The 54,878-nt window shown below is 72.3% G+C and carries 59 protein-coding genes (1 of these 59 running past the window's edge); 19 read left to right on the forward strand and 40 right to left on the reverse strand.

Translation table 11 applies throughout. The features are described 5' to 3' along the window. The 8 genes from ADK52_RS22850 to ADK52_RS22880 all read right to left on the reverse strand — a co-directional run. Positions 1-773: DUF3492 domain-containing protein (locus ADK52_RS22850; RefSeq protein WP_159046013.1), on the reverse strand; the 773-nt coding region annotated here is incomplete at its 3' end. Between the two features lie 189 nt (positions 774-962). Then, positions 963-2,621 carry a dipeptide ABC transporter ATP-binding protein gene (locus ADK52_RS22855; RefSeq protein WP_078988534.1) on the reverse strand — a complete coding sequence of 553 codons (1,659 nt, stop codon included), beginning with the start codon at positions 2,619-2,621 and terminating at the stop codon, positions 963-965. After that, a complete protein-coding gene (locus tag ADK52_RS22860) occupies positions 2,618-3,610 on the reverse strand; it encodes an ABC transporter permease (protein ID WP_053691714.1) in 993 nt (330 codons plus the stop codon). Before ADK52_RS22860 ends, ADK52_RS22855 begins: the two co-directional genes overlap by 4 nt. After that, positions 3,607-4,593: an ABC transporter permease gene (locus ADK52_RS22865; RefSeq protein ID WP_199828538.1), complete on the reverse strand. Its 987-nt coding sequence runs from the start codon at positions 4,591-4,593 to the stop codon at positions 3,607-3,609. Before ADK52_RS22865 ends, ADK52_RS22860 begins: the two co-directional genes overlap by 4 nt. Continuing rightward, positions 4,590-6,332 (reverse strand): ABC transporter substrate-binding protein, encoded by a 1,743-nt coding sequence (locus ADK52_RS22870; RefSeq protein WP_078988535.1) that lies wholly within the window; start codon positions 6,330-6,332, stop codon positions 4,590-4,592. The genes ADK52_RS22865 and ADK52_RS22870 overlap by 4 nt, the downstream gene beginning before the upstream one ends. A 219-nt stretch (positions 6,333-6,551) precedes the next feature. Continuing rightward, positions 6,552-6,647, reverse strand: a complete 96-nt coding sequence (locus ADK52_RS44840) for an Ms4533A family Cys-rich leader peptide (RefSeq protein ID WP_311318607.1) — start codon at positions 6,645-6,647, stop codon at positions 6,552-6,554. Positions 6,648-6,717: 70 nt separating this feature from the next. Next, the gene (locus ADK52_RS22875; RefSeq protein ID WP_053691716.1) at positions 6,718-8,226 is read right to left on the reverse strand and encodes a DUF3152 domain-containing protein; all 1,509 of its coding nucleotides are present in this window, start codon (positions 8,224-8,226) and stop codon (positions 6,718-6,720) included. Between the two features lie 5 nt (positions 8,227-8,231). Continuing rightward, positions 8,232-9,266, reverse strand: a complete 1,035-nt coding sequence (locus ADK52_RS22880; RefSeq protein ID WP_053691717.1) for an alpha/beta fold hydrolase — start codon at positions 9,264-9,266, stop codon at positions 8,232-8,234. A gap of 162 nt (positions 9,267-9,428) precedes the next feature. Between ADK52_RS22880 and ADK52_RS22885 the strand changes: the two genes are divergently transcribed. From ADK52_RS22885 to ADK52_RS22900, 4 genes are all read left to right on the forward strand, one after another. Continuing rightward, on the forward strand, positions 9,429-9,644 hold the full coding sequence (locus tag ADK52_RS22885; RefSeq protein WP_030153470.1) for a hypothetical protein: 216 nt from the start codon (positions 9,429-9,431) through the stop codon (positions 9,642-9,644). 126 nt (positions 9,645-9,770) lie between these two features. After that, positions 9,771-10,427 (forward strand): TetR/AcrR family transcriptional regulator, encoded by a 657-nt coding sequence (locus ADK52_RS22890; RefSeq protein ID WP_030153469.1) that lies wholly within the window; start codon positions 9,771-9,773, stop codon positions 10,425-10,427. A gap of 194 nt (positions 10,428-10,621) precedes the next feature. Further along, positions 10,622-10,849, forward strand: a complete 228-nt coding sequence (locus ADK52_RS22895) for a DUF3107 domain-containing protein (protein WP_030153467.1) — start codon at positions 10,622-10,624, stop codon at positions 10,847-10,849. A 132-nt stretch (positions 10,850-10,981) separates the two neighbouring features. Then, on the forward strand, positions 10,982-11,284 hold the full coding sequence (locus ADK52_RS22900; RefSeq protein ID WP_398904880.1) for a hypothetical protein: 303 nt from the start codon (positions 10,982-10,984) through the stop codon (positions 11,282-11,284). 124 nt (positions 11,285-11,408) lie between these two features. Here the strand turns inward: ADK52_RS22900 and ADK52_RS22905 are convergent, their stop codons facing one another. After that, on the reverse strand, positions 11,409-12,167 hold the full coding sequence (locus tag ADK52_RS22905) for a ferritin-like fold-containing protein (RefSeq protein ID WP_053691718.1): 759 nt from the start codon (positions 12,165-12,167) through the stop codon (positions 11,409-11,411). Between the two features lie 305 nt (positions 12,168-12,472). Between ADK52_RS22905 and ADK52_RS22910 the strand changes: the two genes are divergently transcribed. The 3 genes from ADK52_RS22910 (at position 12,473) to ADK52_RS43075 (ending at position 15,965) form a co-directional block, all read left to right on the forward strand. Next, a complete protein-coding gene (locus tag ADK52_RS22910) occupies positions 12,473-14,740 on the forward strand; it encodes a DEAD/DEAH box helicase (RefSeq protein ID WP_324615939.1) in 2,268 nt (755 codons plus the stop codon). Positions 14,741-14,858: 118 nt separating this feature from the next. Then, entirely contained in the window at positions 14,859-15,716 is an 858-nt protein-coding gene (locus ADK52_RS22915; protein ID WP_053691720.1) for an alpha/beta fold hydrolase, read from the forward strand. Between the two features lie 96 nt (positions 15,717-15,812). Beyond that, positions 15,813-15,965 carry a hypothetical protein gene (locus tag ADK52_RS43075; protein ID WP_166663124.1) on the forward strand — a complete coding sequence of 51 codons (153 nt, stop codon included), beginning with the start codon at positions 15,813-15,815 and terminating at the stop codon, positions 15,963-15,965. Between the two features lie 90 nt (positions 15,966-16,055). On the opposite strand, the gene ADK52_RS22920 is transcribed toward ADK52_RS43075, so the two are convergent. The 4 genes from ADK52_RS22920 to ADK52_RS22935 all read right to left on the reverse strand — a co-directional run bounded on the left by ADK52_RS22920 (position 16,056) and on the right by ADK52_RS22935 (position 19,029). Continuing rightward, positions 16,056-16,661 carry a MarC family protein gene (locus ADK52_RS22920; RefSeq protein WP_053691721.1) on the reverse strand — a complete coding sequence of 202 codons (606 nt, stop codon included), beginning with the start codon at positions 16,659-16,661 and terminating at the stop codon, positions 16,056-16,058. Positions 16,662-16,742: 81 nt separating this feature from the next. After that, the gene (locus ADK52_RS22925) at positions 16,743-17,609 is read right to left on the reverse strand and encodes a PHP domain-containing protein (RefSeq protein WP_053691722.1); all 867 of its coding nucleotides are present in this window, start codon (positions 17,607-17,609) and stop codon (positions 16,743-16,745) included. Between the two features lie 118 nt (positions 17,610-17,727). Then, a complete protein-coding gene (locus tag ADK52_RS22930; RefSeq protein WP_053691723.1) occupies positions 17,728-18,369 on the reverse strand; it encodes a DUF6758 family protein in 642 nt (213 codons plus the stop codon). A 75-nt stretch (positions 18,370-18,444) separates the two neighbouring features. After that, a complete protein-coding gene (locus ADK52_RS22935; RefSeq protein WP_053691724.1) occupies positions 18,445-19,029 on the reverse strand; it encodes a suppressor of fused domain protein in 585 nt (194 codons plus the stop codon). A gap of 399 nt (positions 19,030-19,428) precedes the next feature. On the opposite strand from ADK52_RS22935, the gene ADK52_RS22940 reads away from it, so the two are divergent. Further along, positions 19,429-20,544, forward strand: a complete 1,116-nt coding sequence (locus ADK52_RS22940; RefSeq protein ID WP_053691725.1) for a magnesium and cobalt transport protein CorA — start codon at positions 19,429-19,431, stop codon at positions 20,542-20,544. A gap of 52 nt (positions 20,545-20,596) precedes the next feature. Continuing rightward, on the forward strand, positions 20,597-21,109 hold the full coding sequence (locus tag ADK52_RS22945; RefSeq protein WP_053691726.1) for a hypothetical protein: 513 nt from the start codon (positions 20,597-20,599) through the stop codon (positions 21,107-21,109). Between the two features lie 42 nt (positions 21,110-21,151). Here ADK52_RS22945 and ADK52_RS22950 read toward each other — a convergent pair whose 3' ends face one another. Beyond that, a complete protein-coding gene (locus ADK52_RS22950; RefSeq protein WP_234344175.1) occupies positions 21,152-21,949 on the reverse strand; it encodes a hypothetical protein in 798 nt (265 codons plus the stop codon). A 181-nt stretch (positions 21,950-22,130) separates the two neighbouring features. Here ADK52_RS22950 and ADK52_RS22955 point away from each other — a divergent pair, with 181 nt between their 5' ends. From ADK52_RS22955 to ADK52_RS22965, 3 genes are all read left to right on the forward strand, one after another. Beyond that, complete coding sequence (locus ADK52_RS22955; RefSeq protein ID WP_053691727.1) at positions 22,131-23,402, forward strand: magnesium transporter MgtE N-terminal domain-containing protein; 1,272 nt, start codon at positions 22,131-22,133, stop codon at positions 23,400-23,402. Between the two features lie 133 nt (positions 23,403-23,535). Next, a complete protein-coding gene (locus ADK52_RS22960) occupies positions 23,536-24,087 on the forward strand; it encodes a DUF1003 domain-containing protein (RefSeq protein WP_053691770.1) in 552 nt (183 codons plus the stop codon). An 87-nt stretch (positions 24,088-24,174) separates the two neighbouring features. Continuing rightward, positions 24,175-25,290, forward strand: a complete 1,116-nt coding sequence (locus ADK52_RS22965; RefSeq protein WP_053691771.1) for an Mrp/NBP35 family ATP-binding protein — start codon at positions 24,175-24,177, stop codon at positions 25,288-25,290. A gap of 52 nt (positions 25,291-25,342) precedes the next feature. Here the strand turns inward: ADK52_RS22965 and ADK52_RS22970 are convergent, their stop codons facing one another. The 5 genes from ADK52_RS22970 to sigE all read right to left on the reverse strand — a co-directional run bounded on the left by ADK52_RS22970 (position 25,343) and on the right by sigE (position 29,644). Then, positions 25,343-26,116 carry a hypothetical protein gene (locus tag ADK52_RS22970; RefSeq protein ID WP_053691728.1) on the reverse strand — a complete coding sequence of 258 codons (774 nt, stop codon included), beginning with the start codon at positions 26,114-26,116 and terminating at the stop codon, positions 25,343-25,345. A 151-nt stretch (positions 26,117-26,267) separates the two neighbouring features. Beyond that, complete coding sequence (locus ADK52_RS22975; protein WP_053691729.1) at positions 26,268-26,714, reverse strand: sec-independent translocase; 447 nt, start codon at positions 26,712-26,714, stop codon at positions 26,268-26,270. Positions 26,715-26,820: 106 nt separating this feature from the next. After that, on the reverse strand, positions 26,821-28,116 hold the full coding sequence (locus ADK52_RS22980; RefSeq protein WP_053691730.1) for a S1C family serine protease: 1,296 nt from the start codon (positions 28,114-28,116) through the stop codon (positions 26,821-26,823). 128 nt (positions 28,117-28,244) lie between these two features. Next, entirely contained in the window at positions 28,245-28,868 is a 624-nt protein-coding gene (locus ADK52_RS22985; protein WP_053691731.1) for a zf-HC2 domain-containing protein, read from the reverse strand. Further along, a complete protein-coding gene (gene sigE, locus ADK52_RS22990) occupies positions 28,865-29,644 on the reverse strand; it encodes an RNA polymerase sigma factor SigE (protein ID WP_078621824.1) in 780 nt (259 codons plus the stop codon). Before sigE ends, ADK52_RS22985 begins: the two co-directional genes overlap by 4 nt. Positions 29,645-29,860: 216 nt before the next feature. Here sigE and ADK52_RS22995 point away from each other — a divergent pair, with 216 nt between their 5' ends. Further along, complete coding sequence (locus ADK52_RS22995; RefSeq protein ID WP_030153432.1) at positions 29,861-30,523, forward strand: O-methyltransferase; 663 nt, start codon at positions 29,861-29,863, stop codon at positions 30,521-30,523. 173 nt (positions 30,524-30,696) lie between these two features. Here ADK52_RS22995 and ADK52_RS40425 read toward each other — a convergent pair whose 3' ends face one another. Beyond that, positions 30,697-30,864: a DUF3117 domain-containing protein gene (locus tag ADK52_RS40425; protein WP_003966491.1), complete on the reverse strand. Its 168-nt coding sequence runs from the start codon at positions 30,862-30,864 to the stop codon at positions 30,697-30,699. A gap of 333 nt (positions 30,865-31,197) precedes the next feature. On the opposite strand from ADK52_RS40425, the gene ADK52_RS23000 reads away from it, so the two are divergent. Next, the gene (locus ADK52_RS23000) at positions 31,198-32,001 is read left to right on the forward strand and encodes an enoyl-CoA hydratase/isomerase family protein (protein WP_053691732.1); all 804 of its coding nucleotides are present in this window, start codon (positions 31,198-31,200) and stop codon (positions 31,999-32,001) included. 60 nt (positions 32,002-32,061) lie between these two features. Here ADK52_RS23000 and ADK52_RS23005 read toward each other — a convergent pair whose 3' ends face one another. Together ADK52_RS23005 and ADK52_RS23010 are read right to left on the reverse strand one after the other, a co-directional pair. Next, a complete protein-coding gene (locus ADK52_RS23005) occupies positions 32,062-32,637 on the reverse strand; it encodes a DNA-3-methyladenine glycosylase I (protein ID WP_053691733.1) in 576 nt (191 codons plus the stop codon). Beyond that, the gene (locus ADK52_RS23010; RefSeq protein WP_053691734.1) at positions 32,634-32,999 is read right to left on the reverse strand and encodes a DivIVA domain-containing protein; all 366 of its coding nucleotides are present in this window, start codon (positions 32,997-32,999) and stop codon (positions 32,634-32,636) included. Before ADK52_RS23010 ends, ADK52_RS23005 begins: the two co-directional genes overlap by 4 nt. Before the next feature lie 82 nt (positions 33,000-33,081). Between ADK52_RS23010 and folP the strand changes: the two genes are divergently transcribed. Next, a complete protein-coding gene (folP, locus tag ADK52_RS23015; protein WP_053691735.1) occupies positions 33,082-33,942 on the forward strand; it encodes a dihydropteroate synthase in 861 nt (286 codons plus the stop codon). A gap of 20 nt (positions 33,943-33,962) precedes the next feature. On the opposite strand, the gene ADK52_RS23020 is transcribed toward folP, so the two are convergent. After that, positions 33,963-34,730: a TIGR00730 family Rossman fold protein gene (locus ADK52_RS23020; RefSeq protein ID WP_053691736.1), complete on the reverse strand. Its 768-nt coding sequence runs from the start codon at positions 34,728-34,730 to the stop codon at positions 33,963-33,965. 64 nt (positions 34,731-34,794) lie between these two features. Beyond that, positions 34,795-35,874, reverse strand: a complete 1,080-nt coding sequence (gene dapE / locus ADK52_RS23025; protein WP_053691737.1) for a succinyl-diaminopimelate desuccinylase — start codon at positions 35,872-35,874, stop codon at positions 34,795-34,797. A gap of 86 nt (positions 35,875-35,960) precedes the next feature. Here dapE and ADK52_RS23030 point away from each other — a divergent pair, with 86 nt between their 5' ends. Continuing rightward, positions 35,961-36,926, forward strand: coding sequence for a hypothetical protein (locus ADK52_RS23030; protein WP_078988536.1), 966 nt, complete (start codon positions 35,961-35,963; stop codon positions 36,924-36,926). A gap of 237 nt (positions 36,927-37,163) precedes the next feature. Beyond that, on the forward strand, positions 37,164-37,631 hold the full coding sequence (locus ADK52_RS23035) for a hypothetical protein (RefSeq protein WP_053691739.1): 468 nt from the start codon (positions 37,164-37,166) through the stop codon (positions 37,629-37,631). Positions 37,632-37,720: 89 nt separating this feature from the next. Here the strand turns inward: ADK52_RS23035 and dapC are convergent, their stop codons facing one another. Both dapC and fdxA read right to left on the reverse strand, forming a co-directional pair. After that, entirely contained in the window at positions 37,721-38,815 is a 1,095-nt protein-coding gene (gene dapC, locus ADK52_RS23040; RefSeq protein WP_053691740.1) for a succinyldiaminopimelate transaminase, read from the reverse strand. A 118-nt stretch (positions 38,816-38,933) separates the two neighbouring features. Beyond that, positions 38,934-39,263 carry a ferredoxin gene (fdxA, locus tag ADK52_RS23045; protein WP_030868357.1) on the reverse strand — a complete coding sequence of 110 codons (330 nt, stop codon included), beginning with the start codon at positions 39,261-39,263 and terminating at the stop codon, positions 38,934-38,936. 117 nt (positions 39,264-39,380) lie between these two features. On the opposite strand from fdxA, the gene ADK52_RS23050 reads away from it, so the two are divergent. Together ADK52_RS23050 and ADK52_RS23055 are read left to right on the forward strand one after the other, a co-directional pair. Then, on the forward strand, positions 39,381-40,382 hold the full coding sequence (locus ADK52_RS23050) for a GNAT family N-acetyltransferase (protein WP_053691741.1): 1,002 nt from the start codon (positions 39,381-39,383) through the stop codon (positions 40,380-40,382). Beyond that, positions 40,379-41,170, forward strand: coding sequence for a transglutaminase-like domain-containing protein (locus ADK52_RS23055; protein WP_053691742.1), 792 nt, complete (start codon positions 40,379-40,381; stop codon positions 41,168-41,170). Before ADK52_RS23050 ends, ADK52_RS23055 begins: the two co-directional genes overlap by 4 nt. Before the next feature lie 50 nt (positions 41,171-41,220). On the opposite strand, the gene ADK52_RS23060 is transcribed toward ADK52_RS23055, so the two are convergent. From ADK52_RS23060 to ADK52_RS23125, 14 genes are all read right to left on the reverse strand, one after another. After that, complete coding sequence (locus tag ADK52_RS23060) at positions 41,221-41,838, reverse strand: response regulator transcription factor (RefSeq protein ID WP_053691743.1); 618 nt, start codon at positions 41,836-41,838, stop codon at positions 41,221-41,223. Continuing rightward, positions 41,835-43,001 carry a sensor histidine kinase gene (locus tag ADK52_RS23065; protein ID WP_078988537.1) on the reverse strand — a complete coding sequence of 389 codons (1,167 nt, stop codon included), beginning with the start codon at positions 42,999-43,001 and terminating at the stop codon, positions 41,835-41,837. The genes ADK52_RS23060 and ADK52_RS23065 overlap by 4 nt, the downstream gene beginning before the upstream one ends. A gap of 62 nt (positions 43,002-43,063) precedes the next feature. Then, positions 43,064-43,819: an ABC transporter permease gene (locus ADK52_RS23070; protein WP_053691744.1), complete on the reverse strand. Its 756-nt coding sequence runs from the start codon at positions 43,817-43,819 to the stop codon at positions 43,064-43,066. Then, positions 43,819-44,775, reverse strand: coding sequence for an ABC transporter ATP-binding protein (locus ADK52_RS23075; protein ID WP_053691745.1), 957 nt, complete (start codon positions 44,773-44,775; stop codon positions 43,819-43,821). Before ADK52_RS23075 ends, ADK52_RS23070 begins: the two co-directional genes overlap by 1 nt. Before the next feature lie 219 nt (positions 44,776-44,994). Then, positions 44,995-46,995, reverse strand: coding sequence for a peptidoglycan binding domain-containing protein (locus tag ADK52_RS23080; RefSeq protein WP_053691746.1), 2,001 nt, complete (start codon positions 46,993-46,995; stop codon positions 44,995-44,997). Positions 46,996-47,200: 205 nt separating this feature from the next. Next, entirely contained in the window at positions 47,201-47,584 is a 384-nt protein-coding gene (locus tag ADK52_RS23085) for a DUF6113 family protein (RefSeq protein ID WP_053691747.1), read from the reverse strand. Next, on the reverse strand, positions 47,581-48,507 hold the full coding sequence (mshB, locus tag ADK52_RS23090) for an N-acetyl-1-D-myo-inositol-2-amino-2-deoxy-alpha-D-glucopyranoside deacetylase (RefSeq protein WP_053691748.1): 927 nt from the start codon (positions 48,505-48,507) through the stop codon (positions 47,581-47,583). Before mshB ends, ADK52_RS23085 begins: the two co-directional genes overlap by 4 nt. Positions 48,508-48,539: 32 nt before the next feature. Further along, entirely contained in the window at positions 48,540-48,734 is a 195-nt protein-coding gene (locus ADK52_RS23095) for a hypothetical protein (RefSeq protein WP_030153401.1), read from the reverse strand. A 311-nt stretch (positions 48,735-49,045) separates the two neighbouring features. Next, entirely contained in the window at positions 49,046-50,077 is a 1,032-nt protein-coding gene (locus tag ADK52_RS23100; protein ID WP_053691749.1) for an ABC transporter ATP-binding protein, read from the reverse strand. Further along, the gene (locus tag ADK52_RS23105; RefSeq protein ID WP_053691750.1) at positions 50,070-51,044 is read right to left on the reverse strand and encodes an ABC transporter ATP-binding protein; all 975 of its coding nucleotides are present in this window, start codon (positions 51,042-51,044) and stop codon (positions 50,070-50,072) included. Before ADK52_RS23105 ends, ADK52_RS23100 begins: the two co-directional genes overlap by 8 nt. A gap of 12 nt (positions 51,045-51,056) precedes the next feature. Beyond that, a complete protein-coding gene (locus ADK52_RS23110) occupies positions 51,057-52,058 on the reverse strand; it encodes an ABC transporter permease (protein ID WP_053691751.1) in 1,002 nt (333 codons plus the stop codon). Next, entirely contained in the window at positions 52,051-52,974 is a 924-nt protein-coding gene (locus ADK52_RS23115) for an ABC transporter permease (RefSeq protein ID WP_053691752.1), read from the reverse strand. The genes ADK52_RS23110 and ADK52_RS23115 overlap by 8 nt, the downstream gene beginning before the upstream one ends. A 30-nt stretch (positions 52,975-53,004) precedes the next feature. Next, positions 53,005-54,633, reverse strand: coding sequence for a peptide ABC transporter substrate-binding protein (locus tag ADK52_RS23120; protein WP_053691753.1), 1,629 nt, complete (start codon positions 54,631-54,633; stop codon positions 53,005-53,007). 107 nt (positions 54,634-54,740) lie between these two features. Further along, positions 54,741-54,878, reverse strand: the 3' portion of a protein-coding gene (locus tag ADK52_RS23125) for a hypothetical protein (protein WP_159046011.1). Its footprint extends 78 nt past the window's final position; only the last 138 of its 216 coding nucleotides appear in the window; the start codon falls outside the window, past its right edge; the stop codon is at positions 54,741-54,743.

The raw sequence follows: 54,878 nt of genomic DNA on the forward strand, positions 1-54,878 counted from the left end.
GGGGGGGGCGGGGGCGCGTCCCCCCCCCCCCCCCGCCCCCCGGCCCCCCCGCCCCCCCCGCGCCCCCCGGTCCCGCCGCTCCCACCGGGAGCCGACGGGTCCACCGCGTGTTCCAGGTAGTGGGCCCGGAGCTGGACGCCGTACTCCGTGACCAGCAGCGGAACCCCGAAGAAGCGTTTGGCCAGCAGGCCGGGGAGCGCGGCGATCCCGCCCGCCGCCGCGTGGCAGACGTCGACCTCGCGCAGGTCCTCGTACCAGTCGAGGGACAACGGGCGCAGCAGGCGCTCCAGTTCGTCGACGAAGTCCAGCAGGTCGGCGACCTGGGCACGCTGTACGGAGCGGCGCGCGCCGGGGGCGCGGCAGCCGGACTCCACCGCCCGCACCGCGGTCTCGGAGCGCAGGGCCGCGTACAGTCCGCCCTGTTCGCGGGCGAGTTCGGCCAGCCCGTACAGCCCGGCCGCGAAGGCCTCGGGATCCGGCTCGCCCGCGCAGATCCCGCGGACCAGCTCCTTGAAGCTGTCGGCGAAGCGCCGACGCTCACGCCGGGAGTAGGTGCGCCCGTCGTCCGCCGGGGCCCAGAGCGGGGCGGTCCAGACGCGGGTGACGTGCTCGGGCAGGACGACCCGGCCGCGCTCCTCCTGCTCGGCGCTGCGGCTCAGTGCGTAGAGCTCGAACTCGTGCTGCGGCAGCCCGCGGACCAGCCGGTCGCACCACAGCCGTGCCTCTCCCGTCGCATACGGATAACCACCTTCCGTGAGCAGTCCGATCCGCACGAGTGGCACCCCCGATCTCCCGTTCAGGCGGTCGCCGTGGTCCGGTGACCCGCCGCGGGAAACTCAAGCGGATATGCCGATGACGCGACGGACGGTTGTCCGTCGCGCCACCGGAAGGGGTGAAGAGTCGTAACTTTCGCCCACGGCCAGCGTTCGAGCGCGCTAGAAAGGGCCTGCGGCCCTCGTACCTCAGGCGCCTCCCGCTCCTCCTGCTCCCCCTGCTCCTCCTGTGCCTCCCGCGCCTCCCAGGACGGGCACGGCGGCCGCCAAGGCCGGTACGGCCGCCAGCAGTTGCCGTGTGTACGCGTGCCGGGGGCGGTCGTACACCTCGTCCACCGGGCCCTCCTCGACGACCAGGCCGCCCCGCATCACGGCGATCCGGTCGCTGACCTGCCGGACCACGGCGAGGTCGTGCGCGATGAAGACCAGCGCGATCCCGAGCTCCCGCTGGAGCTCGGCCAGCAGGGCCGTGACCTGTGCCTGCGTGGTCACGTCGAGCGCGGAGACGGGCTCGTCGCAGACGATCAGCCGCGGCCGGGGCGCCAGGGCCCGCGCGATGCCGACCCGCTGGCGCTGGCCGCCGCTGAACTCGTGCGGGTAGCGGTCGCGGTGCCCGGCCTCCAGCCCGACGCGGACCAGGAGTTCCCCGACCCGGGCCCGGACCGCGGCCTCGTCGCGCTCCCCCGCCGCGCGCAGCGGGTCGGCGATGGACTCGCCGACGGTGCGGCGCGGGTTGAGGGAGGACGCCGGGTCCTGGAACACCATCTGGACTCCGGGGACCACGCCCGCGGTCGTCCGGCCGTCGTGGCGGACCTGCCCGGAGCCGGGCTCCAGCAGGCCGACGAGCATCCGTCCGAGGGTGCTCTTGCCGCTGCCGCTCTCCCCTACGATGCCCAGCGTCTCCCCCGCCCGTACGGAGAGCGAGACCCCGCCGACGGCGGCGACGCGCCGCTTGCCCCGCCCGAACTCCCTCCGCAGCGCGACGGCTTCGACGACGGGCACGCCGGCTTCGGCGCCGGCTGCCGGGCCGGCCGGCCGCGGCTCCCGCGGACCGTCCAGCCTCGGTACGGCTGCCAGCAGGTCCTTCGTGTACGGGTGGGCCGGCGCGGTCAGGACCCGCCCCACCGGGCCGCGTTCCACGGCGGCGCCGTCCCGCATGACCAGCAGTTCGTCCACGCTCTGCGCCGCGACGCCGACGTCGTGCGTGACCAGCACCAGCCCGAGGCCGCGCTCCTCGCGCAGTCCGTGCAGCAGCTCCAGGATCTGGGCCTGCACGGTGACGTCGAGCGCCGTGGTCGGCTCGTCGGCGATCAGCAGCCGCGGCTCGCAGGCCAGCGCCATGGCGATCAGCGCCCGCTGCCGCATGCCGCCGCTGAACTCGTGCGGGCGTGCCCGCGCGCGGCGCACCGCGTCGGGTATGCCCACCCGGTCCAGCACCTCGACCGCCCGCGCCCGCGCGGCGCGTCGCGAGACGTCCGCGTGGATCCGGTACACCTCGGCGATCTGGTCGCCGACGGCGTAGTACGGGTCCAGGGAGCTGAGCGGGTCCTGGAAGACCATGGCGGCGGTGCCGCCGCGCAGCGCGCGCAGTTCCGCCGGCGAGGCCGCGGCGACGTCCGTACCGCCGACCCGGACCGAGCCGCCGAGCCGGGCACCGGTCCCGCGGTGCAGTCCCAGCAGGGCCGCGGCGACGGTGGACTTGCCGCTGCCGGACTCGCCGACGATGCCCAGGGCGCCGCCCGCCTCCAGCGTGAAGGAGACCCCGTCGACGGCGCGTACGTACTGCGCGGGTCCGTCGACGGGGAAGTCGACCGCGAGGGCGGAGACCTCCACCAGCAACCCGCTCATGTCAGCGCCACCCTTCGGTCCGCGAGTGCGTACAGCAGGTCGGCCACGGCGCCCGCGACGACCACGGCCGCACCGATGGCCAGGACGACGCCGACCACCACCGGCAGGTCCACGACCCGCACCCCGTCGATCAGCGTCTTGCCGAGCCCCGGGATCCCGAACAGCGACTCGGTGAGCACGGCGCCGCCGATCATCGTGCCGAAGTCCACGGCGCTGAGCGCGATCACCGGGGCCACCGCTCCGCGCACCGCGTGCCGGGTGACGATGGCCCGCTCCCCCACGCCGTAGGCGCGGAAGGTGCGGATGTGGTCCTCGGCGAGCGTCTCCAGGGTGGCGCTGCGGGTGAGCCGGGCGTACTTGGCGCTCTCGAAGACGCCGAGCGTGATCCAGGGCAGCAGCATGTTCCAGGCCCACTGCTCGGGGTCCTCGCCCAGGGGCACGTACGTCGGGAACGGCAGCCACTGCAGGTACGCGCAGACCGCCATGAGCAGCAGCAGTCCGAGGATGAACACGGGCGTGCCGGTCCCGGCCAGGGTCAGCACGGTCAGGGCGCGTTCCGTCGGCCCCCCGCGGCGCAGCGCGGACAGCAGTCCGGTGCCGACGCCGACGACGAGCCAGATCACCAGGGCTCCGAGGGCCAGCGACAGGGTGGCCGGGAGCCGCTCCAGCAGGAGCTGGGTGACCTGCTGGTCGTTCTGGTACGAGAACCCCAGGCAGGGTGCGTCGCAGTGCAGCACCAGCCCGGCGCCGCCGGAGTAGTCCCGGCCGGTGAACAGACCCTGGAGGAAGTGCAGGTACTGCACGGCCACCGAGTCGTTCAGCCCGAGCTGTTCGCGCACCTGGGCGACCTGCGCCGGATTGCAGCGCTCGCCGCAGGCGAGCCGGGCGGGGTCGCCGGGGGCGACGTAGAAGAGGAGGTAGACGGTGACGGACAGGGCGAGCAGCACGAGGAGCGCTCCCCCGGTCCGGCTGATGACGAAGCGGGTCACGCCGCGGCCTCCTTCCGGGTGCCGATCCGCAGGCGGGAGCCTTCGCGCGGGTCGAGGGCCGTGCGGACGGCGTCGCCGAGCACGGTGAACGCGAGCACGGTGACGAAGAGCAGCCCGGCCGGGAGCAGGACGTACAGGGGGTCGGCGCGGAACCAGGTCTGGGCGCTGGACAGCATCTGTCCCCAGGAGGGGGTCGGCGGTTTCACGCCGACGCCCAGGAAGGACAGCGAGGCCTCGGCGACGATGTTGGTCGGGACCTGGATCGCCGCGTACGTGATGACGGGCGCGGCCAGGGACGGCAGCAGTTCACGGCGCGCGATGCGCAGGGTGCCGTTGCCGGACAGCCGGGCGGCGGCGACGAAGTCCAGCTCGCGCAGGGCCAGGGTCTGGGCCCGGACCATCCGGGCGGTCGAGCCCCAGCCCAGCAGGCCGATGACCAGGATCAGCAGCAGCGGGCGCGGGAAGTCGGCGGGGACGACGGCGGTGAGCGCGATGGCGAACACCAGCGCAGGCAGGGCGATCATCACGTCGGTGAGCCGGCCGACGAAGTGGGCGGTGAAGCGGTTGCCGAGGGCGGCGGCCAGTCCGGCGGCGACCCCGACGAGGATCTGCACGGAAGTGGCCCCGAGCGCGACGAGCAGGGAGATCCGCGCCCCGTACAGCAGGCGGACGAACAGGTCGCGGCCGGTGCCGGGTTCGACGCCGAGCCAGTGGTCGGCGGAGATCCCGCCGAGGGGGCCGAGCGGGACGCCGCCGCGCGCCGAGTCCACGAGCCCGTCGTGGTAGGCGTTCGGGTCCTGGCCGGTGACCCGGGCGAGCAGGGGCGCCGCGAGGGCGAGGAGGACGAGGAGCGCCAGGACCGCGGCGGCCGTGGCGGCCGAGGGCCGCCTGCGCAGCCGCCGCCAGACCTGGCGCGCGGCGCCCGCGCCCGGGGCGAGGGCCCCGGGCGCGGGCGCCGCCGGCTGCCGGAGGATCGCGGTCACTTGACGGAGACCTGCGAGATGTCGAGGACGCCGGTCCAGTCGCTGATCACGACGTTCTTGACGTCCTTGCCGACGAGCCGCTTGTAGACCGGGTGGAAGAGCGGCACGTCGAGGGCCTGCTCACCGATCTTCTTGTCGAGTGCGCCCCAGCGCTTGCCCGCCTCGGCGAGGTCCGTCAGCTTGGCTATCTCGTCGATCTCGGCGTTGACGGCCGGGTCGTTCAGCTGTGCGTGGTTGTAGTTGGTGCCGTTGGCGACGATCTGCCGGCCGTCGAAGATCGGCGCGAGGAAGGGGCCGCCGGAGGGCCAGTCGGCTCCCCAGCGGGAGAGGAAGAAGCCGGGGGTGTTCTTGGCGTCCCAGCGCTTCTCGTTGAACGCGTTGTTCTCCAGGCCCTCCAGCTTGACGGTGATCCCGGCGGCGGCGAGCGCCTGCTGGACGGCGGTCGCGACCTCGGGGCTGGTCTGCCGGTTCTGCGCGGTGGAGTGGGTGAGGGTGATGCTCAGCCCGTCCGGGAAGCCGGCCTCCTTCAGCAGCTCCTTGGCCTTGGCCGGGTCGCCCGCCTTGCCCGCCGGGAAGTGGTCGTACGGGGTGTGGCCGAAGGCCTTCTGCTCGGGCAGGAAGGTGGTGGCCGGCTCGGCGAGCGCGGAGCCGCCCGCCGCGTTGATCACGCTGGTGCGGTTGATCGCGTACGAGATGGCCTGGCGGACCTTCGGGTTGTCGAAGGGGGCCACCTTCGGGTTGAAGGCGAGGTAGTTGGTGTAGCCGAAGTGGCCGGTGCCGACGCGCGCGGCCAGCTCGCTCTTGTCGCCGGCGCCGCCGATCTGGGCGAGCTCCGCGGGTCCCAGGTTGGTGTCGGTGGTGATGGCGGCCGCGTCGGCGCCCGAACTGGTGGAGAGCCGCTGGTTGATGACCGCCGCGTCGAGACCGGAGCGGACGTCTATGCGGTCCGGGTAGGCCTTGCGCTCCTCGTCGGTCTTCGGGTCCCAGTTCGCGTTGCGCTCCAGGGTGAGGTGCTCGCCGTCGTTCTCGTTCTTGACGACCTTGTACGGGCCGGAGGAGACGGGGTGCTCCTCGTACTTCACCCCGGTGTCCTTGGCCTTGGGGACGGGCGCGAACTGCGTCTGCGTGGCCACGAAGGGGAACTCGCCCTCGGGCTTGCGCAGTTTGAAGGTGATCGTCTTCGCGTCGGGCACGAGGATCGAGTCGAGGCCCTTGCCGCCGTCCTTGTACGGGCCCTCGTAGCTCTCGCCGCCGACGAGCCAGTCCCGCAGGTACGGGGCTCCGCCCGACAGCTCGGCGGCGAAGGACCGCTCGATGCCGTACTTGATGTCGGCGGTGGTGATCGGGGTGCCGTCCTCGTACGTCAGCCCGTCCTTGAGCGTGTACGTCCACTCGGTGGCGTCGGCGTTGGGCCTGCCGGTGTCGGTGGCCAGGTCGGGCACGACCTTGGTGCCGGCGGCGCCGTCCTCGCGGTTGCGGGTGGTGAGCGTACGGAAGACCAGCGAGGGGATGTTGCCGCCGCCGGAGGTGTAGAGGCGGGCCGGGTCGAAGTCGTTCTGCGGCTCGGAGTTGAGGACGGACAGGGTGCCGCCCTTCTGCGGGGCGCCGCCCGCGGCGCCGGACGTGCCGGAGGACTGGTCCGCGGCGTCCTTGGGACCGCACGCCGCGGCGCCTCCGGCCAGGACGAGGCTGACGGCGACGGCGGCCATGCGGCGCGATGTCTGGGACTGACGGGGCATGGGAAAAGGGACCTCTCGGCGTGGTGTGCCCGGCTTCGGGCACCGAACGGAATGACGGAGAAGGCCACGCGAGGGACAGCGGTCAGCAGTCGGGAACCGGCAGCACGCCTGTGCGGCTGCATGCCGGTGGAACGAGGAAGCCGCGCCCGCGGGCATGGAGATACCCGGGCGCGGCGAGGGAAGCGGAAAGGCGGAAGTCGCGGCGCGATCGGGTGGGCGTCAGCGACAGAGGATGTCGGCCACGCTGTGCGCGGTCACACCAAGCAGCGCCAGCTCAATGGCGGCGCTCGCGGCGGTGGTGTGGCGGTGCGACATGCGGAGAACAATTACCGACCATCGGACACGTTGTCAACGCGAAATCCCGCCGTTCACCCCCCGTTGTCCGTCAACTCCCGGGGAACACCCAGGGGTTTGGCTTGCACTGGATCCCGCCGATGTCGAGGGACTTCGTCTGCTGCTGCATGATCGGCGCGAGCGCGCCCGGGGTCTGGCAGTTCACGTGCCCGTGGCCGAGCCGGTGGCCGACCTCGTGGTTGATGAGCATCTGCCGGTACGCGAACATCTGGTCCGCGCCGTACGTCGTGGAGCCCTGCGCCCAGCGGAACGCGTTGATCATGACCCGGTCCGTGGAGGCGGAGTCGCAGCTGACGTTGTCGACGGTGGTGTCCAGATCGGACTTCGCGCACCACACGCCGGTGGTGCCGGGGCTGGCCAGCGTGATGACGAAGTCGGCCTCGCCGCCCGGGACCCGCTCGAAGGTCTTCGTGCCGCCGTGGCCCCAGCTGCGGTCGTCGTTGAGGGTGCGGTGGACGGCCTCGGCGAACAGCTGCGCGTCCAGGCCGAGCCCCTGCTCGACGTCGACCCGGTAGCGGATCTTCTTGCCCTTGCCGGGCGCCGGCGCCACCCCGGGGACGGTGTCGAAGGTGCCCGGTCCCTTCAGCTTCTCGTCGATGGGGAACTGCTGGGCCATCTTCTGCTCGTACGACAGCTCCACCGCGGGCGCAGCCGGGGCGGCGGACGCCGCCGGGGTCGCCCGGCCGTCGGAGCGGGAGGCGGCGGACTTGCCGGAGTCGGCGCGCTTCTGGGTGTCGCCCGCGGAGCTCGCGGTGGGCGAGGAGCCGCTGTCGCCGTCGGTGGCCATCTGCATGGCGACGACGACGGCGAGAGCGGTGGTGACGGCCGCCACGGCCACCCCGGTGTACGTACGGGCCTTCCGCCCGCGCCCGGAGGCGGGCGGCTCCTCGGCGGGAGCGGCGGGAGCGGTCGGCTCGGCAGGCGCGAGCGGTTCGGCGGGATTGGCGGGAGCGGCCGGGGCCGGGGCGGCCATCGGCGCACGCGGCCCGGGCACCAGGCGCTGCGGGCCGGTGGAGGTCGAGGGGTCGGCCGCGGGCTGCGGGAGGGTCACCTGCGGGAAACCGACCGCGGGGGTGCCGTAGGCCGGGGTGTCGGTGTCCAGAACGGCGGCGGCCGGCGCGTTGTACGCGGACTGGCGTGCCCGCGGTACGCCGCGCCAGTCCCCGTACACCGCGTCGGACCGCTCGCCCCAGGCGCCGCCGGGCTCGCGCTGCTCGGGGTGGCCGCCGCGCGGCTCCTCGTACGCGGGGTACCCGCCGGAGGGCCACTGCTCTTCGTACGGCCGGTGCCCGTCGTCGTGGGCGCGCTGCTCCCCGTACGGTCGGCGGCGCTCCTCGAAGACGGACGGCTCCGCGTACGGGGCCTGCTCCTCGTACGGCGGGTGCTGCTCGTACGGAAGGTGCTCCTCGTACGGCGGGAGCTGCTCGTGAGGGCGGCGCTCCTCGTACGGGAACGCCGCCGCGGGCTCCGCACCCGCCAGCGGCTCCGGGCGGACAGGGGCGGGGGCCGGAGCGGGCCCCTTGCGACTATGTCGTCCCACGGTCCTCAGCCTCTGCCGTCTTCGGTGTCTCGGATGTCCGGCGTGTCGTGCATGTCCTGCGTATCGCGCGTATCGCGCGTGTCCGGGTCGGTGTCGCGCAGCAGTTCGCGGAAGGCCTGCGCCACCACCCCGGGGTACTCCATCATCGCCACGTGCCCGGCCTCGGGCAGGGTCAGCAGCCGCGAACCCCGGAAGGCCGCCGCGGCCTTCTGCGCCATACGGTACGAGACCAGTTGGTCCCGGCCGCCGTAGACCAGCAGGGTCGGGGCGAGCACCCGCTGCGCCTGGCGCCACAGTCCGTGCTGGCCACCGAGGGTGTACGCGTCGACGATGCCACGCGAGGAGCGGGTCATCGCGTCCCAGAAGTACGGGAGGGCCATCCGCCGCTCCATCTCCGCGACGGCGTGCGCGAAGCCCTCCTGTGTCACCCGTGAGGGGTCCCCGTAACAGAGGGCCGTCACCCCGCGGGTGCGTTCCTCGGCGCTCAGCCCGCGGGTGAGCCGGCCGAACAGCGAGGCCATCCCGGGTACGGCGAGCAGGGCGGTCGGGACGGCCGACTTCTGCACGCGCAGCTCGGGCAGCGCCGGCGAGACCAGCGTGAGCGTGCGCACCAGGTCGGGGCGGACGGCCGCGACGCGGGTGGAGACGGCGCCGCCGAGGGAGTTGCCGAAGAGGTGGACGGGGCCGCGCCCGGCGGCGTCGAGGTGCCGGATGACCGCGCGGGCCAGCGCCGTGACCGAGTAGTCCCGGTCGGCGGGCGGCGGGGACCAGCCGAAGCCGGGCAGGTCGAGGGCCTCGCCGTCGACGCTGTCCTCCAGCTGTGCCATGAGGTCCGTCCAGTTCGTCGACGAACCGCCGAGTCCGTGCACGAACAGCGCGGGCGGCAGCCCCGTGCGCAGCGGGGGCCGGGACCGGACGGCGAGCTCCAGTCCGGGCAGCACCGCGGTGCGCAACCGCTCCCCCTCGGCGACGTGGACGGCTCCCACCTGGGGGGACGCTTCGGATGCGGATCGCACACCCGGCGGCTCGGTCGAAGACATGCGGCCAATGTTACGAGACGATCACGTCCGGACTCTTGTGTTCGGCATCACAGATGCTTGGGGATCCGCGTAGCGGGGTATCCGCGATCCTCCTACGCTCATAGATGAGGCAGGCCACCGACGAGGCCCGCCCACGAGGGGCGAGGGAAGAAGGGGAGCCACATGACCGTCGACCCCGCAGAGCCGGAAACCTTCCAGGAGCGTTTCCCGGAGACCCTCGACGCCGAGGCGCCCGAGGCCGATGCGGCGGAACAGCTGGCCGAGTTGCAGCCGGACGACGACGACCGGGTCACCGGGGTGGACCGCGACGAGGCCGCGGACGGGGATGCCGCCGAGCAGGCGCGGGTGGTGACCCTGGACGAGGACGACTACCGCTGACCAGCATCTCCGGGCGGTCCGTCAAGCGAGAAAACTCGGCTTGGACCCTACAGATTCGGTTACCGAAAAGTACGATGGCCGCGCGGCGCATGGCGCACTGTGTTCTGAGAGAAAGTGGGAGGCGGCGTGACAGCCATCGAGCAGACGGAGGCAGCGCGTCCCCGGGGCACGCGACTGCCGCGCCGAGCCCGACGCAATCAGCTCCTGGGCGCGGCCCAGGAAGTCTTCGTCGCGCAGGGTTACCACGCGGCCGCGATGGACGACATCGCGGAGCGGGCCGGCGTCAGCAAGCCCGTGCTGTACCAGCACTTCCCGGGCAAGCTGGACCTCTACCTGGCGCTACTGGACCAGCACTGCGAGGCCCTGCTGCTCGCCGTGCGCACGGCGCTCGCGTCGACGACGGACAACAAGCTGCGCGTGGCCGCGACCATGGACGCCTACTTCGCGTACGTGGAGGACGAGGGCGGCGCGTTCCGGCTGGTCTTCGAGTCCGACCTGACGAACGAGCCGGCGGTGCGCGAGCGCGTCGACCGCGTCTCGCTCCAGTGCGCCGAGGCCATCTCCGACGTCATCGCCGAGGACACCGGCCTGTCCAAGGACGAGTCGATGCTGCTGGCCGTGGGCCTCGGCGGGGTTTCGCAGGTCGTCGCCCGGTACTGGCTCTCCAGCGAGAGCCCGGTCGCCCGGGACACGGCGGTCGGCCTGCTGACCTCGCTGGCCTGGCGCGGCATCGCCGGCTTCCCGCTGCACGGCACGGAGGGCGGCCAGGCGCCGCAGGCCTGACCGGGCGGCGCGGGCCCGGCCCCCCGGTAGCCCGGGCCCGTATCCCGGCCTCTGTACGACCCGGGGGGCTCTGACCCGCTGGTGTTCGCTGCGAGCGTGTCCGGAGCGCCGCATCCGGGTCCCCTCTCCGGGCTAATGTGGTCCGGGTACGGCGCGGCTGATCGCGCACAACCGACCATCGGAGGGACAAAGCCGTGGAGGTCAAGATCGGCGTGCAGCACGCACCCCGGGAGATCGTGCTGGAGAGCGACTTGAGCGCCGAGGAGCTGGAGCGCATCGTCACCGCCGCGCTGACCGGTTCGGAGCCGCTGCTGAGCCTCACCGACAACAAGGGCCGCAAGGTCCTGGTGCCGGCGGACCGCCTGTCGTACGTCGACCTGGGCGAGCCGAGCGTGCGCAAGGTCGGTTTCGGCGCGCTCTGACGCATCGCGACCGGCATTCGGAAGAACTGGGTGGAACGGCCCGGTGGTTGATTCCACCGGGCCGTTTCCCTTTCCTCCGCTTCGGGTAGGACCGCAGTGACCCGGTTTGCCCCTGACCTGCGGGAGACCCCCATGCTGCTGTTGGAAGCGCTCGGCTCCGCCCTCCTGGGCCTCGCCCTTGCCGGAGCGGCCCTGCGAGTGCTGGCCCGGCGGCTGCCGTCCCCGCGGATGGTGCTGGTCAGCGGGGTCCTGGGCGCCCTCTTCGGGGCGTACCTGACACAGTTCGCGCTCGGTCCCGGGCACAACACGCTCTTCGCGACCCTGGTCGGCTCGGTGCTGGTGTCCGCGGTGGTGCTGTCGCTGCTGCTGCGCCCCGGCGCGGGACCCCGGCGCTCATCCCGCAGGGCTCCGTTTTCGCTCCCCTCGCAGGGCTGACCGGCCCTCCGGTCGGGACCGCGCGCCCGACTGACCCGTAATACGTCACCTCGTACGTCGGCCCCGGCGCGGGATTCCGCGCCGGGGCCGACGTACGAGCAGGTGGGGCGGGCAGGGGGAACGATCAGGCGGCGAGGCCCAGTGCGGCCATGCGCTTGGTGTGCGCCTTGGTGATCCGGGTGAACATCTCGCCGACGGCCGCCAGGTCGAAGCCGGCCGCCATCCCGTCCACGCCGCCCACCAGCATCGTGGAGAGCGCGTCGCGCTCGGCGACCACGCGCTGCGCCTGCGAGAGCGCCTCGCCCATCAGCCGGCGGGCCCACAGCGCGAGCCGGCCGCCGCAGCGCGGGTCGGCCTCGATGGCGGCGCGCACCTTCTCGACGGCGAAGCCGCCGTGGCCGGTGTCGTCGAGCACGCTCACGACGAGGGCGCGGGTGTCGCTGTCCAGGTGGGTGGCGACCTCGCGGTAGAAGTCGCTGGCGATGGAGTCGCCGACGTAGGCCTTGACCAGGCCCTCCAGCCAGTCCGAGGGCGCGGTCTGGCGGTGGAAGTCGTCGACGCCCTTGGCGAAGGGCTCCATGGCGGCGGTGGGCTCGGCGTCGATCGCCGCGAGGCGGTCGCGCAGCCGCTCGAAGTGGTGGAACTCCGCGGAAGCCATCTTCGCGAGCTCGGCCTTGTCGTCGAGGGTGGGCGCGAGCTTCGCGTCCTCCGCCAGGCGCTCGAAGGCCGCGAGCTCTCCGTACGCGAGCGCTCCCAGCAGGTCCACGACGGCTGCCCGGTACTGCGGCGAGGCGGAGGCGGTCGCCCAGTCCTGGGCAGCGATCCCGGTCGCCTCGGCGGCGGTGCTGTCGTCGGAGGGCGATGCGTTTTCAACGGTCGACATGCTCCGCACAATAGCCCGCCGGAACCCCGCTCAAGGCACCGCATCGGGTCACTACTGGTCCGCCTAAACGCGACTACCAGGTGAATTCACCCGACACACCTGCGCGATTCCGGGGTACAGTGGTAATGCGCCTGCCGGATACTCGGCGGGCCATCCGAATGAGGATGCCCGGTCGGTGGCCCGATCGGCTCCACCCGACCGCCCTCGGCGTGATGCGTACGTCCATGCGTACGACCTCTCCACGAGGGGCCCCCTCAGCGGCACAAGCGCTTGAGCGAAGGCCAGTGGTCCCGCGCAGCTTCGTAATGGCTCTCCCGATTTCTGGGAGGGCGCAGTACTGCAAGCCAGGCACGGTACGACCCCCCTCGCCGCCTCGCGCCGCGTCTCACAGAAGAGGCAGCACCCTGACTACGTTCCGAGACCTCGGGATCTTTCCCGAGACGGCCGAAGCCCTTGAGGCCGTCGGCATTGTGTCCCCCTTCCCGATCCAGGAGATGACCCTCCCTGTCGCCCTTTCCGGCACGGACGTCATCGGCCAGGCGAAGACCGGTACCGGCAAGACGCTCGGTTTCGGCCTTCCGCTGCTGGAGCGGGTCGTCGTCCCCGCGGACGTCGAGGCCGGCCGGGCAACGCCCGAGCAGCTGACCGACGCCCCGCAGGCCCTCGTCGTCGTCCCGACGCGCGAGCTGTGCACCCAGGTCACCAACGACCTGCTGACCGCGGGCAAGGTCCGCAACGTCCGCGTCCTCGCCATATACGGCGGCCGCGCGTACGAGCCGCAGGTCGAGGCGCTCAAGAAGGGCGTCGACGTGATCGTCGGCACCCCGGGCCGCCTGCTCGACCTGGCCGGCCAGCGCAAGCTCGACCTGTCGCAGGTCAAGGCGCTCGTCCTGGACGAGGCCGACGAGATGCTCGACCTGGGCTTCCTGCCCGACGTCGAGAAGATCATCAACTACCTGCCGGCCAAGCGCCAGACGATGCTGTTCTCGGCGACCATGCCGGGCGCGGTCATCGGCCTGGCCCGCCGGTACATGACGCAGCCGACGCACATCCGCGCCACCTCGCCCGAGGGCGAGGGCGTGACCGTCGCCAACATCAAGCAGCACGTCTTCCGTGCGCACAACATGGACAAGCCGGAGCTCGTCTCCCGCATCCTGCAGGCCGACGGCCGCGGGCTGGCCATGATCTTCTGCCGTACCAAGCGCACGGCGGCCGACATCGCCGAGCAGCTGGAGAAGCGCGGCTTCGCGTCCGGCGCCGTCCACGGCGACCTGGGCCAGGGCGCGCGCGAGCAGGCGCTGCGCGCGTTCCGCAACGGCAAGGTCGACGTGCTGGTGTGCACCGACGTCGCCGCGCGCGGCATCGACGTCGAGGGCGTCACCCACGTCATCAACTACCAGACGCCGGAAGACGAGAAGACCTTCCTGCACCGCGTGGGCCGCACCGGCCGCGCGGGCAACAAGGGCACCGCCGTCACGCTGGTCGACTGGGACGACATCCCGCGCTGGCAGCTGATCAACAAGGCGCTGGAGCTGGACTTCCACGACCCGGTCGAGACGTACTCCACGTCTCCGCACCTGTTCGAGGAGCTGCACATCCCGGCCGGCACCAAGGGCATCCTGCCGCGCGCCGAGCGCGTGCGGGCCGGCCTGAAGGCCGAGGAGCTCGAAGACCTGGGCGAGACCGGCGGCCGCGGTGGCCGTGGCGGTCGCGGCGACCGCGGTGACCGCGGTCCGGCCGCCGCCGCTCCGGTCGAAGAGCGTGAGGCCCGTACGCGCACCCCGCGCCAGCGCCGCCGTACGCGGGGCGGTTCCGAGCTCGGTGCCGAGGCCGCTGCCGTGACGCCGGTGGCCGAGGCCCCCGAGGCGCCGGCCGGTGACGAGGCGCGCAAGCCGCGCCGCCGCCGGACGCGTTCGGTGACCACCGCCGCAGCCGCTGCCGCGGCCGTGGCCGAGGCGGCCCCGGTCGCTCCGGTCGTCGAGGCCGCCCCCGTCGCCGCGGTCGCGGTCGCCGAGGCTCCGGCCGAGGAGGCCCCGGTCAAGGCCCGCCGTACCCGGACCCGCAAGGTCGCGGAGGCTCCGGTCTTCGCGGAGCCGGAGTTCCAGTCGGCCCCGTCGGCCGAGCCGGTCAAGGCCGAGCCCGTCAAGGCCGAGCCGGTCCGGGCCCGCCGGGTCCCGACCCAGAAGCCCGTCCTCGCCCAGGTGACCCCGATCGCCGAGGCTCCGGCCGCGGAGACCGTGGTCAAGGCCCGCCGGACCCGGACCCGGAAGGCCGTCGACGCGGCCCCGGAGCCGGACTTCCAGGTGGCCCCGCCCGTGGAGCCCCCGGTCAAGGCCCGCCGCAGCGCCCCGGCCACCCGGACCCGCAAGGTCGCGGAGGCCGCTCCGGTCGCCGAGGCCGCCGCTGTGGCCGAGGAGGCCGCGGTCAAGCCGAAGCGCACCCGGACCCGCAAGGTCGCCGCTGCCGTCGTCGAGGCTCCGGCCGCGCCGGTGGCCGAGGAGGCCCCCGCGAAGCCGAAGCGCACGCGGACCCGCAAGGCCGTCGCTCCCGTCGCGGAGACCACGGAGGCCTGATCCCCGTACCGCCGTCCGGTGGCCCGGTCCCCTTCCGAGGGGACCGGGCCACCGGCGTATCCGGCCCGTACACGCCTCCCCTACGCGCCGGTAACCTCGGGCCGGTAGCCTCTGGCCCATGAGCAAGCCGCCCCGCCTCACGCTTCCCTCCGGTGCCCGCGCGCACCTCCTGTCCACCGCCCGCGGCGATTTCGCCGTGCACGAGGCCGGCGAGCCGGTCCGCGGCACCGCCCTGCTGCTCCCCGGGTTCACGGGCAGCAAGGAGGACTTCATCGGCCTCCTGGAGCCGCTGGCCGCCGCCGGGTACCGGGTGGTCGCGGTCGACGGGCGGGGGCAGCACGAGAGCCCCGGCCCGCGCGAGGAGTCGGCGTACGCGCTGGAGGAGCTGGCGCAGGACGTACTCGCCCAGACCGCCGCCGTGGACGGGGGGCCGGTCCACCTGGTCGGCCACTCGCTGGGCGGCCTGATCGCGCGGGCCGCCGTACTGCGCGACGCGGCGCCCTTCGCCTCCCTCACGCTGATGAGCAGCGGGCCGGCCGCGATCGCCGAGGACCAGCAGGAGCGTACGAAGCTGCTGGTCGCCGCATTGGAGGCGATGCGCGAGGACATGCTGGGCGTCTGGACGGCAATGCGGTCGTTCGACCCCGAGGACGCGGTGCCCGACTCCCCCGAGCTCGCGGAGTTCCTGCGCGGGCGGTGGCTGGCCACGGTGCCCGAGCAGCTGATCGCCACGGGCCGGATCCTGGTCTCCGAGCCGGACCGGGTGGACGGGCTGAGCGCGGTGGAGCTACCGAAGCTGGTGCTGTCCGGCGAGGTCGACTACGCGTGGCCGGTCCCGCTGATGGACGAGATGACACGGCGGCTGGGTGCGGCCCGGGTGGTCGTGGCGGGTAGCGAACACTCCCCCAATGCGGAGAATCCGCAGGTCACGGCGGGTGCGCTGGCCTCGTTCTGGGACGCCCACCCGCTAGGTTAGTTAGCGAGTGAAAAAATTTCTTTAGCGTAGGGAATGTTTGCCTCTTACACTTCGTTGGAACAGTGCAAGGAGAACACTGACGAAGGGAGAAGCCCCATGCGCTTCGAGATTCTGCGCCTGGACGATGTCGACGGATCCGCCGTGGACAGCACCGTCGTGGACGCGGCCTCCGTCAACCGGATCGTGCAGCAGGCGGCCGCCGTAGGCCAGCGCATTCTGATCCGACCGGCCGAGAGTGCGTCCTCCTGACACCCTCCGCACCATCCGCACGAAGACGTCGACGCCCCCGCACCGATCCGGTGCGGGGGCGTTCGCGTGCGCGGGAGCGGGCCGCGGCGCTCAGGCCGTGTGGATGACCTGGAGCACGCCGTTGATGATCTGCTGGACGGCGATCGCGGAGAGCATCATGCCGGCGAGCCGCGTCACGAGGACGACACCACCGTCCTTGATGACCCGGATGATCACGAGCGAGTAGCGCATCGTGATCCACAGGACGACGTGCATGGCGATGATCGCGCACCAGACCGAGATCTGGCCGGTGACCCCGTCCGCCTTCTGCACGGCGAGGATGACGGACACGATCGCACCGGGACCGGCGAGCAGCGGCATGCCGAGCGGGACGAGCGCGACGTTCACGTCCTTGGTCTGCTTGGGCTCGTCGGTCTTGCCGGTGAGCAGGTCGAGCGCGATGAGCAGGAGCAGCAGACCGCCCGCGATCATCAGCGCGGGGACGGAGACGTGCAGGTAGTCCAGGATCTGCTGGCCGCAGATGCCGAAGACGGCGATGACGCCGAAGGCCACGCAGACGGCCTGCCAGGCCATGCGCCGCTGCACCTTGGCGGGTCGGCCCGAGGTCAGGGCGAGGAAGATCGGCGTGATCCCCGGGGGGTCCATAATCACAAAAAGCGTGAGAAATAGGGATCCGAAGACGGCGAAGTCAAACACAGTGATGCCTTGCAGGAGAGAGGGGTGTTTCGAAGAAAGGAAAAGGGGGCCCAGAGGCGCGCTCGCGCGCCGGGCGGCGCGTTACGCGCCGGTCGCTCCGCCGGCGCCCGGAACGGGGAAGGCTCCCGTCGCACGGCGCGTGATCTCGCCGTAGATCTCGGGGTCGGTCGTGTACTCCCCGAGGCGGCACGTCTTGCGGCTGCCGTGGTAGTCGCTGGACCCGGTCGTGAGGAGTCCGAGCTCGCCGGCCAGGGCGCGCAGCCTCCCGCGCGTGTCGGTGTCGTGGTCCATGTGGTCCACTTCGATCCCGTCCAGACCCGCGGACGCGAGCTCGGCTATCGCGGACTCGGGGACGCACGTGCCGCGCTTGACGGCGGCGGGGTGGGCGAAGACGGTCACCCCGCCGGCCGCCTTGACCAGGCGGATGGCGTCGAAGGGGTCGAGCTCGTGCTTCTCGGCGTGCGCGCGGCCGCCGTCGGCGATCCAGTCCTTCGTGAACGCGTCGGACACGGTGGGGACGACGCCGAGCTCGACGAGCGCGGTGGCGATGTGCGGGCGCCCGACGGAGCCTCGGCCGGCGATCCGGGCCACCTGCTCCCAGGTGACGTCGACGCCGAGCTCCCGGAGCTTGCCGATCATGGCGTGGGCGCGCGGGGTGCGGTCGTCGCGGACGAGCTCCCGCTCGCGGGCGAGCTCGGGCTCCTCGGGATCGAAGAGGTACGCGAGCAGGTGCATGCCGATGCCGTCGAGCCGGCAGGAGAGCTCCATGCCGGTGACGAGGGTGAGCCCGCGCGGCAGTGCGGCGAGGGCTTCGGCGTATCCCCCGACCGTGTCGTGGTCGGTCAGAGCGACCACGTCCAGCCCGGCGGCGGCCGCATTGCGGACCAGCTCTGCGGGGCTGTCGGTCCCGTCGGAGGCCGTGGAGTGGGCGTGCAGATCGATGCGCACGGCCGGTGCTCCAGGGGTCTCGCGGGTACGGGGGGACACCCCAGGATAACGCCCGGCCGCCGTCCGGGCGCCAAGCCACTCGCCGCCCGGCCCCGGAGCGGCCCCCGGGAGGCGTCCGCTACGGACCCAGGACGCGCGGGCTCAGCGCGCCGCACGGCAGGAGTTCGACCTCGGAGCCCGCGTCCCGCAGGTCCGTCAGCACCAGTTCGTCGTACATCAACAGGCCCGACTGCTCCGGCCAGACGACGGCCCACAGCCACAGCCCGCGCGCCTCGCCGGCGAACACGGCCCGGTCGTCCGGGGCTCCCTTCACGTGCCACAGCGGTGTCGGGCGGCCCGCCGCGACGACCTTGGCGTGCGGGGGCGTCGAGACGTCCATGTACGTGCCGGGGTCGGGTCCGTCGATCCCCGCGTACCGCGCGCCGAGGCCGACTCCCAACTCCTCCGCGACCAGCAGCAGCTCGCCGATCCCGCCGAGCGGTCCGGGGCCCGAGCAGGCCACCGCCGTCGCCCGGCCCCCGCTGCGGTCGTCACCGGCCGCCGCCACCCCGGTGAACAGCCACCCCACCGGAAGCGGCCACGGCATCCACACCGGCACCTTCGCCCGGTTCACCACCACGCCCAGGCCTTCGACGCTGGGTGGGATGACGGGCTGCAAGGGGTGCACCGTGCCGTGCAGCGCACACTGCCACGAATCGGAGAAGAGCCCGGGCGCCCTGACCCGGCCTCCGCACTTCGGGCAACTTGGTTCACCCCTCATAAGAAGCCACGCTCCTCCCCGCCCGGCGCCCCGTCAAGACACGATCACCCGTCCGGATGCCCCGTTCCGGATGTCTCAGTCCAGCGGCACCGCGGTACGGAGAGGATCCCGCAGATCCGTGCCGTGCGACAGCCAGCGTTCCTGGAGGGCCGCCGCGCCGTGCACCCGCTTCCAGGCGGCCTCGTTCGCCGTCATCGGCAGGAGGGGGAGGAAGTGCACCGGGTCCATGGGCTCGTCGAGTTCCAGGTCCTCGACCAGTCCGCCGGGCTCCGCGACGAGTACGGAGGTGAACGGCGCCCCGTCCCACAGCGGCTCACCCACGTCGAGCGAGGCGCCGGGGGCCACGACCAGTCCCTCCACCTGCGGAGCGGCCCCCAGTACCGCGAGCGGCCGCAGCAGCTTGTCGGTGGGCGCGAGTCCCGCCCGTACGGTCAGTACGAGCTCGGCGCGCGGCCCGCGCAGCGGGTCGGCGACCACGGCGGTCGGGTCGGTCATCGGGTGCGCGGACATGCCGAGGGTCGCGTACCGCACGAGGTCCCCCTCGGAGAAACGCAGCACTTCGATGCGGTCGGTGCCGAGGAAGGTGACGGCGGCGCGGGCGTCGGGTTCGCCGAGCGCGCTGCGCAGCCGGGCTTCGACGAGAGCCAGAATTTGTGCCATGAAGCGAGCATAGAACTCGTATGAGGCGGGTAAAGGGCGGGTCTTGACCATCCGTCGGCTGATAATGTTGACCGCTGGTCGGGGCCACACTCTTGAAGAGCTGTTTCGGGGCAGCCGACGACAGGACGTCCTCCACGGAGGACCGGCCGGAGGAGGTGGGGCTGCAATGGATCGAAGTCGATCGTGCAGTACCAACCGCTCTTCCACTTCCTGTACGGGCACCACGGGCACGTTCCCGCCCGTTTGATCATCTGATCAGTAGAAGAGCGACGGCGGAACTTTGTCCTCCCGTCCTGTTCCTTCCGTCCGCCCCGGGCCTGCCCGCCTGCCGCGGCCGCGCCATCCGGAAGGGACCTCCCACCCGTACGGTCCGCAGCCGTGCGTGCGAAGGAGCCTGCCATGTCGATGCTGCCCTACCTGCGTGCCGCCGTACGTCCGGCCCTGCGCAGGTCCACCCCGTCCCAGCCCGGCTACGACACCACCCGCGACCCGTCGGCGAGCAGCGCGGTCGTCGACTGCGCCGTGTACCGCGACGGCCGACGCGCCCTGGGATCGGCCTGTCTGACCCCGCGTGAGGCGATGGCCCGCGTCCGCGAGAGCGGCGGGTTCGCCTGGATCGGCCTGCACGAGCCGACCGAGGCCGAGTTCGCGGGGATCGCCGCCACCTTCGGCCTGCACCCGCTCGCCGTGGAGGACGCGGTGCACGCGCACCAGCGGCCGAAGCTGGAGCGCTACGACGACACGCTCTTCACCGTCTTCAAGACGATCCACTACGTGGAGCACGCCGAACTGACCGCCACCAGCGAGGTGGTGGAGACCGGCGAGGTGATGTGCTTCACCGGCCCCGACTTCGTCATCACGGTCCGGCACGGCGGCCAGGGCTCCCTGCGGTCCCTGCGCCACCGCCTCCAGGACGACCCCGAGCTGCTCGCGAAGGGCCCCTCGGCCGTCCTGCACTCCATCGCCGACCACGTCGTCGACGGGTACATCGCGGTCGCGGCGGCCGTCCAGGACGACATCGACGAGGTGGAGAGCGCGGTGTTCGCCGCGCCCGCCAAGGGCAGCGCGCGCGGCGGCGACGCGGGCCGCATCTACCAGCTCAAGCGCGAGGTGCTGGAGTTCAAGCGGGCCGTCTCCCCGCTGCTGCGGCCGATGGAGCTGCTGAGCGAGCGTCCGATGCGGCTGGTGGACCCGGACATCCAGAAGTACTTCCGCGACGTCGCCGACCACCTGGCGCGCGTGCACGAGCAGGTCATCGGCTTCGACGAGCTGCTCAACTCGATCCTCCAGGCCAACCTCGCGCAGGCGACCGTCGCGCAGAACGAGGACATGCGCAAGATCACCTCGTGGGCGGCGATCATCGCCGTGCCGACGATGATCTGCGGGGTCTACGGGATGAACTTCGCGCACATGCCCGAGCTCCAGTGGAAGTACGGCTACCCGATGGTGATGGCCACCATCGTCGGCATCTGCTTCACCATCCACCGCGCCCTGCGCCGCCACGGCTGGCTCTAGGGGGTTCCGCACGGTCGTGCCGGGCCCCGGGCCACCCCCTACTCTGTTGCGCATGACTCTCAGCGCGCTCGACCTGGCCCTCGTCGAGGAGGCCACCAAGAAGTCCGGCCTGATCTGGGTCCGCGGCTCCGGGGCCGACCGGGCCCTGTGGCACGCCTGGGTCGACGGCGCGGCCCACGTGCTGGGCGACGGGCCCGGGGAGCAGCCGTTCCCGGGGCTCGCGGACGGCGGGGCCGCCGAGGTGACCGTGCGCAGCAAGGACAAGGGCGGCCGCCTCGTCGCCTGGACGGCGGCCGTACGGGAGCTCCCGCCCCGCAGCGAGCAGTGGCAGGCAGCCGTCGCCGAGCTGAAGGGGAAGCGGCTGAACGCGCCCGACTCGGAGCAGATGACCGAGCGGTGGGCGCGCGAGTGCCGGCTGCTGCGGCTGGAGCCGGTGGCGGCGAGCACGGACCTGCCCGGCGGATCGCTGGCCGCGACCCCGCTGGGCTCGCCGGCGGTCACCCGCCGGCCCGTCCCGGCCGGGCTGCCGAAGCTGCTGCTCAAGCGGAAGAAGGCGGCCCGCTAGGGCCGGTCCCGGGACCACCGAGCCCGCCGGTCCCCCGTACCGCTACTTGGTGGGGCTGGAACCCTGTCCGGAGCCCTTGCCCGGGCTCGGTGACGGGGCGGAGCCCCCGCCCTGGTCCTTGGTCGTCGGCATCTGGGTGCCGTAGTCGACGGTCTGGTCCTGCGCGGGCGCCTCCAGCGGGAAGGTCTTGCCCCACTCCGCGAGGTCGACCTGCCCGGCCCCGCCGGCCCGCTCCAGGCGCAGCGGGTACGGGGTCCCCTCCAGGGAGACCGACAGCTTGCCGCCCTTGCCCTTGTCCGCGGTGACCAGGACCGCGCGGGTGTGCCCGACCTTGGTGTAGTCGTCCTCCTTGGCGAGCTTGCCGTCGAGTCCGAGCAGCCCGTCGAGCAGCACGTGCATGTCGGTGAACCCGCGGAACTGCTTGTACGTCGGGTCGCCCTCGGGCACCTTCACGTACTTGTCGCCGAGCTTGCCGGCCGAGTCGGACTTCCCCCAGAAGGCGGCGCTCGCCTTGAGGTAGAGCTGCTCGCCCACCCGCAGCACCTGGAAGGTGTCCTCCTGCGACTTCACCTCGCCGGAGCCGCCGTCCTTCCCCAGCCGCATGTCGAGCGCGAAGGACTTGCCGCCGCTGACGAGGGTGCCGGACAGGTGCACCGAGGCGGCGGCGCCGGCCGCGGCCTTCGCCTTGTCCTCGATCTGGTCGGCGGAGAGCTTGCCGACCCCGTTGGTGCCCTCGTCCGGGTCCGCGCCGCAGCCCGTAGCGGCGACGGCCAGGCCCGCGAACAGGACACCGACGATGGCCGCCCGGCGCAGCCGAACGGCGGGGAGGTAGGCGGTCACGGGCAGGTGCCTCTCGTCGTGCGTCTTGGAGCAGCAGGCAGCGTACCCGCCCGTAGCCGAGGCACCGGGCGGGTGGTCTGCCCTACCCACGGGCGGACCGCCCCACCAGGACGCTCTCCCTGGGCACGGGCTAGCCTGAGGGGCGGCAGGACTGAGGATCGACGCTCTAGGAGGCGCTCGCATGGCTGGTGGCGCCCCGCGGATCTTCGTCTCGCATCTGTCGGGTGTGCCCGTCTTCGACCCCAACGGCGACCAGGTCGGCCGCGTCCGCGACCTCGTCGCGATGCTGCGCGTCGGCGGGCGTCCGCCGCGGCTGCTGGGCCTGGTGGTCGAGGTGGTCAGCCGGCGCCGGATCTTCCTCCCGATGACCCGGGTGACGGGCGTGGAGTCCGGACAGGTCATCACCACCGGTGTCGTCAACATGCGGCGCTTCGAGCAGCGGCCCACCGAGCGCCTGGTCCTCGGTGAACTGCTGGACCGCCGGGTGACGCTGGGGGCCACCGGCGAGGAGGTCACCGTCCTCGACGTGGCCATCCAGCAGCTGCCGGCCCGCCGGGACTGGGAGATCGACAAGATCTTCGTACGGAAGGGCAAGAGCGGCGCGCTGCGCCGGCGCGGCGAGACCCTGACCGTGGAGTGGTCGGCGGTGACCGGCTTCTCGCTGGAGGAGGAGGGCCAGGGCGCCGAGAACCTGGTGGCCACCTTCGAGCAGATGCGCCCGGCCGACGTGGCGAACGTCCTGCACCACCTGACGCCGAAGCGCCGCGCCGAGGTGGCCAGCGCCCTCGACGACGACCGGCTCGCGGACGTCATGGAGGAGCTGCCCGAGGACGAGCAGGTGGAGATCCTCGGGAAGCTGAAGGAGGAGCGCGCCGCCGACGTCCTGGAGGCGATGGACCCGGACGACGCGGCCGACCTGCTCTCGGAGCTCCCGGAGGACGACAAGGAGCGGCTGCTGACGCTGATGCAGCCCGACGACGCGGCCGACGTGCGGCGCCTGCTGTCATACGAGGAGAACACCGCGGGCGGTCTGATGACGACGGAGCCGATCGTGCTGCGGCCCGACGCGACGGTCGCGGACGCGCTGGCCCGCGTACGGCAGGCGGACCTGTCGCCGGCGCTGGCCGCGCAGGTGTACGTGTGCCGGCCGCCGGACGAGACGCCCACGGGCAAGTACCTGGGCACGGTGCACTTCCAGCGGCTGCTGCGGGACCCCCCGTTCACGCTGGTGAGCTCGATCGTGGACACGGACCTGCCGCCGCTGCGTCCGGACGCCTCGCTTCCCCAGGTGACGACCCATCTCGCCGCGTACAACATGGTGGCGGTGCCGGTGGTGGACGAGAGCGGCTCGCTGCTGGGCGCGGTGACCGTGGACGACGTACTGGACCACCTGCTGCCCGACGACTGGCGGGAGACGGACTTCCACTCCGAGGAGGTCTCCAGTGGGCAGTGAACGACGGGGTGAGCCGTCGCGCGAACGGCGCCGCGAGCAGATCCGCGTGCGGCGCGAGCTGGCGCGCGAGCACGCCCGTGAGTACGCGCGCGAGCAGGGGCTCACGGGCCGCGAGGAGGAGTCCGCCGAGCGGATGCGGTCGAAGGCGGCCGCTTCCGCGACCGGGTCGACCGCGCTGAGCCGCTCGCCGCGGGTGCGCCTGGACCAGCCCCGGTCGGACCGGCGGCGGGTGCTTCCGGTGTACGACCCGGAGGCGTTCGGGCGGCTGTCGGAGCGGGTGGCGCGCTTCCTCGGCACGGGCCGGTTCATCGTCTACATGACGCTGGTCATCATCGTCTGGGTGCTGTGGAATATCTTCGCGCCCACGCACCTGCGGTTCGACGAGTACCCCTTCATCTTCCTGACGCTGATGCTGTCGCTGCAGGCCTCGTACGCGGCCCCGCTGATCCTGCTCGCGCAGAACCGGCAGGACGACCGCGACCGGGTCAACCTGGAGCAGGACCGCAAGCAGAACGAGCGCTCCATCGCCGACACCGAGTACCTGACCCGGGAGATCGCGGCGCTGCGGATGGGCCTGGGCGAGGTCGCGACCCGCGACTGGATCCGGTCGGAGTTCCAGGACCTGATCAAGGAGATGGACGAGCGGCGGCTATTCCCGGCGGAGAGTGACGAAGGCGACCGCTAGCGGCCTTTCCTGAGGCAGGCTACCGAGCCGTACCATCGGGGCATGGCTACCGACACAAGCTCCGCCGCCGTGCCTGAGCAGGACGCGATCCTCGACGCGCTGTCGACGGTGAACGACCCCGAGATCCACCGGCCGATCACCGAGCTCGGCATGGTCAAATCGGTGGAGATCGGCGACGGCGGCGAGGTCGCGGTCACGGTCTACCTCACGGTGTCGGGCTGTCCCATGCGCGAGACGATCACCAAGAACGTCACCGAGGCCGTCGAGCGGGTCGCGGGCGTCACCTCGGTCGCGGTCACGCTGGACGTGATGAGCGACGAGCAGCGCAAGGACCTGGCGGCGACGCTGCGCGGCGGCACCGCCGAGCGCGAGGTCCCGTTCGCCAAGCCGGGCTCGCTGACCCGCGTCTACGCGGTGGCGTCCGGCAAGGGCGGCGTCGGCAAGTCGTCGGTGACGGTGAACCTGGCGGCGGCGATGGCCGCGGACGGCCTGAAGGTCGGCGTCGTCGACGCGGACATCTACGGCCACAGCGTGCCGCGCATGCTGGGCGTGGAGGGCCGCCCGACCCAGGTCGAGAACATGATCATGCCGCCGTCGGCGAACGGCGTGAAGGTCATCTCCATCGGCATGTTCACGCCGGGCAACGCCCCGGTGGTGTGGCGCGGCCCGATGCTCCACCGGGCGCTCCAGCAGTTCCTGGCGGACGTGTTCTGGGGCGACCTGGACGTGCTGCTGCTGGACCTGCCGCCGGGTACCGGCGACATCGCGATCTCGGTGGCGCAGCTGGTGCCGAACGCGGAGATCCTGGTCGTGACCACCCCGCAGCAGGCGGCGGCCGAGGTCGCGGAGCGGGCCGGCTCGATCGCGGTGCAGACGCACCAGAAGATCGTCGGCGTCGTCGAGAACATGTCCGGGCTGCCGTGCCCGCACTGCGACGAGATGGTCGACGTGTTCGGCTCGGGCGGTGGCCAGAAGGTCGCCGACGGCCTGACGAAGACGGTCGGCGCGACGGTGCCGGTGCTCGGCTCGATCCCGATCGACGTGCGGCTGCGCGAGGGCGGCGACGAGGGCAAGCCGGTCGTCCTGTCAGACCCGGACTCCCCGGCCGGTGCGGCGCTGCGCGCCATCGCGGGCAAGCTCGGCGGCCGCTCCCGCGGCCTGGCCGGCATGTCCCTGGGCATCACCCCGCGCAACAAGTTCTGAGCGCGGGCGAGGAGGGCACCGCCGGCCGGCGGTGCCCTTTCCCGTACCCGGGCTACTCGTACGAGGCGATGTCGCCGATCACCGAGAAGCCGAGTCCGTACGCGCTCATCCCGCGCCCGTACGCGCCCACGTGCACACCGGCCGCCGTCGACCCGGCCAGGACCCAGCCGAACTCCGACTCGCGGTAGTGGAACGGCGTCGGCTCGCCGTCGACCGGGAGCGAGAGCGTCGACCAGTCCGGCCCCGCCAGGTCGTCGGCGAGCTCCCACGCGGCCTCGGTCTGCTGGTCGAGCCAGTCGTCGCGCAGGGTGTGGTCCATCTGCCCCGGCCAGCTGTACGCCAGCAGCCCCGAGCCGGCCAGCCAGGCCGCCGAGGAGACCGAGGTGGCCTCCAGGACGCCGGTGCCGTCGCTGCTGCGGCGCAGCGGGTTGCTCGCGATCGTGACGACCACCGCGAAGCGCTCCTTCTCCCCGGTCGCGAGCTCTCCGCGCGCGGAGGGCTCGTCGCCGTGGCCGGTGGAACCGTGCTCGACGGTGCCGTCGGCCCCGGTGCCCACCTGCATGAGCCAGCGGGGGCCGGTGAAGGCCTCGTCCAGCCCGTACCAGGGGAAATCAGCCCGCAGGTACCCCTGCGCCGTCCGGCGGGCCGCCGGGACGGGCGCGGCGGCCTCCTGGGGCTGCGCGGGCGCCGGCTGCGGGGGTGCGGCGTTCTCGGCCGGCGCGGGCTGCGCCTGCGCGGCCGGTGCGGCTGGTGCGGCTGGTGCGGCAGCGGGAGCGGGCGCCTCGGCGGGCTGCACCCCTACCCGGCTACTGCTCGTCGTCTCCATCGATGCGGCCTCTCGTTCCGTGGGGTCCGGAACGCGCCCTCCCCCACATGTCGTCGGGGGGACCCCCACCCTGGGGCGTCCTGGGTCCGGACTCATGGAGGATAGCCACCGGACCCCGAATCGCCCGGAAGGCTCGAAACCAGGGGGTGTCTCAGGTGGCGTCGGCGTCGTACGGGGTGCGCAGCTCGGCGGCCGGGGCGGCGGGCTTCTTCAGCAGGTCCGGGCCGGTGGCGGCGGGCGCGGCGGCGCTGCCCGCGGCGGCCGGGGCGGGCTCGGCCTCGCGGCTGTTCACGGCGTCCGTGACGTCCGTCAGTTCCTTGCGGAGATCGAAGGTGCTGCGGATCTCCTTCAGGTCCTCGTTCTCGCTCAGCTGCTTGCGCAGGAACGTCTTCGGGTTCAGGTCCTCGAACTCGAAGTCCTTGAACTCGGGGCCGAGTTCGGAGCGGATGTCCTGCTTCGCGCTGTCGGAGAACGCGCGGATCTTCCGGATGACCCCGGTGACGTCCTGGATCACCTTCGGCAGCTTGTCCGGGCCGAAGATGAGGATGGCGAGCACCACGATCGTGACCAGCTCGAGTGCGCCTATGTCGTTGAACACCTTGCCGCTCCTCGGCTCTTTTCACTTCGGGCCACGACACACGGTACCCGGCCTCGTCGGCGGGCCCATACATCGGTGCCGCATCAGCCGCGGATTCTCCATCTGGTCATGATCCGTTCGCCGAACCGAGGACCAGCTCCAAGGTGCGCTCCCGGCCGTCGCGCAGCACGGTCAGGGCGAGCGGGTCGCCCGGGCGGTGGGCGCGGATCTTGATGACGAGCTCGTCTCCGCCGTGCACGCGCACGCCGTCCACCTTGGTGATCACGTCGCCCCCCTGGATCCCGGCCCGGGCCCCGGGTCCGTCGGGGGTGACGGCGGGCTTGCCGCCCTCGCCCTTGGTCCCGACGCGGGCCCCGTCGCCGGTGTACTCCATGTCGAGGGTGACGCCGATGACGGGGTGGGTGGCGCGGCCGGTGCGGATCAGCTCCTCGGCGACGCGCTTGCCCTGGTTGACCGGGATGGCGAAGCCGAGCCCGATGCTGCCGCTCTGCTTCTCGGAATCGCCCTTGTCGGCTCCCCGGATGGCGCTGTTGATGCCGATCACGCGGGCCTTGGCGTCGAGGAGCGGGCCGCCGGAGTTGCCGGGGTTGATGGGGGCGTCGGTCTGGAGGGCGTCGACGTAGCTGATGTCGCTGCCGTCGCCCTTGTCGCCGCCGGCGGTGATGGGCCGGCCGGTGGCGCTGATGATGCCGGCGGTGACGGTGTTGGAGAGGTCGAAGGGCGCGCCGATGGCCACGACCGGGTCGCCGACCTTCACGTTCTCGGAGTTCCCGAGGGAGAGCGGCTGCAGGCCCCGTACGCCGTCGACCTTGACCACGGCCAGGTCGTAGCCGCTGTCGCGGCCGACCAGCGTGGCGGTGACGCTCTCGCCGGTGCTGAAGGTGACCGTTATGTCCTTGGCGTCGGAGACGACGTGGTTGTTGGTCAGGATGTGCCCCTGACCGTCGAGGACGAACCCGGTTCCGGTACCGCTGCCGGTGCTGCCGCGTACGTGGAGGGTGACCACGCCGGGCAGTGCGGTGGCGGCGATCCCGGCCACGCTCTCGGGGGCGCGGCCCTTGTTCTCGACGGCGGCCTGGGGCAGTTCGAGGCGCGTGCTGCTCTGCCGCTCGGCGAGCACGCCGAGCCACCCGCCGACGCCCCCGGCGAGCAGGGCGGCGCCCAGCCCGAGCGCGAGGGCGTGCCGCAGCCGGACCACGTGGCCGCCGCCGGTCGCCTTGCCCTGGTCCACCACCTGCAACGGCTGCTCGCCCCAGGGGTCGTACCGCGGCCCCGCCGCAACCTCGGAGCCCTGGGGCGCGGGTTCGGCGGCGGGGGCCGAAGCCGCCTCCGGTTCCGCCTGCGGGGCGGCGGGGCGGCTCCACCACGTCGGGGCCGTGTCGGACTGCTGCTGGTCGGCCATGGGCGCTCCCCTGGGGGTCCCCCGGCGGAGCCTGGGGAGGTACCTGTAGCACCGCCGGGCGGCGCATCTGCCGCAGATTCAACCAGGTCCTCCGCCCACCGGGGGCTCCGCCCCCGGCCCCCGGCACCTCAGCGGGTCAGCGAGACCGGGCGGGGAGAGAGGAAGGGATGCACCGGGGGGAGGGGAGCCGTGGGGCGCGGGCCCGCCACGAAACCGGGGCCGGGAGCGCGGTCGCGGACCACCGCGTCCGTCACCGACACGGCCGGGCCCGGACGCGATGCCGGGGCCTCGCCCCGTACGGTCGGATCCAGCGAGTCGATCGGCAGCGAGCCGCCCAGCGCGATCGCGGCCAGCGAGACCGCCCCGGCCGCCACGAACGCGAAGCGGCGGCGCGGCCGCCCCACCTCGTGGATGCGGAAACCCTGCTGGGGGGCGGCCGGAGCCACGTACCCGAAGAGATCGGCGCCGGGCGGACCCAGCGGACCGGAAGAGGGGCCCGACGGCCCGTCGGGACCGCCACCGGGCAGCCCCTGCAACCGGGCCAACAGCCCGGCGGACAGCGGCGGCGGCGCGCTCTCGACGAACAGGCTCTTCAGACGGCGCTGCGCATCCGCCTCGGCCTTGCACTTGGCACACGTGGCCAGATGGGCCAGGACCCGCTCGCGCGCGTCATGGCTCAGTTCCCCGTCGACCAGGGCGGCCAGCCGGTCACCCAGGTGCTCTTCGGCAGGAGAGGGACTGACTCCGCTCACTCGGTTCCGCCCTCTCCCCCGGCGCCCGGCGCGCCCACCGCCACTCCCGCCAGCGCCCGCTGCTCGGCCCGGGCCTCGGGAGACCGGTGCTTGAGCGCCTTGCGCAGGTGCGACCGGCCCCGGTGGATACGACTGCGCACGGTGCCGAGCTTCACGCCCAGCGTCGCGGCGATCTCCTCGTACGACAGGCCCTCGATGTCACACAGCACCACGGCCGCGCGGAACTCGGGCGCGAGGGTGTCCAGCGCCTGCTGCACGTCCGCGTCGAAGTGGGTGTCGTGCAGGACCTGCTGCGGGGACGGCTCGCGGCTCGGCAGCCGCTCGGCGGCGTCGTCGGCGAGCGCGTCGAAGCGGATCCGCTGCTTGCGGCGGACCATGTCGAGGAACAGGTTGGTGGTGATCCGGTGCAGCCAGCCCTCGAAGGTGCCCGGCGTGTACGTGGACAGCGAGCGGAAGACGCGGACGAAGACCTCTTGCGTCAGGTCCTCGGCGTCGTGCTGGTTGCCCGTCAGACGGTAGGCAAGGCGGTAGACCCGCGCACTGTGCGTGCTGACGATCTCCTCCCATGAAGGAGGGGTCCACGCCTGGGTGCCCGCATCGGCGGCAAAGGTCGCGGTGGTTGCGGTGGCAGCGGTGTGGAAGCGGTCAGCAATGTCGGTCACGGATTTCGGCTCACCCGCCGACCAGAAGAGGCGTCTGAACACGCCCCCACGATCCACAGGCGCAGCCGCACCTCCCCTATCGGCTCTGGTGGTGTCCAGTGGAGTCCCTACCATAGCCACCCCTCCCGTCAGCTCCGGATAAGTGTTTTTGCAGTAACTTTGCACGTGCCTGCGACGGGCCGGGCCGTCGATCTGCCCGCTGCCGCCCCATCTATCCCGGCCGCACTCGGCCCATACGCCCCTTTTCACCTCGCTGGTTCGATCCACCGCTGTTTTCTCCAACGCCCGGTCCCATCTGCGGGTTCCCGACGTCAGCGGATACAGTCACCGTTGCGCCAACTATGGGGACAGGAGAGGGTCATTACCGGCAACCGGCAGACGAGCTGGGCGTTCGCCGACGCGTTTGTCGCCGAGGACGACGCTCTGCGGTGGGCCCGCGACCGGGCCAGGGAAGCGGGCCTGCGCTCCGTCTCCCCGGGCACCGGGGCCGCGCTGCGCCTGCTCGCCGCCACCGCGGACGCCAAGGCGGTGGCCGAGATCGGCACCGGCACCGGCGTCTCCGGCATCCACCTCCTCCACGGCATGCGCCCCGACGGGGTGCTGACCACCGTGGACCCCGAGGCAGACCGGCAGGCCTTCGCCCGCCAGGCCTTCCGCGCCGCCGGCTTCGCGGGCAACCGCGCCCGGTTCATCCCCGGCCGCGCGCTCGACGTACTCCCCCGGCTCGCCGACGGCGGGTACGACCTCGTCTTCTGCGACGGGGACCCCTCCGAGTCCCTCGACTACCTCGCCGAATCGTTGCGCCTGCTGCGCCCCGGCGGGCTGGTGTGCTTCGAGGGGGTCTTCTCGGACGGCCGCACCGTCGACGGCGCCGCCCAGCAGACCGAGGTGCTGCGCGTACGGGAGCTGCTGCGCAGCGTCCGCGAGAGCCCGGCGCTGGAGGCGGCCCTGCTCCCGGTGGGCGACGGCTTGCTGTGCGCGGTCCGGCGCTGAGCGCCCGCAGGCCGTAGCCCCGTAACCCCGCAGACCCGCAGACCCGTGGACCCGTGGAGCCGCAGACCCGTCCGGGGCGAACGAACTCCCCGGACATGACACAACGCCGCCCCGACCGCGGGAAGCGGCCGGGGCGGCGCAGAGAATACGGGTGCTGCGGTGCTGCCGACGGGTTAGCCGACGACCTTCTTCAGGGCGTCACCCAGGGCGTCCGCCTCGTCCGGAGTCAGCTCGACGACAAGCCGACCGCCGCCCTCGAGCGGTACGCGCATGACGATGCCCCGCCCCTCCTTGGTGACCTCGAGCGGGCCGTCGCCCGTCCGCGGCTTCATGGCCGCCATGCTCGTTCCCCTTCCTGAAACCAGCTCATCGTCAGCCGACGGCCCCATTCAGGCGCCTGGAACCCGGCATCGAACACATTGCTTCTTGGCCATTATCCCGCATGTCAGGACCCGATGACCAACATCGGCAGGGAACGCTTGCGCAACGCGCTCGGCCAAAACCACTCATTTCGGGGACGTGCCTGCGATACTGCGCCGTCGCACCCGGCGTCCGCCCTCCGCTTTCTTTGACGCACATCACATGCCCCGGAGCGGTCCGGTCCGCCATGCTGGCCCTTGCACCGGCCGGTACCGGCCGGTAGCCAAGCCCGCGACGAAGGGGGACCCCCTGCCATGGCCGACAGCGTGCTCTACGAAGTGACCGACGGACTCGCGAAGATCACGATCAACCGTCCCGACGCCATGAACGCGATGAACACCGAGGCCAAGGTCGCGCTGCGCGACGCGGCCCTCGCGGCGGCCGCCGATCCGGCCGTCCGTGCGGTGCTGCTGACGGCGGCCGGCAACCGGGCGTTCTGCGTCGGCCAGGACCTCAAGGAGCACATCGGGAACCTGGCGGCGGACCGCGAGACCGGTTCCTCGCTGACCATGAACACGGTCGCGGAGCACTACAACCCGATCGTGCGCGCCCTGACCGAGATGCCCAAGCCGGTGGTGGCGGGCGTCAACGGCGTGGCGGCCGGGGCGGGCTTCGGCTTCGCACTGGCGGCGGACTTCCGGGTCGTCGCGGACACGGCCTCCTTCAACACCTCCTTCGCGGGGGTGGCGCTGACCGCGGACTCGGGCGTCTCCTGGACCCTGCCCCGCCTGATCGGCGCCTCCCGCGCCTCGGATCTGCTGCTCTTCCCCCGCTCGGTGAAGGCGCAGGAGGCGTACGAGCTCGGCATCGTGAACCGCCTGGTCCCCTCGGAGTCCCTGCACGCGGAGGCCGAGGCGGTGGCCCGCACCCTGGCGGCCGGCCCGACGGTGGCCTACGCGGCCCTCAAGGAGTCCCTCGCCTACGGGGCCTCGCACTCGCTGTCCGAGGCACTGGCCCACGAGGACACCCTGCAAGCCCGCGCGGGCGCCTCCGAGGACCACTCGATCGCCGTCCAGGCCTTCCTCGCGAAGCAGCCGCCGAAGTACCTGGGCCGCTGAACCCGGGGCGGCAGCCGAGTCCGCCGCCCCCGTTGCCACCCGCCCCCGCCCTCCCCCGCCTCAGGCGGGGGTACGGGCGGCGCAGGCGGCCAGGTGGTCGTTGACCAGCCCGCAGGCCTGCATCAGCGCGTAGGCGGTCGTGGGCCCGACGAACCGGATCCCCGCCTTCTTCAGCGCCTTGGACAGGGCCGTGGACTCGGGCGTCACCGCCGGCACCTCGGAGATCGTCGCCGGGGCCGGGCGGCCCGGCTCCGGCGCGTGCGACCAGATCAGCGCGTCCAGTTCGCCCGGCTCCCATTCGGCCAGCACCTTCGCGTTGGCGAGCGTGGCCTCGATCTTGGCCCGGTTGCGGATGATCCCCTCGTCGGCGAGCAGCCGCTCCGCGTCGGCCGGCCCGAAGGCGGCGACGTCGGCGATCACGAACCCCGAGAAGGCCGTACGGAAGCCTTCCCTGCGGCGCAGGATCGTCAGCCAGGACAGCCCCGACTGGAACGCCTCCAGGCACAGCCGCTCGTACAGGGCGTCGTCCCCGTGCACCGCGCGCCCCCACTCCGTGTCGTGGTACGCGATGTAGTCCTCGGTGGCCAGCGCCCAGGGGCAGCGCAGGCCGCCGTCCGGACCCGCGACCGCCGTCACTGCCCCTCCTGGCGGGTGTCCTTGTGCAGGTCGACCGCGCTGCCCGGCGCCTGCGCGCCGCCGCGGCCCTGCACGGCCGCGGCCGTCAGCTCCGCGATCCGCGCGTCCCGCTCGGCGAGCTCCGCCGCGAGCCGCTCCAGTACGTCGTCCACCTCGGCCATCCGGTACCCGCGCGGCGCGACCGGCAGGCGCAGGGCGTCGATGTCGGCCCGTACGACCGGGCGGCTCTCCGGCAGCGCGTCGGCCACCCGGTCCGGCTCCGCCTCCGGCAGCACGGCCTCGGAACCACCGCCCACCACGGCCAGGGTGACCGCCGCGACGACCACTACCAGCGCGATCAGCAAGAACCAGAACACGAGCAACTCCCTGAGAGACATCGGGCCACCGGCCACCAGGTTAAGGTCGCAGCGAGGCGCGAGGGCCGCCGGAGGAGGAAAGAACGGGATGCTGCGACTGGGCAGGCGCGAGTTCGACACCCACGAGCCGGTGATCATGGCCATCGTGAACCGGACTCCGGACTCCTTCTACGACCAGGGTGCGACGTTCCGCGACGAGCCCGCGCTGGACCGGGTCGAGCAGGCCGTCGCCGAGGGCGCCGCGATCATCGACATCGGCGGGGTCAAGGCGGGTCCGGGCGAGCACGTGGACGCGGCCGAGGAGGCCCGGCGCACGGTCGGCTTCGTGGCCGAGGTGCGGCGCCGCCACCCGGACGTGGTGATCAGCGTCGACACCTGGCGGCACGAGGTCGGCGAGGCCGTCTGCGAGGCCGGGGCCGACGTCCTGAACGACGCCTGGGGCGGGGTGGACCCGAAGCTGGCCGAGGTCGCGGCCCGGCACGGCGCCGGCCTGGTCTGCACCCACGCGGGCGGGGTCGAGCCGCGCACCCGGCCGCACCGGATCGCGTACGAGGACGTGGTGGAGGACATCCTGCGGGTCACCGTCGGGCTCGCGGAGCGCGCGGCCGCGCTCGGCGTCCGGCGCGACGCGATCATGATCGACCCGGGCCACGACTTCGGGAAGAACACCCGCCACTCGCTGGAGGCCACGCGCCGGCTGGGCGAGATGACGGACACCGGCTGGCCGGTGCTGGTCTCGCTGTCCAACAAGGACTTCGTCGGCGAGACCCTCGACAAGCCGGTCAAGGAACGCCTGCTGGGCACCCTGGCCACGACGGCCGTCTCGGCCTGGCTCGGCGCGCAGGTCTACCGGGTCCACGAGGTCGCGGAGACGAAGCAGGTCCTGGACATGGTCCGCTCGATCCAGGGCCACCGTCCCCCGGCGGTCGCCCGCCGGGGGCTCGCGTAGCGGCGGCGCGGCCGCCGCGGCTACTTGCCGACTTCCTTGGTCACCAGCGCGATCGCCTCGTCCACGTCGTCCGTGACGTGGAAGAGGTAGAGGTCGCGCTCCGAGGCCTTGCCCTGCGCGATCACCGTGTTCTTCAGCCAGTCGATCAGGCCCGACCAGTACTCCGACCCGAACAGCACGATCGGGAACCGGGTGATCTTCTGGGTCTGGACCAGGGTCAGGGCCTCGAACAGCTCGTCGAGCGTGCCGAGTCCGCCCGGCAGGACCACGAAGCCCTGGCTGTACTTCACGAACATCGTCTTGCGGACGAAGAAGTACCGGAAGTTCAGCCCGAGGTCCACGTGCTGGTTGAGCCCCTGCTCGAAGGGCAGCTCGATGCCCAGGCCCACGGAGATCCCGTTGGCCTCCCGGGCACCCTTGTTGGCCGCCTCCATCGCGCCCGGGCCGCCGCCCGTGATCACCGCGAAGCCCGCCTCCACGAGCGCGCTGCCGATCAGCACGCCGGCCTCGTACTCCGGCGAGCCGACGGGCGTACGGGCCGAGCCGAACACGCTGATCGCCGGCGGCAGCTCCGCCAGCGTGCCGAAGCCCTCGATGAACTCCGACTGGATGCGCAGGACCCGCCAGGGATCGGTGTGCACCCACTCGGAAGGCCCGGCGGAGTCCAGCAGCCGCTGGTCCGTCGTACTGCCCGCCTGCACCTGGCTCCGCCTGCGCAGCACCGGCCCGAGCTGCTGCTCCTCGGGCCGACGACGAGCGTCCCCGTCGGAAGTGCGGTGGTTGCCCATGATGTGCTCCCTCCTGCTGATCGTTGGATCAGCCTAGGCGCACGAAGGTGACGAGAAGCGGAATTCAGGAGGTCAGCCAGGCGCGGAGTCGTTCCTCGCAGTGGAGGATCGCCTTCGTCTCCACGCGCTCGTCGACCTTGTGGGCCAGCAGGGCGTCGCCCGGGCCGTAGTTGACCGCCGGGACGCCGAGGGCGCTGAAGCGGGAGACGTCCGTCCAGCCGAACTTCGGCATGGCGCGGCCGCCGACCGCCTCCATGAACGCCGCCGCGGCGGGGTGGGAGAGGCCGGGGAGGGCGCCGCCCGAGAAGTCGTCGATCACGAACTCGTCGACGCCGCAGTCCGCGAAGACCTCCCGGACGTGGGCGATCGCCTCGTCCATGCTGCGGTCCGGGGCGAAGCGGAAGTTGACCGTCACCGTGCACGCGTCGGGGATGACGTTGTTGGCGACGCCGCCCTCGATGCGGACGGCGTTCAGGCCCTCGTGGTACTCCAGGCCGTCGATCACCGGCTTGCGGGGCTCGTACGCCGCGAGTTTGGCGAGAATCGGGGCCGCCGCGTGGATGGCGTTGGAGCCCATCCAGCTGCGCGCGGAGTGGGCGCGCTCGCCGGAGGTGCGCAGCAGGACGCGCAGGGTGCCCTGGCAGCCTCCCTCGACCTCGGCGTTCGACGGCTCCAGCAGGACCGCGAAGTCGCCGGTCAGCCAGTCGGGGTGGGCCTCGGCGACCTTGCCCAGGCCGTTGAGGTCGGCGGCGACCTCCTCCTGGTCGTAGAAGACGAAGGTGAGGTCGCGGTTGGGCTCGGGCACGGTCGCCGCGATGCGCAGCTGTACGGCGACGCCGGATTTCATGTCGGTCGTTCCGCAGCCCCACAGGACGTCGTTCTCGTCCAGGCGGGACGGGACGTTGTCGGCGATCGGCACGGTGTCGAGGTGGCCTGCGAGGACGACGCGCTCGGCCCTGCCGAGGTTCGTACGGGCCACGACGTTGTTGCCGTACCGGTCGACCGTGAGGTGCGGCAGGGCGCGCAACGCGTGCTCCACCAGGTCGGCGAGGACCTTTTCGTCGCCGCTCACGGACGGGATGTCGACGAGCCGGGCGGTCAGCTCGGCGGCGTCCAGGGTGAGGTCCAGCTCGGATTCGGACATGGCTCTGACCCTAATGCCCCGGACTGCGGCGAAGCTCTCACGTCCGGCCGGTGGACGCGTCGCATGGCTCAAGTACGGTGGGCGCCGTGACCCGGAACGATCCCCCCCGTCCTCGTCGCCGACGCCGCCCGCTGCTCACGTGTGCCGGTGTGTTGGTGCTGTTCGCGCTGATCGGCTACTTCGCCGTGCAGTACAACACCACGAACGGCGGTGGCGGCGCGCCGCACTGCACGGCGAGCGTGCGGACGAGTCCGACCGGCGTCGACATGACCCCGGAACAGGCGGGCAACGCCGCGACGATAGCCGCGGTCGGCGTGGCCAAGGGCCTGCCGGACCGGGCCGTGACCATCGCGCTGGCGACCTCGATGCAGGAGTCGGGGCTGCGCAACCTCCCCCACGGCGACCGGGATTCGCTGGGGCTGTTCCAGCAGCGGACCTCGATGGGCTGGGGCACCGAGGAGCAGATCATGGACCCGGTGTACTCGGCCGGGAAGTTCTACGACCACCTCGTCCAGGTCAAGGGATACGCCGATCTCCCGCTGACGGAGGCCGCGCAGGAGGTGCAGCGCAGCGGCTACCCCGAGGCGTACGCGAAGCACGAGTCGGAAGCGGTCGTGATCGCGGCGGCGTTCGCCGGGGACGGCGAGCTGACCTGCGGCGGGCCCGCGCCGACCGCGCCGGGCGACCCGGAGAAGGTGCGCACGGAGCTCACCCGGATCTTCGCCAAGACGAAGATGCACGACGCTCCGGCGGAGCCGCGCCGTACGCAGGACGCGGCCGGGAAGGTCAAGGAGGCCGAGGTGACCTTCGTCGAGAAGAAGGACGGCGGGGCCTCGGCGGCGCGCGGCAGCAAGGTGATGGCGGGCTGGGCGGTGGCCAACTCGCGCGGGATGGGCGTCGTCCGGGTCTCGTACGGCCCGGCGAGCTGGGTGGCGGGCCAGGCGAAGGGCGAGTGGCAGCAGCTGGCGCCCGCCGGCCCGCAGGGCAAGACCGGGGCCGTCGACCCGCACCGCGCGGAGGACGGCTCGGTACGGATCTTCGTGGCCCAGTGACACGCGTCGCCGCCGTGGGCTCGCCTGTACGAGGCGTCCCCCGTGCGGGGGTGACCCGGCGGCGGCCCGATCCGCCTCCGGAAGGACGGAATCCCTGGTCGGCGCACATCCGGTGAGCTTGTCGCGCAGGCCGATTAAACGATGCGTTACTGATCCTTTACCCGGTGTCTCCGCAACTCCACCCGCCCCCCGAGCGGTTGTACACGGCGTACTCAGCCGCTACCGCTTAGGAGCATCATGTCCCTCCCCCTGACCCGCCGGATCGCCCGTACCGCGCTGCTGCTCGCAGCCGGGGCAGCTCCCGTGGTCGGTGCGGCCGGCGCGGCCAGCGCCGCGGGCCTGGAGTCCGTGCCGCAGCTGGGCGCGCTCACCAGCCCGGACGCCTCGGACGCCACCGGCACCGCGGGCGACGTGGTCGGCACCGGTGAGGCCGCTGCCGCCGGCGCGACGGACACCGCCGCCAAGGCCGTACCCGGCGCCCCCGCCGGGGTCACCGACGCCGCGACCGGCCTGCTCGGCGGGCTGCCCGCCAAGGGGCTGCCGGCCAAGGGCCTGCCGACCGAGGCGCTGCCCACCGGCGCCCTGCCGACCGACGCCCTGTCCACCGGCGCGCTCCCCACGGACGCCGTCCCGGCCGGCGGCCTGACCGGCGCGCTCCCCACCCAGGGGCTGCCGCTGGGCGGCGGCCTCCCGCTGGGCGGCTGACCCGCCGCACGCAGGAACACCGAGGGGCCGGGAGCGCGAACTCCCGGCCCCTCGGGCCGTCTGCGGACCGCGGTCGCGCCGGCGCCGGGTCAGGCGAGGCGCTTGACCGCCGCTTCGACGCGTTCGTCCGTCGCCGTGAAGGCGACGCGGACGAACTGCGCGCCCGCCTCACCGTAGAAGTCGCCCGGGGCGACCAGGATGCCCAGCTCGGCGAGGTGGGCGACCGTCTCCCAGCAGGGCTCGTCCCGGGTCACCCACAGGTACAGGCTGGCCTCGCTGTGTTCGACCCGGAAGCCGTGCGCCTCCAGGGCGGCCCGCAGCGCCTCGCGCCGCGCCGCGTAGCGCCCGCGCTGCTCCGCGACGTGCGCGTCGTCGCCGAGCGCGGCGACCGTGGCCGCCTGCACCGGCGCCGGGGTCATCATGCCGCCGTGCTTGCGGATCTCCAGCAGCTCGCCGAGCACCTCGGCGTCACCGGCGATGAACGCGGCCCGGTAGCCGGCCAGGTTGGAGCGCTTCGAGAGCGAGTGGACGGCGACGATGCCCTCGTAGGAGCCGCCGCAGACGTCGTCGTGCAGGACGGAGACCGGCTCGGCCTCCCAGCCAAGCTCCAGGTAGCACTCGTCGCTGAAGAGCAGGATCCCGTGCTCGCGCGCCCAGGCCACGATCCGGACCAGGTCTTCCTTCGGGATGACCTTCCCGGTGGGGTTGGACGGGGAGTTGAGCCACAGCAGCTTCACGCCGGCCGGGTCGAGTTCCGTGGGGTCGTCGTAGACGACCGCCTCCGCCCCGCACAGCCGAGCGCCGACCTCGTACGTGGGGTACGCGAGCCGCGGGTACGCGACCTTGTCCCCGGCGCCCAGCCCCAGCTGGGTCGGCAGCCAGGCCACCAGCTCCTTGGAGCCGACGACCGGCAGGACGTTGCGGTGTCCGGCGGCGCTCGCGCCGAGGCGGCCCTTCAGCCAGCCGGTGATCGCGTCGCGCAGCGCGACGGTGCCCCACACCGTGGGGTAGCCCGGGGAGTCGGCGGCCGCGACGAGGGCGTCCTGGACCAGCTGCGGGACCGGGTCCACGGGCGTGCCGACGGACAGGTCCACGATGCCGTCCGGGTGGGCCGCCGCCGTCTTCTTGTACGGCTCCAGCTTGTCCCAGGGGAAGGCGGGAAGACGTGCGGATACTGCGGCCACGGTGTTCTCTGCTCTCTACTGGTGCTGGACGTACGGGGCTGTGCGGGCAAACGGCTCGGTCCCGCGCGGCACGGGGCCGTACGGGACCGAGGGGCGGTTCTGGCGGTGCCGACCGTCGTCAGTGACTCGGGTTGATGTCCGCCGGAAGCGCCGCGATGAAGGGGTGGTCGCGCTCGATCAGGCCCAGCTTGGAGGCACCACCGGGCGAACCGAGCTCGTCGAAGAACTCGACGTTCGCCTTGTAGTAGTCCTTCCACTCTTCCGGAGTGTCGTCCTCGTAGAAGATGGCCTCGACCGGGCAGACCGGCTCACACGCACCACAGTCGACGCACTCGTCGGGGTGGATGTACAAGGACCGCTGGCCCTCGTAGATGCAGTCGACGGGGCACTCTTCGATGCATGCCTTGTCCTTGACGTCGACACAAGGCTCCGCGATGACGTAGGTCACGCTCTCGTTCCTCCTCGGTAGGGCTTTCCATATCGCGCGGGAGCGCGGCGTCGTCGATGCCCACGCCTAGTATCTCCGTTCCCGGGCACGATCCGAACAGGAGGGGCGGACAGAGCTGTGGAAATCACTGCCGGTGGGCTGCTGGAGATCCGTATTACCCCGGCTGACGTGGGTAAACGAGTCTCTGTACGACGGGTGCAGGGCGGGGCGGACGAGGCGCCCTCGTTCACTGACACGGTAGGGGTTCTCACATCCTGGGACCAGGGTGTGCTGACGATCACACGAAAGAGCGGCGAGTCCGTCCACATCTCGGAATCGTCGCTGGTGGCGGGCAAGATCGTACCCCCGGCACCGGCCCGGCGGCGGGGTCCAGCGGCCTCTTTCGAGGAGCTGGCGCGGGTCGGCGCGCGGGCCTGGCAGCCGCTGGAGAGCGAGCCGCTGGGCGAGTGGACGCTGCGGGCGGCCGGCGGCTTCACCCGGCGGGCCAACTCGGTGCTGCCGCTCGGCGACCCGGGGGTCCCGCTGGACGAAGCACTCGCGCGAGTGACGTCCTGGTACGCGGAACGTGAACTTCCGGCGTACGTGCAGACGGCGACCGGCGCGGTCGGCACGCAGGAGCTGCTCGGCGCGGAGCTGGAGCGCCGGGGCTGGGTGAACGAGGTGTCGGCGGAGGTCCGGATCGCGGCGCTCGCGCCGATCGCGGACGTGGACACCGCTGCCACCGACTCCGAGGTACGGCTGACCCGCGCCCCGGACGAGGAGTGGCTCGGGATGTACGGGCGGGTCAAGGACCCGGAGGTGGCCCGGCGGGTGCTGGTCGCGGGGCCGTCGGTGTGGTTCGCCACGCTGCCCGGGCGGGCGATAGGGCGCCTGGTGGTGGACGGCCGGTGGGCCGGCTTCGCGGCGGTCGAGGTCGATCCGGAGCACCGGCGCGGTGGCCTGGGCACGGCGGTGATGGCGGTACTGGCCCGGCGGGCGCTGGAGGAGGGCGCGTCGGCGGCGTGGCTCCAGGTGGAGGCGGACAACGCGGGGGCGCTGGCGCTGTACGACGGGCTCGGCTTCGCGACGCACCACGCGTACCACCACTTCCGGGGCCGGAGCGCGGGGGCCGGGCGATGAGCGCGGAATCCCGGGCGCGGTTCGCGGAGGAGGCCCGCTCGGAGCGGCCGGACCTGGCCCTGCTGTGCCTGCTGCTGGCCGCGGAGGCGGATCCGGCACTGGACGAACGGGCCATGGACGGGGCGCAGATCGAGCTGGACCGGCTGGCGGGGATGCTGCCGTACGGGCTGCGCGGCGGGAAGGCCTGGGCCTCGGCGGTGACGGAGCTGCTGGGCGGCCGGATGGGCTTCCACGGCACGCCCGCTGACTACGACCGGCTGTCGTCCTCGCTGCTGCACGAGGTGCTGCGGCGCCGCCGGGGCCTGCCGATCCTCCTGTCGGTCGTCTGGCTGGAGGTCGCGCGGCGCGCGGGTGCGCCGGTGTACGGGCTGGGGCTGCCGGGGCACTTCGTGGTGGGGTTCGGGGACCCGGACGAGGGGCTGGTGGTGGACCCCTTCGCCGGGGGCGCCTCGCTGGGGGCCGGGTCCGCGGAACAGGCGGCCGAGCCGCGGACGCCCGCGCGGACGCTGGACATCGTCCTGCGGATCCTGAACAACATCCGGGCGTGGGCGGCGGCCCGGCCGGAGCAGTCGGGGGTGGCGCTGTGGGCGCTGGAGCTGTCGCTGCTGCTGCCCTCGCATCCGGCGTCGCTGCGGTACGAACGGGCGAAGCTGCTGGTCGAACGGGGGCAGTTCGCGTTCGGCGCCGCCGAGATGGAGTCCTACGCGCAGGTCGTCGACGCGATCGACCCGCCCGCCGCGGCACGGATCCGCAGCGAGGCCCTGTCGGCCAGGGCGCTGCTGAACTGACCGCCGGGGCGGTCGCCGGGGCGGTCGCCGCGGCGCGGGGGCGGATCCGGCTACAGCCAGCCCTTTTCGCGGGCCGTGCGGATGGCTTCCGCGCGGTTGCGGGAGGCCAGCTTCTGGATCGCCGTCGAGAGGTAGTTGCGGATCGTGCCCTGGGAGAGGTGGAGGCGTGCCGCCAGTTCGGCGTTCGTGGCGCCGTCCTCGGCGGCGCGCAGGACCTCCCGTTCGCGGTCCGTCAGCGGGTTCGCGCCTTCCGCCAGGGCCGCCGCCGCCAGGGTGGGGTCGATGACGCGCTCGCCCGCCAGGACCTTGCGCACCGCCTCGGCCAGTTGCGCGGCCGGGGCGTCCTTGACGAGGAACGCCGAGGCCCCCGCCTCCATCGCCCCGCGCAGGTAGCCGGGGCGGCCGAAGGTGGTCAGGACGACGATCTTGATGTCCGGGACCGCGGTCCGCAGGGCCGCCGCCGCCTCTATGCCCGTCATGCCCGGCATCTCGATGTCGAGCAGCGCGACGTTCACGTCGTGCGCCCGGGCCGCCGGCACCACCTCGTCGCCGCGGGCCACCTGGGCCAGCACCTCGATGTCCGGCTCCAGTCCGAGGAGCGCCGCGAGGGCTTCCCGGACCATGGACTGGTCCTCCGCCAGGAGGATCCGGATGGGGCGTGTGCTCATGATCCCGATCCTAGGGGGACGCGGGCCAGCAGGCGGAAGCCCTTCTTGCCCGTCTGTCCGGCCGACAGGGTGCCGCCGACCGCCTCCAGGCGTTCCGCCAGGCCCGTCAGTCCGTTGCCCGCCTCCGCGGGTCCGCCCCCGCCGTCGTCGGCGACCGACAGCTCCACCACCGGTCCGGCCAGGGTCTGCAGGGTCTCCAGCCGTACGGTGCACCGCTGCGCCCCGCTGTGCCGGACCACGTTCGTGACCGCCTCGCGCAGCGACCAGGCCAGCGCCGACTCCACCTCCTCGGGGAGGTCCTCCACCGGCTCCGCCGGGAGGTCCGCCGCCACGCCCGCCGCCGTCAGCGCGGTGCGGGCGCCCGCCAGTTCGCCCGGCAGGGTCGGCCGCCGGTAGCCGCTCACGGCCTCCCGTACGTCGACCAGCGCCTGCCGGCTGACCTGTTCGATGTCCGCCACCTGCTGGGCCGCCTGCTCGGGGTGGTCCGGCAGCATCCGCCCCGCCAGCTCGCTCTTGAGCGTGATCAGGGACAGCGAGTGGCCGAGGAGGTCGTGCAGGTCCCGCGCCATCCTCAGGCGCTCCTCGTTCGCCGCGAGCTGCGCCACCGTGGCCCGCGCCTCGCGCAGTTCCATCGTCGTGCGGATCATCGCGCGGATGCCGACCATCGCGAACCCGCCCATCAGGGCCGGGATCAGCAGCCCGGCCAGGTACTCGTCGCCGCCCGGCACTGCCAAGGCCGTCAGCGCGAGCAGGGCGGTGGCGCCGGGCACCGTGAACCGGGAGATCTCCCCCGGCAGCGCGGCGCCGGAGGCGATCGCCACGTACACGAAGAGGACGAGCCATTCGCGGCCCAGGGACAGCGACAGGATGGTGGCCTGCGCGGAGAGGACCGCCACCGAGAGCAGTACGCGCCGCACCTCGGTCTGCCGGGCGGTGCGGAAGACCAGGACCAGGTACCAGGCGACGAAGGCCACGAGGCCCAGGCCGCCGAGCAGCCGGGCCCCGAGGCTGTGTCCGCCGCTGACCAGGTCGGTGACGGGGGCGCTGAGGTAGAACAGCCAGATGCTGATCCACAGCGACTTCACGATCCTCTGCCGGCGGTTCTCGGGGCGCGCCCCGATCCGGGGTCCGCCCTTCGTTCCCAGCAGACCGGTCTCGGTCATCGGCTCCGCCGATCCGGTCCCACCGGTCGTCCCCGTCGCACCCATCACGCTCGTCACACCCGTCATGCCTTCAGCGAGTCCTTGCGGTACAGCCATGCGGCGGCACCGGTGAACAGTACGAAGTACACGGCCAGGATCGCCACGTCCTTGAGGTGGGGCGCGCCCCCGAGCTCGATGGCCTGGCCGAGGCCCGCGTACGCCCGGGTCGGCAGCCATTCGCAGATGTTCTGCAGCCACTGGGGGAAATTCGCGGTCGGCATCCACAGGCCGCCGAGGATCGACAGGCCGAAGTAGAACAGCATCGTGATCGGGCGGACGGTGTCCCCGTTCGCCAGGTAGCCGATCGCCACGCCGAGCGCGGCGAAGACCAGGCTGCCGGCCCAGATGGAACCGGTCAGGGCGAGCCACTGCCAGGCGTCGAACCGTACGCCCTTGACGAGCGCGGCGACCGCGAACACGACCAGGATGGCGGGCAGCGAGAGCACGCCCGCGCTGGCGGTCTTGCCCAGGACGTAGCCGCGGCCGGGCAGGGCGGTCAGCCGCAGCTGGCGGACCCAGCCCTTCTCGCGCTCCTTGGCGATGCGCTCGCTGTTGCCCATCAGGACGGCGGTCAGGGCGCCGAAGGAGGCCATGGCGACCATGTAGAAGGCGGGCATGGTCAGTTCGGTGCCCATGACCTTCGTGGTGCCGCTCAGGGTGCCGCCGAGCATCAGGAACAGCGCGGCCGGGTAGAGGACGGTGAAGAACAGGTACTTCTTGTTGCGCAGGGCGCGGCTGATCTCCAGCTTGATGAGCTGGAGCGTTCCGGTGGTCGGCATTACTTGGCCTCCTCGGCCTCGGTGAGGGCGATGAAGGCCTGCTCCAGGCCCAGCCCGGCGACTTCCAGGTTCCGGGGGTAGAGCCCCAGCGCGTACACGGCGTGGACGGTGGCGTCGGCGTCGCGCGACTGCAGCCTGACCGTGTCGCCGTGGCGCTCGTAGGCCGTCAGGTGCGGGAGGGCGCGCAGCGCCGTCTCGTCGACGGGGGCGTCCGCGGCCAGGTCGAAGGCGATCCGGCGGGCGCCGGCCTTGGCCTTGATCTCGGCGGCGGTGCCGTCGGCGAGCAGCCGGCCCTTGTTGAGGACCAGGACGCGGTCGGCGATCGCGTCGGCCTCTTCCAGGTAGTGGGTGGCGAACAGGACCGTGCGGCCCTGGGCGGCCTGATCGCGCATCGTGGCCCAGAAGGCCTGGCGGGAGGTGACGTCCATGCCGGTGGTCGGCTCGTCGAGGACGATCAGGTCGTTGTGTCCGGCGGTGGCGAGGGCGAAGCGCACGCGCTGCTCCTGGCCGCCGGAGAGCTTGTTGACCATGCGGTCGGCGATCTCGGTGATCCCGGCGCGGCCGAGCACCTCGTCGACCGGGTGGGGCCGGGGGTGCAGGGCGCAGCCGAGGGCGACGACCTCCCGTACGGTCACGTCCTCCATGAGGCCGCCGCTCTGGAGCATCGCGCCGACCCGGCCGGCCGCGATGGCCTCGCGGGGCGCGGTGCCGAAGAGCTGGACGGTGCCGGAGTCGGCGGGGCGCAGGCCCAGCAGCAGGTCGAGGGTGGAGGACTTGCCGGCGCCGTTGGGGCCGAGCAGTGCGACGGTCTCGCCGGGGTGGAGTTCCAGCGAGAGGCCGTCGACCGCGCGGACCGCGCCGTAGCTCTTGGTCACGTTCCGGAAGGCCACCACGGGACCGGCGCCGGAGCCGGTGTCCTTCGCGGCGGTGGTGTGCGCCGAGGTCGTCGTCGTCATGACCGAAGATTCCCTCGTACGGGGGTGCGCGCGGCAGTGTCTGCGGTCGTGACTGGTGGATGACAGATGTCATGCGGTGGGCATGACAGCCCCTGCGAGCGGCCCGGCCGGGGCCGGCCGGCGCGCTGCGGGGCCGGCGGGGCAGACCGGCCGGCGGCGGGCATGGCGCAGCCCCCGCCCGAGGGGTCGGACGGGGGCTGCGGCGGGCCGGTCGGGCCGCTAGCTGCCGTTGGTGTTGATCGCGACCGTCCGCTCGGCCGCCGTCTTGCCGCGCAGCGCCTGGCGCAGGGCGCCGACGACGTCCTGCGGGGTGACCGCGGTCTTCTCGCCCGTGCCGCGCGTGATCAGGACGCCGTCAAAGGCGTTCCCGTACGTCGCCTTGAGCGCTTCCAGGTCGTACTTCTCGGTCAGGTGCCCGTCCACGACCTGCATGCTGAGGATCTTGGGCAGGGACTTGGCGCCGAAGGGGAGAGACTTGCCGCCCGCCTTGACGGTGGCCACGCCGGACATCGCGGGCTCGGCGAACTCCTTCATGGCCCGGTCCAGTTCGGCCTGGTCGACGACCGGGTTCTTGGCGGTGACCGGGAGTTCGACCGGGGCCGCCTTGCCGGTGGCGACCAGATCGCGGAAGGCCTTCTTGACCCGCTCGGCGGAGGCGCCCGCGTCCAGGGTGGTGCCGGGCTTGCCGGGGACGGCGACGGCCTTGCCGGTGTCGAAGGTGATGGTGCCCTCGGTGGCGGTGCCGGCGGTGCCGGCCAGCTCCTGGAGCGCGACCTGGAGCTTCTCCTCGTCGACCGGCAACTCCGCTTCCGCGATGCGCTCCTTGCCGAGGAGCGAGCCGATGACCGTGACGGGGTTGTAGTCGCTGCCCGCCGCGTTGCGGACCGTGGTCTGGGCGTCCAGGCTCAGGCCGGCCTTCTCGGGCTTGAGCTCGACCTGCTTGCCGCCGACGGTGAGCGGGAGCGGGGTGGCGGCGCGGTTGCCGAAGGCCGTCATGAGCTTGCCGACGGCCTCGTCGCGGCTGCCGCTGATGTCGACGCCCATGACGGTGGTGCCCTTGGGGACGTCGGAGTGGTTGAGGAGCAGCCCGGCGCCGTAGGCCACGCCGAGCAGGGCGATGACGCCGCTGCCGAGGAGGACCAGCTTGGAGCGGCCCTTCTTGATCTTGGTCGGCGTCATGGAGGCCGGCTTCGGGCGCGCCGGGGCGGCCGCCCCCGGGGCGGGGACCGGCTTCGGGACGGGGGTCGGGACCGGGCCCGGACCGCCCGGACCGCCCGGACCGGGGATCGGCGGGAGCGGATCGTCCAGCTCGGGTCCGGGCCAGCGGGGAGCCCCTTCGCCGCGGGGGGCGCCGACGGGGACGGAGCCGAGCGCGGGGCCGCCGGTGGGGCCCGCGGGGGCGCCGGTGCCGACCGGACCGCCGTACGCGGGGAAGGCCTCGGTGGCGGGGCCGCCGTCGGGGTCGGCGTAGCCGGGGTGGCCCAGGGGCGTGCCGACGCCGGGGCCGCCGGGCATCCGGGGGGCGAGCGGCGCCTCGGGGCCGGGGCCGTAGCCGGGGCCGGCCGGAGCGGGCGCCGGGGCGTTGCCCTGGCCGTAGCCGGGGCCCGCCGGGGTGCCCGTACGGGGACCCGGGCCGGCCGGGCGGCCCGGTGCGAAACCGGCTCCCGGGCCGGGCGGCGGCACCGGTCCGGGACCGGCCGGCGTCCGGGTGGGCAGCACGGGCGCGGGGCCCGCGGCAGCCGGGGTACGGGTCGGCAGCACCGGGGCCGGAGCCGCGGCGGGCGCGGGCGCCGGGGCGGCCGACTTGCGGGGGGCGAACCAGTTGCTGGCCGGCTCCTCGGGCTCGGCGGCGGGCGCGCTCGCGGCGGGCTCGGCCGCGGCCTGCGCGGCGACGGCGGCGGCCTCTGCCGCGGCCTCCGGCTCCGGCTCGGCGGCGGCCGCCACCGGCTTGCGTACGACCACCGGCGGGATCGGCCGCGAACCCGGGATGTTGATCCGGATCCGGGTCGTCAGGGTGGTCTCGGTCTTCGGCCCGTCGGTGTCGGGCGTGGACGGGTTCGAGGTCACAGGGTTCTCCTCCGAGGCAGTCGCCGCGCCAGGCCCAGGCGGCACAGGCAAGGACGGGTTCCGGCCGGTTCCGTACGGCGGTGTACCCGAGGGGTAGGCGGCTCCACCGCGCCCCTGGGGCCCGGAGGACGAACTGTCGGTTTCACGACTCAAGGCATGTTCTCCCGGTTGGCTCCGCCGCCCGCGTGCCGTGCGCGGGCAGCTCGGCGGCCCGACCACCATACTGGCCGCCGCCCTCGCGCAACTGTCCTAGGGGAATCAGGGGTTCCCCTTCAACCCCCTCGCACCCGCTCCGAGCGGCCTACGGGCCCCCGTCCAACCCCCGTGAACGCACACCCCGACCGAGTTCAACGGCACGTCACTTGCCGGTCCGCGCGGCCGAAACCGGCCCCTCGAACGGGCCGCGCAGCGTGGCACACATCACAGCCAGCACCGTCCCGCCCAAAAGGTAGACGTACATACCGATTCCGGGCGAACCGAGCAGGAAGTCCCCCTCGGGGCGCGGCATGCCGAGCACCACGTACGCGAGGAACCAGCCGAGCGCTCCGGCGCCCACGCCCAGCCCGGTCCCGACGGCGATCCGGCCGCCGAGGAACAGCCCGAAGAGCGCCAGCAGGCCCAGCAGCAGCCCGGCGGGGAACCACAGGTCCACGACGAGCCAGCCGGCCGCGCCGGTCAGCAGGCCGGCGGCCAACAGGCCGAGCAGGGTGGCGATCCGCCCGGGGGTCAGGGTGCCGGTCACGCGTCCACCCCCGCGAACAGGTCGTGCTCGCGCGTCCCCGCCGGAGCGCCCGGCCGGCCCGCGACCAGTTCGTAGTACTCGCGGGCGAACAGCGGCTGCGCGAGGTCGTTGGAGAGCGCGAAGAACGGACCCTCCACGGCGATCTGGGTGGCGTGGGCGCGCATCGCGGCCGCCTTGGCCGCCACGAACGCCTCGTCGGCCCCGATCTCGGCGGTGATCCGGTCGTCGGCGATGACCCCGGGCACGTCCTGCGGCGAAGCCAGCCCCGGGAAGGGCGCCTTGGACTCCCCCCCGGCCGCCGCCCGGGGCTGCTCCCAGGCCGCCTTCAGCCGGGCGAAGCCCTCCTCGACCACCGAGCGCGGCACCCGGTTCCAGTAGATCTTGTCGATGCGCCACGGGTCGCCGAGGTCCCGGCGGTACGTGGCCTCCGCGGCCAGCTCCGCGCCGCGCATGGCGACCCGGTGGGCCTGGATGTGGTCGGGGTGTCCGTAGCCGCCGTCGGGGTCGTACGTGACGAGCACCTGCGGACGGACCTCGCGGATGACCTCGACGAGGTGTGCGGCGGCCTCGTCCACACCGGTGGACCAGAAGGACCCGGGCCGGCGGTTCTGCTCGGCGCCCATCATCCCGGAGTCCCGGAAGCGGCCGGGGCCGCCGAGGAACCGGTGGTCGGTGACGCCGAGTTCCGCCATGGCGGCGGCGAGCTCGCCGATGCGGTGGGGGCCCAGGGCGTCGTCGCGGTCGGGCGCCAGGTGCGCGAGACCGGGCGGGATGACCTCGCCCTCCTCACCGAGGGTGCAGGTCACGAGCGTGACGTGGGCACCCTCGGCCGCGTACTTGGCCATGGTGACGCCGTTGTTGATCGACTCGTCGTCCGGGTGCGCGTGCACCAGGAGCAGCCGACGGGCGGGAAGACCGTTCATGGGGCCAAGCCTACGATCAAGCGGCGGGCGTCCTACAGCTTGAGGCCGCTGATCATGCTGGCCACGTTGGTGGTCAGCTGGCTGAGGGTCGGCGCGATGGTCGAACTCGCCAAGTAGAACCCGAGGAGCACACAGACAGCGGCGTGTCCCGCCTTCAGGCCCGACCGGCGGACCAGCAGGAAGACGACGATCGCCAGCAGCACCACGGCCGAGATCGAGAGTGCCACGGCGTTTCACCTCCACGTCGAGCGGACATCGGTACGCGTACTCGTACTCAGTGCTCGGCGGAGTACATACCCACCGTGCGCTACGGATCATAACTATCCGTACCAGCGCATCGATCGAATTCCGGCAGCACGAGGGGCGCACGCCGCGCATGCGCAGGGTCACGGGGGAGGCCGGCCGGGGAGTCTGTACGCCTCCCCGGCCGGCTGTCGGCACCCGCACGGCCGCACGGGACCCAGGCTGCACGCCCCAGATCTCGGGACAGAAACGGTCAAGTTGCCTGCATGTAAACCGGGTTGGCGGGAAGGTGACCCTAACGGAGCGAATCCGCGCGGGGTGGCCGGATTTCGCCTGCGAAGTGACAGGCCGAAGGGTGGGCCCCCGGACCCGACGGGAAGGCCTCCGGAACGGCCAGCAGCGGGACCTCGTCCGTGCAGCGCTGCTGCGCCTTCCAGCAGCGGGTGCGGAAGGGGCAGCCGGACGGCGGATTGGCCGGTGAGGGCACGTCGCCGGTCAGGATGATCCGCTCGCGGTGGGCGCGGGCCTGCGGGTCCGGGACGGGCACGGCCGACAGCAGGGCCTGGGTGTACGGGTGGGTGGGGTGGTCGTAGATCTGCGTGTCGGTGCCGATCTCCACGACCCGGCCCAGGTACATCACGCCGACCCGGTCGGAGATGTGCCGCACGATCGAGAGGTCGTGCGCGATGAACACGTACGAGAGGTCGAACTCGTTCTGGAGGCGCTCCAGGAGGTTGATCACCTGGGCCTGGACGGAGACGTCGAGCGCGGAGACCGGTTCGTCCGCCACGATGACCTCCGGCCGCAGGGCGAGGCCGCGGGCGATGCCGATGCGCTGGCGCTGGCCGCCGGAGAACTGGTGCGGGTACCGGTTGATGTACTCGGGGTTGAGCCCGACCACGTCGAGGAGTTCCTGGACCCTGCGGCGCCGGTCGCCCTTCGGGGCCACCTCGGGGTGGATGTCGTACGGCTCCCCGATGATGTCGCCGACCGTCATGCGCGGGTTGAGCGAGGTGTACGGGTCCTGGAACACCATCTGGATGTTGCGGCGGACGGCCTTCAGGGCCTTGCCGGACAGCTTGGTGATGTCCTCGCCCTTGTAGGAGATCGCCCCGGCCGTCGGGCGTTCCAGGTTGACCAGCATCCTGGCGACGGTGGACTTGCCGCAGCCGGACTCGCCGACGATGCCGAGCGTTTCGCCGCGCGCGAGGCGGAAGGAGACCCCGTCGACCGCCTTGACCGCGCCGACCTGCTTCTTGAACAGGACGCCCCGGGTCAGCGGGTAGTGCTTGACGAGGTCCTTGACCTCCAGGATGGTCTCAGCCACCGAGGCACTCCTTCCAGAAGAAGCACGCGCTCGTGCGGCCTTCGCCCACCTGCGCGAGCGGCGGGACGTCGGTGCGGCAGACCGCCTGGGCCATCGGGCAGCGCGGGTTGAAGGCGCAGCCGGGTGGGATGGCCAGCAGGTTCGGCGGCAGGCCCTTGATCGCGTACAGCTCCTGGCCCTTCTGGTCGAGGCGCGGGATGGAGTCGAGCAGGCCGCGGGTGTACGGGTGCGCGGGCGCGGCGTAGATCTCGTGGACGGGGGCCGCCTCGACGATCCGGCCCGCGTACATGACGGCGATCTTGTCGGCGACGTCGGCGACCACACCGAGGTCGTGGGTGATGAGGATGAGCCCCATGTTGAGTTCGCGCTGGAGCTCGGCGAGCAGGTCCATCACCTGGGCCTGGACGGTCACGTCCAGGGCCGTCGTCGGCTCGTCCGCGATGATCAGGGAGGGCTCCAGGGCCAGCGCCATCGCGATCATGATGCGCTGGCGCATGCCGCCCGAGAACTGGTGCGGGTAGTCCCCCACCCGCTGCCGCGCCGCCGGGATCTTCACCCGGTCCATCAGCTCGACGGCCTTGGCCTTGGCGTCCTTGCGGGACATCCCGCGGTGGACCTCGTACATCTCGCCGAGCTGGGCGCCCACGCTGAGGACCGGGTTCAGGGAGGACAGGGCGTCCTGGAAGATCATCGCCATCTCGGCGCCGCGGATCTTCCGCCGCTCCTCCTCCTTCATCTTCAGGAGGTCCTTGCCCTTGAAGAGGATCTCGCCGCCCGCGATCCGGCCCGGCGGCATGTCGAGGATGCCCATCACGGCCTGGGCGGTCACCGACTTGCCCGAGCCGGACTCGCCGAGCACGGCGAGCGTCTCGCCCTCTTCCACCGAGTAGTTGACGCCGTTGACGGCCTTGGCGACTCCGTCCCGCGTACGGAACTCCACATGGAGGTCGCGGACTTCGAGCAGCATGGTGCCCACTCCTCAGCGCAGCTTGGGGTCGAGGGCGTCGCGGACCGCGTCGCCGAGCATGATGAACGCGAGCACGGTCAGGCTCAGCGCGCCCGCCGGCCAGAGCAGCATGTGCGGGGCGTTGCGGATCTGCGGGGCCGCGTTGGAGATGTCGATGCCCCAGGAGACGGTGGGCGGGCGCAGACCGACGCCGAGGAAGGACAGGGTGGCCTCCAGGGCGATGTACGTGCCGAGCGCGATGGTGGCGACGACGATGACGGGCGCGACGGCGTTGGGCGCCACGTGCCGCAGCAGCATCCGGCCGTTGCCGGCGCCGAGGGCCCGGGCGGCCTGGACGTAGTCGTTCTGTTTGGCGGTGATGACGGAGCCGCGGCCGATGCGGGCGATCTGCGGCCAGCCGAGGAGCACGATGAAGCCGACGACCGGCCAGACGGTGGTGCTGGTGACCACGGACAGGAAGACCAGGCCGCCGAGGACGACGGGGATGCCGAAGAAGATGTCCGCGACCCGGGAGAGCAGCGAGTCGCCCCAGCCGCCGAAGAACCCGGCGAGTCCGCCGAGCACCGAGCCGAGCAGGGCGGCGCCGAGGGTGGCGCAGACGCCGACGGTGATGGAGGCGCGGGCCCCGTAGACGGTACGGGTGTAGACGTCGCAGCCCTGGGTGTCGTAGCCGAAGGGGTGGCCGGGCGAGGAGCCCTGCTGGGACTTGGACAGGTCGCACTGGAGCGGGTCGCCGCTCGCGATGAGCTGCGGCCAGATCGCGATGATCACGAGGAAGAGGATCAACAGCGAGGAGATGATGAAGACGGGGTTGCGGCGCAGCTGGTGCCAGGCGTCGGACCACAGGGAGCGGGCCTTCTCGCCCGGGCCGGTGGACGAGTCGCCGAGCGTCTTCTCCAGGCTCTCGGCCTCGTCGAGCGCGAGATCCATGGGGCCGCCCTGGCCGGTGGGGGCGATGGCCTCCCCCTTTGCGGGTTCCAGCGGGTCGTAGGCGGGCTCGCTCGGCTCAGGCATAACGGATCCTCGGGTCCAGGACCGCGTAGAGCAGGTCGACGAGCAGGTTCGCCAGCAGGAAGACGATGACGAGGATGGTCACGAAGCCGACCACCGTCGGGGAGTTGTTGCGCAGGATGCCCTGGTACAGCTGGTATCCGACGCCGTGGATGTTGAAGATCCGCTCGGTGACGATGGCGCCGCCCATCAGGGCGCCGATGTCGGTGCCGATGAAGGTGACGACGGGGATGAGCGAGTTGCGCAGCAGGTGGCGGGTGACGACCCGGCGGCGCGGCAGGCCCTTGGCGACGGCCGTGCGCACGTAGTCGGCCTTGACGTTCTCGGCGATGGAGGTGCGCGAGAGCCGGGTGACGTAGGCGAGGGAGACCAGCGCGAGCACGATGCCGGGCAGGATCAGCTCGTTGAAGGGGGCGTCCGGGGAGACGGTGGGCCGGACCCAGCCCCATTTGACGCCGAAGAGGTACTGGAGCAGGTAGCCCGTCACGAACGTCGGCACGGAGATGACGACGAGGGTGAGCACCAGTACGGAGGTGTCGACGGACTTGCCGCGGCGCAGCCCGCTGACCACGCCGAGGGTGATGCCGATGACGATCTCGAAGAAGATCGCGACGATGGTCAGGCGCAGGGTGACGGGGAAGGCCGAGGCCATCAGCTCGGTGACCGGCTGGCCGTTGAAGGCCGTGCCGAAGTCGCCCTGGAAGATCTGGCCCATGTAGTGGAGGTACTGCTCCCACAGGGGCCGGTCGAGGTAGAGGTCCTTGCGGATGCGCGCGGCGGTGGCGGGGTCGGGCGCCTTGTCGCCGAAGAGGGCGGCGACGGGGTCGCCGAGCGCGTACACCATGAAGAAGATCAGGAACGTGCTGCCGATGAACACCGGGATCATCTGGAGCAGCCGCCGGATCACATAACGTCCCATGGACTGCTCCAGGATCGATCCGACAGGGGGTCAGCTGACCTTGATCTCGTTGTAGACGGGGACGCTGAACTGGTTGAGCGCCACGTCCGAGAGCCGCTCGGCGTAGCCCGCGCTGCCGTTCTGGTACCAGAGCGGGATGGAGGGCATCTGCGCGGCGAGGATCTTCTCGGAGTCCTGGAACTTCCCGATGGCCTTGGCCGCGTCGCTCTCCTGGTTCGCCTCGTCGACGAGCTTGTCGAACTCCGGGTTGCTGAACTTCCCGTAGTTGGAGGAGGCGCCGGTGTAGTAGAGCGGCTGGAGGAAGTTCTGGATCAGCGGGTAGTCGGCCTGCCAGCCGGACCGGAAGGGGCCGGTCAGCTTGAAGGAGCTCTGCTGGTTGCGGAAGTCGGCGAAGGTGCCGATCGGGTTGACCGTGCAGACCGGGCCCTCGCCGATCGCGTTGTTGATGCTGTTGCAGACGGCGTCCATCCACTCGCGGTGGGAGCCGGTGTCCACGTTGGACGTCAGCGTGACCTTGCCGCCGGGGAGCCCGCCGGCGTCCTGGATGAGCTTCTTGGCCGCGGCCGGGTCGTACTTGCAGGCGTCGCCGCAGATCGTGGCGTTGAACCCGCCCTTCTCGCCGAGCGCCGGGGAGGTCCAGTCCTTGGCCGGGGTGCGGGTCTCGCGGAAGATCTGCTTGGTGATCTCGTCGCGGTTGATCGCCATCGAGATGCCGCGGCGGACGTTCTCCATGCCCTCCTTGTTCCACTGCGGGTCGTACAGGGGGAAGGTGAGGGTCTGGATGATGAGGGCCGGCTGGTTGATGTACCGGTCGCCGAGGTCGTTCTTGACGTTCTTCAGCTGCTGCGCGGGGATGTCGTCGACGAGGTCGAGGTTGCCGGAGATCAGGTCCGTGTAGGCGGTGTTGTTGTCGGTGTAGACCTTGAGGTCGACGCCGCTGTTCAGCGCCTTGTCCGTGCCCGGGTAGCCGTCCCAGGTGCGCAGCTTCATGCCGGTGCCCTTGGTGTACGAGTCCACCGTGTACGGGCCGTTGCCGATCGGCTTGTTCAGCCAGCCGGCGTGGTCGGTGAAGAAGGCCTTGGGCAGCGGGGAGAAGGCCTGGTAGCCGAGGGTCTCGGGCCAGGTGGAGAACTTGTTCTTCAGGGCGACGGTGAAGGTCTTGGAGTCCTTGACGACCAGTCCGGACATCGTCTTGGCCTTGGGCTCCCCGGAGGCGGGGTGGACGTCCGCGTAGCCGACGATGTCGGAGAAGAACGGCGCGTTGTTCTGCTTGTTGCGCACGTCCGCGCCGTAGTTCCAGGCGTCCACGAAGGACTGCGCGGTGACCGGCTCGTCGTTGCTGAACTTCCAGCCGTCCTTCAGCGTGACGGTGAAGTTCTGGCTGTCGGTCGTCTCGATCTTCTCGGCGAGCATGTTCTCGGCCGCGCCGGTCTTCGGGTCGTACCGCTTGAGGCCGCGGAAGATCATGTCGAGGACCTTGCCGCCCTGGACCTCGTTGGTGTTGGCCGGCTCCAGAGGGTTCTGCGGATCACCCCAGGAGGAGCTGACGACTCCCGCGCCACCGCCGCCTCCGCCGCTGTCGCTACCGCCGCAGGCCGTTGCCGCGAGGGCGACGGCCATCGCACATGCGGCCCACTTGGCGTGGGTGGCTCCGCGCATGGAGTGCCTCCTATGGCTCCCAAGACTCACTTAGGGCCCAATGTCACCCTATGTGGGGGCCGGAACACTCACGGTTGGACCGATTGCACCCTCGCGTCCCGCGCCTGTCACCCGCGCGAGTGCAAACTCGGCTCCCAGGCGTCCATGGCGCAGTACGGGGCCGTGCCGTGCGCCGCGCACAGCGCGAGAGCGCCGGCCGCGGTCCCGGCGTCCGCGCCGAGGCCTGCGGTGTCCCGGAACGCGGC

Origin of the sequence: Streptomyces sp. WM6372, from assembly GCF_001279655.1 — a bacterium.
GTDB lineage: Bacteria > Actinomycetota > Actinomycetes > Streptomycetales > Streptomycetaceae > Streptomyces.

Coding starts and splice junctions, on each gene's coding strand:
- ADK52_RS22855 (WP_078988534.1), bottom strand. CDS start 2,621: ATGAGCGGGTTGCTGGTGGAGGTCTCCGCCCTCGCGGTCGACTTCCCC.
- ADK52_RS22870 (WP_078988535.1), bottom strand. CDS start 6,332: ATGCCCCGTCAGTCCCAGACATCGCGCCGCATGGCCGCCGTCGCCGTC.
- ADK52_RS44840 (WP_311318607.1), bottom strand. CDS start 6,647: ATGTCGCACCGCCACACCACCGCCGCGAGCGCCGCCATTGAGCTGGCG.
- ADK52_RS22880 (WP_053691717.1), bottom strand. CDS start 9,266: ATGTCTTCGACCGAGCCGCCGGGTGTGCGATCCGCATCCGAAGCGTCC.
- ADK52_RS22885 (WP_030153470.1), top strand. CDS start 9,429: ATGACCGTCGACCCCGCAGAGCCGGAAACCTTCCAGGAGCGTTTCCCG.
- ADK52_RS22900 (WP_398904880.1), top strand. CDS start 10,982: ATGCTGCTGTTGGAAGCGCTCGGCTCCGCCCTCCTGGGCCTCGCCCTT.
- ADK52_RS22905 (WP_053691718.1), bottom strand. CDS start 12,167: ATGTCGACCGTTGAAAACGCATCGCCCTCCGACGACAGCACCGCCGCC.
- ADK52_RS22910 (WP_324615939.1), top strand. CDS start 12,473: ATGGCTCTCCCGATTTCTGGGAGGGCGCAGTACTGCAAGCCAGGCACG.
- ADK52_RS22915 (WP_053691720.1), top strand. CDS start 14,859: ATGAGCAAGCCGCCCCGCCTCACGCTTCCCTCCGGTGCCCGCGCGCAC.
- ADK52_RS43075 (WP_166663124.1), top strand. CDS start 15,813: ATGCGCTTCGAGATTCTGCGCCTGGACGATGTCGACGGATCCGCCGTG.
- ADK52_RS22930 (WP_053691723.1), bottom strand. CDS start 18,369: ATGAGGGGTGAACCAAGTTGCCCGAAGTGCGGAGGCCGGGTCAGGGCG.
- ADK52_RS22935 (WP_053691724.1), bottom strand. CDS start 19,029: ATGGCACAAATTCTGGCTCTCGTCGAAGCCCGGCTGCGCAGCGCGCTC.
- ADK52_RS22940 (WP_053691725.1), top strand. CDS start 19,429: ATGTCGATGCTGCCCTACCTGCGTGCCGCCGTACGTCCGGCCCTGCGC.
- ADK52_RS22945 (WP_053691726.1), top strand. CDS start 20,597: ATGACTCTCAGCGCGCTCGACCTGGCCCTCGTCGAGGAGGCCACCAAG.
- ADK52_RS22955 (WP_053691727.1), top strand. CDS start 22,131: ATGGCTGGTGGCGCCCCGCGGATCTTCGTCTCGCATCTGTCGGGTGTG.
- ADK52_RS22960 (WP_053691770.1), top strand. CDS start 23,536: ATGCGGTCGAAGGCGGCCGCTTCCGCGACCGGGTCGACCGCGCTGAGC.
- ADK52_RS22970 (WP_053691728.1), bottom strand. CDS start 26,116: ATGGAGACGACGAGCAGTAGCCGGGTAGGGGTGCAGCCCGCCGAGGCG.
- ADK52_RS22980 (WP_053691730.1), bottom strand. CDS start 28,116: ATGGCCGACCAGCAGCAGTCCGACACGGCCCCGACGTGGTGGAGCCGC.
- sigE (WP_078621824.1), bottom strand. CDS start 29,644: ATGGTAGGGACTCCACTGGACACCACCAGAGCCGATAGGGGAGGTGCG.
- ADK52_RS40425 (WP_003966491.1), bottom strand. CDS start 30,864: ATGGCGGCCATGAAGCCGCGGACGGGCGACGGCCCGCTCGAGGTCACC.
- ADK52_RS23000 (WP_053691732.1), top strand. CDS start 31,198: ATGGCCGACAGCGTGCTCTACGAAGTGACCGACGGACTCGCGAAGATC.
- folP (WP_053691735.1), top strand. CDS start 33,082: ATGCTGCGACTGGGCAGGCGCGAGTTCGACACCCACGAGCCGGTGATC.
- ADK52_RS23020 (WP_053691736.1), bottom strand. CDS start 34,730: ATGGGCAACCACCGCACTTCCGACGGGGACGCTCGTCGTCGGCCCGAG.
- dapE (WP_053691737.1), bottom strand. CDS start 35,874: ATGTCCGAATCCGAGCTGGACCTCACCCTGGACGCCGCCGAGCTGACC.
- ADK52_RS23035 (WP_053691739.1), top strand. CDS start 37,164: ATGTCCCTCCCCCTGACCCGCCGGATCGCCCGTACCGCGCTGCTGCTC.
- ADK52_RS23055 (WP_053691742.1), top strand. CDS start 40,379: ATGAGCGCGGAATCCCGGGCGCGGTTCGCGGAGGAGGCCCGCTCGGAG.
- ADK52_RS23060 (WP_053691743.1), bottom strand. CDS start 41,838: ATGAGCACACGCCCCATCCGGATCCTCCTGGCGGAGGACCAGTCCATG.
- ADK52_RS23065 (WP_078988537.1), bottom strand. CDS start 43,001: ATGACCGAGACCGGTCTGCTGGGAACGAAGGGCGGACCCCGGATCGGG.
- ADK52_RS23070 (WP_053691744.1), bottom strand. CDS start 43,819: ATGCCGACCACCGGAACGCTCCAGCTCATCAAGCTGGAGATCAGCCGC.
- ADK52_RS23075 (WP_053691745.1), bottom strand. CDS start 44,775: ATGACGACGACGACCTCGGCGCACACCACCGCCGCGAAGGACACCGGC.
- mshB (WP_053691748.1), bottom strand. CDS start 48,507: ATGAACGGTCTTCCCGCCCGTCGGCTGCTCCTGGTGCACGCGCACCCG.
- ADK52_RS23105 (WP_053691750.1), bottom strand. CDS start 51,044: ATGCTGCTCGAAGTCCGCGACCTCCATGTGGAGTTCCGTACGCGGGAC.
- ADK52_RS23110 (WP_053691751.1), bottom strand. CDS start 52,058: ATGCCTGAGCCGAGCGAGCCCGCCTACGACCCGCTGGAACCCGCAAAG.
- ADK52_RS23115 (WP_053691752.1), bottom strand. CDS start 52,974: ATGGGACGTTATGTGATCCGGCGGCTGCTCCAGATGATCCCGGTGTTC.
- ADK52_RS23120 (WP_053691753.1), bottom strand. CDS start 54,633: ATGCGCGGAGCCACCCACGCCAAGTGGGCCGCATGTGCGATGGCCGTC.